The sequence below is a fragment of the Colwellia sp. TT2012 genome, from assembly GCF_001440345.1.
In the GTDB taxonomy this organism is placed as follows: Bacteria; Pseudomonadota; Gammaproteobacteria; order Enterobacterales; family Alteromonadaceae; genus Colwellia.
The window spans coordinates 461,371-519,041 of record NZ_LJYX01000006.1; the positions used below are offsets into that span (position 1 = coordinate 461,371).

At 39.2% G+C, this 57,671-nt stretch carries 55 protein-coding genes (2 of these 55 only partly in view); 25 read left to right on the top strand and 30 right to left on the bottom strand.

Going from position 1 to position 57,671, the window contains the following annotated elements:
• From ispD to nqrM, 16 genes are all read left to right on the top strand, one after another.
• Positions 1 to 687 carry the 3' portion of a 2-C-methyl-D-erythritol 4-phosphate cytidylyltransferase gene (ispD, locus tag ASU03_RS03750; RefSeq protein WP_057830529.1) on the top strand. The gene continues 27 nt to the left of window position 1, outside the view, so only the last 687 of its 714 coding nucleotides appear in the window; its start codon lies off the left edge, out of view; the stop codon is at positions 685 to 687.
• An 11-nt stretch (positions 688 to 698) separates the two neighbouring features.
• A complete protein-coding gene (gene ispF / locus ASU03_RS03755; RefSeq protein WP_057830530.1) occupies positions 699 to 1,181 on the top strand; it encodes a 2-C-methyl-D-erythritol 2,4-cyclodiphosphate synthase in 483 nt (160 codons plus the stop codon).
• A gap of 85 nt (positions 1,182 to 1,266) precedes the next feature.
• Positions 1,267 to 2,361 carry a tRNA pseudouridine(13) synthase TruD gene (gene truD / locus ASU03_RS03760; protein WP_057830531.1) on the top strand — a complete coding sequence of 365 codons (1,095 nt, stop codon included), beginning with the start codon at positions 1,267 to 1,269 and terminating at the stop codon, positions 2,359 to 2,361.
• Positions 2,362 to 2,387: 26 nt separating this feature from the next.
• Positions 2,388 to 3,143, top strand: a complete 756-nt coding sequence (gene surE, locus ASU03_RS03765; protein ID WP_057830988.1) for a 5'/3'-nucleotidase SurE — start codon at positions 2,388 to 2,390, stop codon at positions 3,141 to 3,143.
• 16 nt (positions 3,144 to 3,159) lie between these two features.
• Positions 3,160 to 3,813: a protein-L-isoaspartate(D-aspartate) O-methyltransferase gene (locus ASU03_RS03770; protein WP_057830532.1), complete on the top strand. Its 654-nt coding sequence runs from the start codon at positions 3,160 to 3,162 to the stop codon at positions 3,811 to 3,813.
• Positions 3,813 to 4,391, top strand: a complete 579-nt coding sequence (locus ASU03_RS03775; RefSeq protein WP_057830533.1) for a YqaA family protein — start codon at positions 3,813 to 3,815, stop codon at positions 4,389 to 4,391. Before ASU03_RS03770 ends, ASU03_RS03775 begins: the two co-directional genes overlap by 1 nt.
• 71 nt (positions 4,392 to 4,462) lie before the next feature.
• Positions 4,463 to 5,326, top strand: a complete 864-nt coding sequence (locus ASU03_RS03780) for a peptidoglycan DD-metalloendopeptidase family protein (protein ID WP_057830534.1) — start codon at positions 4,463 to 4,465, stop codon at positions 5,324 to 5,326.
• A 101-nt stretch (positions 5,327 to 5,427) separates the two neighbouring features.
• Positions 5,428 to 6,318 carry an RNA polymerase sigma factor RpoS gene (gene rpoS, locus ASU03_RS03785; protein WP_157465804.1) on the top strand — a complete coding sequence of 297 codons (891 nt, stop codon included), beginning with the start codon at positions 5,428 to 5,430 and terminating at the stop codon, positions 6,316 to 6,318.
• 652 nt (positions 6,319 to 6,970) lie between these two features.
• Positions 6,971 to 8,308, top strand: a complete 1,338-nt coding sequence (locus ASU03_RS03790; RefSeq protein ID WP_057830536.1) for a Na(+)-translocating NADH-quinone reductase subunit A — start codon at positions 6,971 to 6,973, stop codon at positions 8,306 to 8,308.
• A 2-nt stretch (positions 8,309 to 8,310) separates the two neighbouring features.
• Entirely contained in the window at positions 8,311 to 9,522 is a 1,212-nt protein-coding gene (locus tag ASU03_RS03795) for an NADH:ubiquinone reductase (Na(+)-transporting) subunit B (RefSeq protein ID WP_057830537.1), read from the top strand.
• On the top strand, positions 9,515 to 10,327 hold the full coding sequence (locus ASU03_RS03800; RefSeq protein WP_057830538.1) for a Na(+)-translocating NADH-quinone reductase subunit C: 813 nt from the start codon (positions 9,515 to 9,517) through the stop codon (positions 10,325 to 10,327). Before ASU03_RS03795 ends, ASU03_RS03800 begins: the two co-directional genes overlap by 8 nt.
• Positions 10,327 to 10,950 (top strand): NADH:ubiquinone reductase (Na(+)-transporting) subunit D, encoded by a 624-nt coding sequence (locus tag ASU03_RS03805; RefSeq protein WP_057830539.1) that lies wholly within the window; start codon positions 10,327 to 10,329, stop codon positions 10,948 to 10,950. The genes ASU03_RS03800 and ASU03_RS03805 overlap by 1 nt, the downstream gene beginning before the upstream one ends.
• 4 nt (positions 10,951 to 10,954) lie before the next feature.
• Positions 10,955 to 11,578, top strand: coding sequence for an NADH:ubiquinone reductase (Na(+)-transporting) subunit E (nqrE, locus tag ASU03_RS03810; protein WP_057830540.1), 624 nt, complete (start codon positions 10,955 to 10,957; stop codon positions 11,576 to 11,578).
• A gap of 69 nt (positions 11,579 to 11,647) precedes the next feature.
• A complete protein-coding gene (gene nqrF, locus ASU03_RS03815) occupies positions 11,648 to 12,871 on the top strand; it encodes an NADH:ubiquinone reductase (Na(+)-transporting) subunit F (RefSeq protein WP_057830541.1) in 1,224 nt (407 codons plus the stop codon).
• A gap of 227 nt (positions 12,872 to 13,098) precedes the next feature.
• The gene (locus ASU03_RS03820) at positions 13,099 to 14,130 is read left to right on the top strand and encodes an FAD:protein FMN transferase (protein ID WP_057830542.1); all 1,032 of its coding nucleotides are present in this window, start codon (positions 13,099 to 13,101) and stop codon (positions 14,128 to 14,130) included.
• A gap of 182 nt (positions 14,131 to 14,312) precedes the next feature.
• A complete protein-coding gene (gene nqrM, locus ASU03_RS03825; protein WP_057830543.1) occupies positions 14,313 to 14,543 on the top strand; it encodes a (Na+)-NQR maturation NqrM in 231 nt (76 codons plus the stop codon).
• A gap of 126 nt (positions 14,544 to 14,669) precedes the next feature.
• Here nqrM and dxs read toward each other — a convergent pair whose 3' ends face one another.
• Genes dxs through ASU03_RS03840 form a run of 3 tightly spaced genes read right to left on the bottom strand, consistent with a single transcriptional unit; the run spans position 14,670 to position 17,762 of the window.
• Entirely contained in the window at positions 14,670 to 16,556 is a 1,887-nt protein-coding gene (dxs, locus tag ASU03_RS03830) for a 1-deoxy-D-xylulose-5-phosphate synthase (protein WP_057830989.1), read from the bottom strand.
• 55 nt (positions 16,557 to 16,611) lie between these two features.
• Complete coding sequence (locus ASU03_RS03835) at positions 16,612 to 17,514, bottom strand: polyprenyl synthetase family protein (protein WP_057830544.1); 903 nt, start codon at positions 17,512 to 17,514, stop codon at positions 16,612 to 16,614.
• Entirely contained in the window at positions 17,514 to 17,762 is a 249-nt protein-coding gene (locus ASU03_RS03840; RefSeq protein ID WP_057179944.1) for an exodeoxyribonuclease VII small subunit, read from the bottom strand. Before ASU03_RS03840 ends, ASU03_RS03835 begins: the two co-directional genes overlap by 1 nt.
• Positions 17,763 to 18,035: 273 nt before the next feature.
• On the opposite strand from ASU03_RS03840, the gene pomA reads away from it, so the two are divergent.
• The 3 genes from pomA to thiI all read left to right on the top strand — a co-directional run bounded on the left by pomA (position 18,036) and on the right by thiI (position 21,425).
• Positions 18,036 to 18,800 (top strand): flagellar motor protein PomA, encoded by a 765-nt coding sequence (gene pomA / locus ASU03_RS03845; protein WP_057830545.1) that lies wholly within the window; start codon positions 18,036 to 18,038, stop codon positions 18,798 to 18,800.
• A gap of 132 nt (positions 18,801 to 18,932) precedes the next feature.
• Positions 18,933 to 19,877, top strand: coding sequence for a flagellar motor protein MotB (locus ASU03_RS03850; RefSeq protein ID WP_057830546.1), 945 nt, complete (start codon positions 18,933 to 18,935; stop codon positions 19,875 to 19,877).
• 93 nt (positions 19,878 to 19,970) lie between these two features.
• Complete coding sequence (gene thiI / locus ASU03_RS03855) at positions 19,971 to 21,425, top strand: tRNA uracil 4-sulfurtransferase ThiI (protein ID WP_057830547.1); 1,455 nt, start codon at positions 19,971 to 19,973, stop codon at positions 21,423 to 21,425.
• Between the two features lie 4 nt (positions 21,426 to 21,429).
• Here the strand turns inward: thiI and ASU03_RS03860 are convergent, their stop codons facing one another.
• On the bottom strand, positions 21,430 to 22,398 hold the full coding sequence (locus tag ASU03_RS03860; RefSeq protein WP_082627129.1) for a ketopantoate reductase family protein: 969 nt from the start codon (positions 22,396 to 22,398) through the stop codon (positions 21,430 to 21,432).
• 41 nt (positions 22,399 to 22,439) lie between these two features.
• Entirely contained in the window at positions 22,440 to 22,817 is a 378-nt protein-coding gene (locus tag ASU03_RS03865; RefSeq protein ID WP_057830548.1) for a VanZ family protein, read from the bottom strand.
• 192 nt (positions 22,818 to 23,009) lie between these two features.
• Here ASU03_RS03865 and ASU03_RS03870 point away from each other — a divergent pair, with 192 nt between their 5' ends.
• Entirely contained in the window at positions 23,010 to 23,492 is a 483-nt protein-coding gene (locus ASU03_RS03870) for a YajQ family cyclic di-GMP-binding protein (RefSeq protein WP_057830549.1), read from the top strand.
• A 164-nt stretch (positions 23,493 to 23,656) separates the two neighbouring features.
• Here the strand turns inward: ASU03_RS03870 and ASU03_RS03875 are convergent, their stop codons facing one another.
• From ASU03_RS03875 to ASU03_RS03895, 5 genes are all read right to left on the bottom strand, one after another.
• Positions 23,657 to 23,857, bottom strand: a complete 201-nt coding sequence (locus tag ASU03_RS03875; protein WP_057830550.1) for a hypothetical protein — start codon at positions 23,855 to 23,857, stop codon at positions 23,657 to 23,659.
• Between the two features lie 205 nt (positions 23,858 to 24,062).
• Entirely contained in the window at positions 24,063 to 24,683 is a 621-nt protein-coding gene (locus ASU03_RS03880) for a hypothetical protein (protein ID WP_057830551.1), read from the bottom strand.
• On the bottom strand, positions 24,664 to 24,969 hold the full coding sequence (locus ASU03_RS03885; RefSeq protein ID WP_057830552.1) for a heavy-metal-associated domain-containing protein: 306 nt from the start codon (positions 24,967 to 24,969) through the stop codon (positions 24,664 to 24,666). Before ASU03_RS03885 ends, ASU03_RS03880 begins: the two co-directional genes overlap by 20 nt.
• Before the next feature lie 13 nt (positions 24,970 to 24,982).
• Positions 24,983 to 25,378 carry a hypothetical protein gene (locus tag ASU03_RS03890; protein ID WP_057830553.1) on the bottom strand — a complete coding sequence of 132 codons (396 nt, stop codon included), beginning with the start codon at positions 25,376 to 25,378 and terminating at the stop codon, positions 24,983 to 24,985.
• A gap of 1 nt (position 25,379) precedes the next feature.
• Positions 25,380 to 25,601 (bottom strand): GDCCVxC domain-containing (seleno)protein, encoded by a 222-nt coding sequence (locus ASU03_RS03895; protein WP_057830554.1) that lies wholly within the window; start codon positions 25,599 to 25,601, stop codon positions 25,380 to 25,382.
• A 67-nt stretch (positions 25,602 to 25,668) separates the two neighbouring features.
• Between ASU03_RS03895 and ASU03_RS03900 the strand changes: the two genes are divergently transcribed.
• Positions 25,669 to 26,094, top strand: coding sequence for a MerR family transcriptional regulator (locus tag ASU03_RS03900; RefSeq protein ID WP_057830555.1), 426 nt, complete (start codon positions 25,669 to 25,671; stop codon positions 26,092 to 26,094).
• A gap of 196 nt (positions 26,095 to 26,290) precedes the next feature.
• Here the strand turns inward: ASU03_RS03900 and ASU03_RS03905 are convergent, their stop codons facing one another.
• From ASU03_RS03905 to ASU03_RS03980, 16 genes are all read right to left on the bottom strand, one after another.
• Positions 26,291 to 27,247: a tetratricopeptide repeat protein gene (locus ASU03_RS03905; protein WP_057830556.1), complete on the bottom strand. Its 957-nt coding sequence runs from the start codon at positions 27,245 to 27,247 to the stop codon at positions 26,291 to 26,293.
• Between the two features lie 2 nt (positions 27,248 to 27,249).
• Positions 27,250 to 28,227 carry a type II secretion system F family protein gene (locus tag ASU03_RS03910; protein WP_057830557.1) on the bottom strand — a complete coding sequence of 326 codons (978 nt, stop codon included), beginning with the start codon at positions 28,225 to 28,227 and terminating at the stop codon, positions 27,250 to 27,252.
• Positions 28,228 to 28,230: 3 nt separating this feature from the next.
• Entirely contained in the window at positions 28,231 to 29,199 is a 969-nt protein-coding gene (locus ASU03_RS03915) for a type II secretion system F family protein (RefSeq protein ID WP_057830558.1), read from the bottom strand.
• 11 nt (positions 29,200 to 29,210) lie between these two features.
• A complete protein-coding gene (locus ASU03_RS03920) occupies positions 29,211 to 30,536 on the bottom strand; it encodes a CpaF family protein (protein WP_057830559.1) in 1,326 nt (441 codons plus the stop codon).
• The gene (locus tag ASU03_RS03925; RefSeq protein ID WP_057830560.1) at positions 30,523 to 31,773 is read right to left on the bottom strand and encodes an AAA family ATPase; all 1,251 of its coding nucleotides are present in this window, start codon (positions 31,771 to 31,773) and stop codon (positions 30,523 to 30,525) included. The genes ASU03_RS03920 and ASU03_RS03925 overlap by 14 nt, the downstream gene beginning before the upstream one ends.
• A 33-nt stretch (positions 31,774 to 31,806) precedes the next feature.
• Positions 31,807 to 32,313 carry a TadE family protein gene (locus ASU03_RS03930; RefSeq protein WP_057830561.1) on the bottom strand — a complete coding sequence of 169 codons (507 nt, stop codon included), beginning with the start codon at positions 32,311 to 32,313 and terminating at the stop codon, positions 31,807 to 31,809.
• Positions 32,314 to 32,315: 2 nt separating this feature from the next.
• A complete protein-coding gene (locus tag ASU03_RS03935; protein WP_057830562.1) occupies positions 32,316 to 32,783 on the bottom strand; it encodes a TadE/TadG family type IV pilus assembly protein in 468 nt (155 codons plus the stop codon).
• Positions 32,784 to 32,793: 10 nt separating this feature from the next.
• Positions 32,794 to 34,098, bottom strand: a complete 1,305-nt coding sequence (locus tag ASU03_RS03940) for a TadE/TadG family type IV pilus assembly protein (protein WP_057830563.1) — start codon at positions 34,096 to 34,098, stop codon at positions 32,794 to 32,796.
• An 11-nt stretch (positions 34,099 to 34,109) separates the two neighbouring features.
• Positions 34,110 to 34,376, bottom strand: a complete 267-nt coding sequence (locus ASU03_RS03945; RefSeq protein ID WP_057830564.1) for a hypothetical protein — start codon at positions 34,374 to 34,376, stop codon at positions 34,110 to 34,112.
• Positions 34,377 to 34,406: 30 nt separating this feature from the next.
• Positions 34,407 to 35,873, bottom strand: a complete 1,467-nt coding sequence (locus ASU03_RS03950; protein WP_057830565.1) for a type II and III secretion system protein family protein — start codon at positions 35,871 to 35,873, stop codon at positions 34,407 to 34,409.
• A gap of 77 nt (positions 35,874 to 35,950) precedes the next feature.
• Positions 35,951 to 36,760: a Flp pilus assembly protein CpaB gene (gene cpaB, locus ASU03_RS03955; protein ID WP_057830566.1), complete on the bottom strand. Its 810-nt coding sequence runs from the start codon at positions 36,758 to 36,760 to the stop codon at positions 35,951 to 35,953.
• On the bottom strand, positions 36,760 to 38,427 hold the full coding sequence (locus ASU03_RS03960) for an AAA family ATPase (protein WP_197411188.1): 1,668 nt from the start codon (positions 38,425 to 38,427) through the stop codon (positions 36,760 to 36,762). Before ASU03_RS03960 ends, cpaB begins: the two co-directional genes overlap by 1 nt.
• A 76-nt stretch (positions 38,428 to 38,503) precedes the next feature.
• Positions 38,504 to 39,037, bottom strand: a complete 534-nt coding sequence (locus tag ASU03_RS03965; protein WP_057830567.1) for an A24 family peptidase — start codon at positions 39,035 to 39,037, stop codon at positions 38,504 to 38,506.
• Positions 39,034 to 39,261: a Flp family type IVb pilin gene (locus ASU03_RS03970; protein WP_057830568.1), complete on the bottom strand. Its 228-nt coding sequence runs from the start codon at positions 39,259 to 39,261 to the stop codon at positions 39,034 to 39,036. Before ASU03_RS03970 ends, ASU03_RS03965 begins: the two co-directional genes overlap by 4 nt.
• A 453-nt stretch (positions 39,262 to 39,714) precedes the next feature.
• Positions 39,715 to 41,262 carry a L,D-transpeptidase family protein gene (locus ASU03_RS03975; protein WP_057830569.1) on the bottom strand — a complete coding sequence of 516 codons (1,548 nt, stop codon included), beginning with the start codon at positions 41,260 to 41,262 and terminating at the stop codon, positions 39,715 to 39,717.
• 51 nt (positions 41,263 to 41,313) lie between these two features.
• Positions 41,314 to 42,177: a helix-turn-helix transcriptional regulator gene (locus tag ASU03_RS03980; RefSeq protein ID WP_057830570.1), complete on the bottom strand. Its 864-nt coding sequence runs from the start codon at positions 42,175 to 42,177 to the stop codon at positions 41,314 to 41,316.
• 361 nt (positions 42,178 to 42,538) lie between these two features.
• Between ASU03_RS03980 and ASU03_RS03985 the strand changes: the two genes are divergently transcribed.
• The 4 genes from ASU03_RS03985 (at position 42,539) to metH (ending at position 49,173) form a co-directional block, all read left to right on the top strand.
• The gene (locus ASU03_RS03985; protein WP_057830571.1) at positions 42,539 to 43,696 is read left to right on the top strand and encodes a GNAT family N-acetyltransferase; all 1,158 of its coding nucleotides are present in this window, start codon (positions 42,539 to 42,541) and stop codon (positions 43,694 to 43,696) included.
• 50 nt (positions 43,697 to 43,746) lie between these two features.
• Positions 43,747 to 44,361: a DUF938 domain-containing protein gene (locus ASU03_RS03990; RefSeq protein WP_057830572.1), complete on the top strand. Its 615-nt coding sequence runs from the start codon at positions 43,747 to 43,749 to the stop codon at positions 44,359 to 44,361.
• A 124-nt stretch (positions 44,362 to 44,485) separates the two neighbouring features.
• Positions 44,486 to 45,424, top strand: a complete 939-nt coding sequence (locus ASU03_RS03995) for a homoserine O-succinyltransferase (RefSeq protein WP_057830573.1) — start codon at positions 44,486 to 44,488, stop codon at positions 45,422 to 45,424.
• A 56-nt stretch (positions 45,425 to 45,480) separates the two neighbouring features.
• Positions 45,481 to 49,173 carry a methionine synthase gene (gene metH, locus ASU03_RS04000; protein ID WP_057830574.1) on the top strand — a complete coding sequence of 1,231 codons (3,693 nt, stop codon included), beginning with the start codon at positions 45,481 to 45,483 and terminating at the stop codon, positions 49,171 to 49,173.
• A 340-nt stretch (positions 49,174 to 49,513) separates the two neighbouring features.
• On the opposite strand, the gene hpf is transcribed toward metH, so the two are convergent.
• From hpf to radA, 4 genes are all read right to left on the bottom strand, one after another.
• Positions 49,514 to 49,849 (bottom strand): ribosome hibernation-promoting factor, HPF/YfiA family, encoded by a 336-nt coding sequence (gene hpf / locus ASU03_RS04005; RefSeq protein ID WP_057830575.1) that lies wholly within the window; start codon positions 49,847 to 49,849, stop codon positions 49,514 to 49,516.
• A 384-nt stretch (positions 49,850 to 50,233) separates the two neighbouring features.
• Complete coding sequence (locus ASU03_RS04010; RefSeq protein ID WP_197411189.1) at positions 50,234 to 53,968, bottom strand: two-component regulator propeller domain-containing protein; 3,735 nt, start codon at positions 53,966 to 53,968, stop codon at positions 50,234 to 50,236.
• A gap of 155 nt (positions 53,969 to 54,123) precedes the next feature.
• Positions 54,124 to 56,397, bottom strand: coding sequence for a S9 family peptidase (locus ASU03_RS04015; RefSeq protein ID WP_057830577.1), 2,274 nt, complete (start codon positions 56,395 to 56,397; stop codon positions 54,124 to 54,126).
• A 242-nt stretch (positions 56,398 to 56,639) separates the two neighbouring features.
• Positions 56,640 to 57,671, bottom strand: partial view of a DNA repair protein RadA gene (gene radA, locus ASU03_RS04020; RefSeq protein WP_057830578.1) — the 3' portion only. 357 nt of this gene lie beyond the right edge of the window; the window shows 1,032 of its 1,389 coding nt (coding positions 358-1,389); its start codon lies beyond the right edge, outside the window; its stop codon occupies positions 56,640 to 56,642.

Genomic DNA, 57,671 nt, shown 5'->3' on the forward strand with positions numbered 1-57,671 from the left:
ATTGTTCCTGCAGCTGGTGTAGGTAAACGAATGCAAGCCAATTGCCCCAAACAATATCTACGTATAAATAATAAAACAATTCTTAGCCATACTGTGATGCGGCTGTTAAGCCATCCGTTGATCACCCAGGTTATTATTGCTTTAAGTGAAAACGATGAATATTTTAGTGAATCCGATTTAGCTCAGCATACAGATATTATTCGGGTCAAAGGTGGCACTGAGCGGGTAGATTCAGTGCTCAGTGGTTTACAAGCGGTTGATACCCAAAAATATCCTTGGGTGTTGGTCCATGATGCTGCGCGTCCCTGTGTTAGTCATCAGGATATTGATAAGCTCATCAGTGAATGTCAAAAAAATGATTGTGGTGGGATTTTGGCGACACTGGTTCGAGATACCATGAAACGAGCTATTGCCACAGCAGGTGGCATGAACACGATTGAAAACACCGTCGACAGAGAGCAATTATGGCATGCTTTAACGCCACAACTTTATAAAACAGTAGAGTTAACGGATGCCATAGAGCAAGCAATGGCATCAGGTCTGTCTATTACCGATGAAGCTTCAGCAATGGAACATGCACATCATAATAGCCTAATCGTTGCTGGCAGTAGTGAAAATATAAAAATAACTCACCCTAATGATTTAGCACTAGCTGAATTTTATTTAAATAAGCAAAGCGCTAGATAAAGGAAGACACAATGCGAATAGGTCATGGTTTCGATGTACATAAATTTGGCGGTCAAGGGCCTCTAGTGCTCGGTGGGGTGAAAATTCCCTTTGAACAGGGCTTTATTGCTCACTCAGATGGCGATGTCGCTATTCATGCACTGTGTGATGCCATCTTAGGGGCATTATGCTTGGCTGATATTGGCAATCACTTTCCTGACACTGATGGCCAGTATAAAAATATTTCCAGCAGAATTCTCTTACGTCATGTGGTGGCGTTAATGACAGATAAGGGCTTTCAACTAGGTAATGCCGATATTACCATTGTTGCTCAAGCACCCAAAATGGCTCCTCATTTATTCGCTATGCGTACCTGTTTAAGTGAAGACCTACAAACAAGCATTGGACAAGTGAATGTTAAAGCGACCACGACAGAAAAATTGGGCTATACCGGACGAAAAGAAGGTATTTCAGTACATGCTGTGGTTTTATTGATGCCAATAGAGCAAGCATAGCCTCCTGTTGAGGACGAACAATATATTTAGTTGGCTTTATGCCTTTTCAGCGAACTCATTACCACATTAAAAGAAGATTGATAACATGTTGACAGAACACGCCTACTTGTACGGTAAACCAGAATCGAGTGGTTTATTGCGTAGCCAAATAACAGATTTTAAAGTTTTTGAACAATTACCTTTTTTACCCTGTGGTGAAGGGGAACATTTATTTGTTCATATTCGAAAAACAGGGGCTAATACCTTATTCGTCGCTCGAGAACTCGCTAAATATTTTCAAGTGAAAGAGCAACTAGTTTCCTATGCGGGCTTAAAAGATCGTTTTGCGGTTACCGAGCAGTGGTTTGGTGTGCATGTTCCGGGTAAAAAAGCCTATGATTTAGACGATTTACGTATTGAAGGCGTTGAGATCCTGTCCTACCAGCGACACAATAAGAAATTACGCACAGGTGCATTAACGGGCAACCGCTTTGAACTGATTTTACGTGAGGTGAGTGCTATCAAAGCCTTGACAACGCGATGGCAAAAAATTGTAGAACAGGGTGTGCCAAACTATTTTGGCGAACAACGTTTTGGTATTGGTGGCGGCAATATAGAACGTGCTTTAGCTTTGTTTTCAGGTCAAAAAGTAAAAGATAAAAAAAAGCGTGGTATGTATTTGTCAGCAGCCCGCTCTCATATATTTAATGCTGTGCTGAATGAGCGTATAGAGCAACAATGTTTTGATAAAGTGGCGGTTGGTGACGTATTAATGTTAGCCGGTACTCAATCCGTTTTTCATCTTGATGAGCTGGATAACACGATAAAGCAGCGCTTTGTTGATAAAGATATAGATATAACCGCACCTATGTGGGGAGCAGGTGATCTCATGACTAGCAATGAACCACTGGTTCTTGAACAAAAAATAGCCCAAGAACATGATGCGTTTTGTCAAGGACTACCACGTTTTGGTTTAAAACAAGAACGTCGACGTATTCGCTTAACTGTCAGTGAAACCGCTATTGAATTGTTGTCAGCAGAAAAAGGGGAAAACGCAGTGAAAATTAGTTTCTTTTTACCTGCTGGTTGTTATGCTACCACCATTTTACGTGAGTTATTGAACTACCAAGATATGACCGCGCGCATTGATAAAAGAGAAAATAGTGCTAAGCCAATAGCTGCAACGTCAGATAATAAGTAATGGATAACAAACCCTTGACGAGTAAAATGAAAATATTACTGAGTAATGATGATGGTGTGCATGCCTTAGGCATCAAAGTGCTTTATGACGAGCTGGCTAAGCACTTTATCGTCAACGTGGTTGCCCCGGATAGAAACTGTAGCGGTGCCAGTAATTCTTTAACATTACTGAACCCTTTACGAATCCAGCAGTTAGACAATGGTTTTACCTCGGTCAATGGCACACCAACAGATTCAGTGCACCTAGGTCTTAGTCAGCTTTATACTGATTGTGACTTGGTGGTTGCTGGCATCAATAAAGGCGCCAACTTAGGAGATGATACTCTGTATTCCGGCACTGTGGCGGCCGCTACTGAAGGGCGTCATATGGGCATGCCGGCTATTGCAGTCTCCTTAGCCGGTAAAAACGAGCAGTATTACCAAACGGCAGCGATTGTTACCGCGAAAATAATCCAACGTCTGCGTACCCATCCATTACCTGCAGACCAAATTTTAAATATCAATGTGCCAGATATACCTTTAGCTGAGCTTAAAGGTATCCAGGTAACTCGTTTGGGGCACCGACACAAAGCTGAAAGTATGCAAAAAATGCAAGACCCATGGCAGCGAGATATTTATTGGTATGGCTTGTTAGGCGAGGAATTAGACGGTGGCGAGGGAACAGATTTTCATGCGATAGCGAAGGGTTATGCTTCCGTTACACCACTAACCGTAGATATGACTGCTTATGCAAGTATTGAAAATATTAAAAGTTGGCTCACAGAGCTTAACTTATCAGCTTAAATCGAGATGTATTTTTATGATATCTAGTCGTATAGGCGGAAAATCAAGACGCAGTGGTGAATTACTGGCGCAAAAATTACAAAATGAAGGCATCAGTAACACTGCCGTTTTACAGGCTATTGCTCAATCACCGCGGCATATTTTTGTGCCTGAGATATTGGCACATAAAGCCTATGACAATACCGCCCTGCCTATTGGTCAAGGGCAAACTATTTCGCAACCTTATATCGTTGCTAAAATGTCTGAGTTATTACTGGCAGCAGGACGACCGAAATCTATATTAGAAATAGGTACTGGTTCGGGTTATCAAACCTCTATTTTAGCTCAGCTAACGGATAATGTTTTTTCAGTTGAGCGAATTAAAGCCTTACAGTGGCAAGCTAAGCGGTGTTTGCGGGCGATGGATTTACATAATGTCGCGATGAAGCATGGTGATGGCTGGCAAGGGTGGCAGAGTAAGGGGCCATTTGAGGCGATTATAGTGACGGCCGCTCCTGCGAGTGTACCACCAGCATTACTCAGTCAACTTGCTGATGGTGGACGCTTAATAATCCCTGTAGGTGAACAAAATCAAATTTTAAAAATAATCACCCGAGATGGTGATACTTTCAACGAACAGCAAGTAGAAGCCGTGCGCTTCGTACCTTTAGTACCCGGAGATTTATTGTAGTGAAAATATTTTCTAGTCTTTATCAGTGGACATTACGTTGGGCCGAACACAAGTTTGCACCACGAGTCCTAGCTGCACTTACCTTTGCAGAGTCCATTTTTTTCCCTATCCCACCGGATGTGTTACTTGCGCCTATGGTTTTAGCAAAGCCGCACAAGGCCTGGTATTATGCTGGTTTAACGACAATCGCGTCTATTTTTGGCGGCGCTGTTGGCTATTGGCTTGGCTATTTAATGTTTGAACCTTGGATCCAACCACTAGTAACAGAGTTTGGTTACCAAGACAGGTTTAATACGGCAATTCATTGGTTTAGTGAATGGGGTGTTTGGGTGGTATTTATTGCCGGTTTCTCGCCTATACCTTATAAGCTATTTACCGTCAGTGCTGGCTTTTTACATATGGCTTTTTTACCTTTTTTTATCGCTTCAGCAATAGGAAGAGGCTTACGTTTTTTCATGGTTGCCGGCCTGATTAAATGGGGCGGCAGTGCCATGGAGCAGAAAATACGTCAATGGGTTGATGTCCTAGGTTGGGGCTTTGTCGGTGCGATAGTTATTGGCTATTTTGCTTTACGCTAACGTGGGTTTTTATGCCAAAATATGTACATAAATAGTCAGGTGGTGTGGGTGATAAAGCAAAGGGAGTCTTTGTGAGTGTTTTGCGTACAGTAAAATACACATTTGCTTACTTTATATTTGCTATAACACTTTTTTCTTGTAGTAGCCGGAATACACCTGCGCCAGTATCAAGTATTCACAGTACTAGTACCTTAGGTGAGCGTAACAGAGATACGATAAAATCTACGCAATACACTGTAAAGAAAGGTGAAACGCTATACTCCATCGCTTGGCGAGCAGGCTCTGATGTTAGAAGAATAGCGCAGCTAAATAAGATCTCTTCACCCTATCGAATCTACCCAGGACAAAAATTATTTTTAGTGGCACAAACGTTTAAAAAAACAACGAAAGTAAGTAAGGGTAAGGTGTCGAATAAAAAATGGAATAAAAGCTCTACCCCTAAACAAAAACAGAGTCAAAAAAATACGCTTGCATCTACCAAAAAGCAGGCGTATGGTGAAAATGTAAACACTCGAAAATCATACCAAAACAGCACTTTACCAACGGTTGATTTTTCACAAAAAATCAGTCGCTGGCAATGGCCCGTTAAAGGCAAAGTTGTTAAGTTGTTTTCTAATAGTGCTCAAGGTAATAAAGGGATTGATATTACTGGCCGCCGTGGCACTAAAATTAAATCTTCGGCGCAAGGTAAAGTGGTATATGCAGGTAACGCTCTTCGGGGCTACGGTAAACTCATTATTATAAAACATAACGATGACTACCTGAGTGCTTATGCCCACAACGACCGTATTCTCGTTAAAGAGCAACAACGCATTGATATAGGGGATGTTATTGCCACCATGGGAGATACGGATGCCAACAAAGTCATGCTTCATTTTGAAATACGCTTTCGAGGAAAATCAGTCAATCCTTTAAAATATTTACCAAAAAAATAATAGCAATAAATAATAAACCTTTAAGATAAATACAACAAAAAATCGGAGTTATCGTGAATATTTAAATATTAAAACAAGCTTTGCCAATTTGGGAGAATAACATGGTCAAATTACAAGAAGAACAAAGTACTGTAGAATCAAAGGAAGACGTATCATCTAATTTAGATGCGACGCAGATTTATTTAAGCGAAATTGGTTTTTCACCATTATTAACCGCTGAAGAAGAAGTATATTTCTCACGTTTAGCCCTTAAAGGGGATGAGCCATCACGAAAACGTATGATAGAAAGTAACTTACGTTTAGTGGTTAAAATTGCCAGACGTTATAATAATCGGGGACTGCCCTTATTAGACTTAATTGAAGAAGGTAATTTGGGTTTAATTAGAGCGGTGGAAAAGTTTGACCCAGAACGAGGCTTTCGCTTCTCAACCTATGCCACATGGTGGATACGCCAAACCATTGAACGGGCAATAATGAATCAAACCCGGACCATTCGATTACCCATACATGTTGTTAAAGAACTTAATATTTATTTACGTGCCTCACGTGAATTAATTCAAAAACTAGATCATGAACCTACCGCCGAAGACATAGCCATTCACCTTGATAAACCAGTTGCTGATGTCAACAAAATGTTGCGGTTAAATGAGCGTATTGCCTCTGTCGATACACCTTTTGCGGGGGACTCTGATAAAGCACTACTTGATGTGATTGCGGATGAAAAAAGCGCCGGTCCAGAAGGTGACCTGCAGTCTGAAGATATGAGTAATAACATTATTCATTGGCTAAATGAGCTTAATACTAAGCAAAGAGAAGTGTTAGCAAGGCGTTTTGGTTTACTTGGCTATGAAGCGGCAACCTTAGAAGATGTAGGCTGTGAAATAGGCTTAACTCGTGAACGTGTTCGCCAAATTCAAGTAGAAGCATTAAAACGATTACGTGATATTTTATCGCAGCAAAATTTATCAATAGAAGCTATTTTTCAAGCCTAAGTGAAATCATAGTGGTAGTTAAGTCGCTAACATAACGATAAGGCTGGCAATAGCACCAAGACGTTTAAGGCAGCAATAATCATTGCTGCTTTTTTATTTAATCTAATTGATAAAGTGGATAGTGGCGAGATTATCTTAGTGAGTAAATTACTTTACCGCGAATTAAAATAAAATTAGTGGTTAATCTACGAGGCTCATATCAACGGATTATTAGCTGATATATAAAAATATCACTTGATTATCAAACCTTAATTCCATCAGTAAACGTAAGCATAATAGGTTAAATTCCGAGTAATACCTCCCCAATAACGCGAATATTTTGCTATCTAGGTATAGTTATCGGCCAAAACCAGGCAAAAAGTATATTAATAGGCTAAATTGTAATGAAAAATTTCGAATCTCCATAGAATAAAAAGGTCATTTTGTGCTAATATCGCGCCAGAAAATTTTAACTTAGAGCCAGTGGGTTTTTTTCTTTGGTGGTAACGCTAAAAATTAATTCTTCACTGAAATACACTGAAATTGGTGAATTAAATTTATCTAATTGATATTTATGCATTTACTCCATTTATATGGTTTAAGCGCGCCGATATTCATTAGATAAACTAACCAACTGATTTTTATACTCCCATCAAAAGTAGTGCAAGTGTTTATGATTACAATAAAAAAAGGCTTGGATGTTCCGGTAAAAGGCGCTCCCCAGCAGGTAATCCATGATGGTCCGTCCATCAAAACCGTTGCAACACTCGGTGAAGAGTTTGTGGGTATGCGTCCAACCATGTTTGTTAAAGTGGGTGATCGTGTTAAAAAAGGTCAAGTGATTTTTGAAGATAAAAAAAATCCTGGCGTTAAATTCACAGCTCAAGCTGCCGGTGTTGTTAAAGAAATTAACCGTGGTGAAAAACGTGTTTTACAATCAGTTGTTATCGATGTTGATGGCGACAATCAAGAAACGTTTACCAGTTACTCAGCCAATAAATTAGGTACTATCGCTCGTGCAGACGTAGTGAAAAACCTAGTCGATTCAGGTTTGTGGACTGCGTTACGAACTCGCCCATTCAGCAAAATTCCTGCCATTGATAGTGAGCCAGCTGCGATTTTTGTTAGCGCCATGGATACTAATCCATTAGCGGCAAATCCTGAAGTCATCATTAATGAACAAAGTGAGGCGTTTAAAAATGGTTTAACCATTTTATCTCGTTTAACGACAGGTAAAGTATTTGTTAGCAAAGCGCCTGGGGCAAATATCCCAGTAGATGACAATGCCACAGTGACTGAATTTGCTGGCAAGCACCCTGCAGGTCTTGTCGGTACACATATTCACTTCTTAAAATCAGCGAGTGCCGACAGATTTGTTTGGCATCTTGGTTATCAAGATGTTATCGCCTTTGCCAAATTATTCACTACCGGTGAACTTGACAATAATCGTGTTATTTCACTTGCTGGCCCAGCCGCCACTAACCCACGTCTAGTACGTACGGTGTTAGGTGCAAGTACTGCTGAATTATCAGCGGGTGAAGTCATTGACGGTGAACTACGTGTTGTTTCAGGTTCATTGCTAATGGGCTCTACCGCGACAGCTGTTCACGGTTACTTAGGTCGTTATAACGTACAAGTATCATTAATTCTTGAAGGTCGTGAAAAAGACTTTATCGGTTACATGTACCCAGGTGCAAATAAATTCTCGGTAACCCGCGCATATTTGTCGCACTTGTTCCCAAGTAAATTATTTAACATGACCACTACGACTAACGGTAGCCCACGCGCTATGGTGCCAATTGGTAACTTTGAGCGTGTTATGCCATTAGATATTTTAACTACCTTGTTTTTACGCGATATTTGCTCTGGTGATACCGACGGCGCGCAACAACTAGGTGCCTTAGAGCTAGACGAAGAAGATTTAGCACTGTGTACATTTGTTTGCCCTGGCAAAACAGATTACGGTGTTATTCTTCGTGATTGCCTAACCACAATCGAAAAGGAAGGTTAGTCATGGGCTTGAAAAAGTTTATTGAAGATATTGAACCGCATTTTGAAAAAGGCGGCAAACATGAGAAATGGTTTGCACTTTACGAAGCCGTTGCTACTGGTTTATTTACTCCTGGTTATGTGAACAAAGGTAAAACCCATGTTCGTGATAGCATCGATTTAAAACGTATCATGATCACAGTATGGCTTGCGGTTTTCCCTGCCATGTTCTTTGGTATGTATAACATTGGTTATCAAGCTGTTGACGCATTAGCGGCCGGTTATGCTTTACCACAATCTTGGCAAGTTGATTTATTTACCTTGCTTGGTGGTACGCTAACGGCAACCTCTGACTGGTGTAGCATGATGCTCTACGGCGCTTGTTTCTTCCTACCCATTTACGCAGTAACTTTTGCTGTAGGTGGTTTTTGGGAGTTATTATTTGCCGCCGTGCGTAAACATGAAGTCAATGAAGGTTTCTTCGTTTCTTCTATTTTATTCGCCCTTATCTTGCCTGCAAGTATTCCATTATGGCAAGTCGCCATTGGTATTACTTTTGGTATAGTTATCGCTAAAGAAATCTTTGGTGGTACAGGTAAAAACTTCTTAAACCCTGCATTAGCGGGTCGTGCGTTTTTATTCTTTGCTTATCCTGCTCAAATATCCGGTGATGCAGTTTGGGTTGCTGTTGACGGCTTCTCAGGCGCTACTATGTTAAGTGCATTTAATGCTGGTACGGCGGGCATGGTTGATTACACCATGAACGCAGATTGGTGGAATGCATTTTGGGGCTTTATTCCAGGCTCTGTTGGTGAAGTCTCTACTTTTGCTATTTTATTGGGTGGTGCTTACATCCTTTATAAAGGCATTGCCTCATGGCGCATCGTCTTAGGTGTCTTTGGCGGCATGGTGCTTACCTCGCTATTATTCAATATGATTGGTAGTGAAACTAATGCAATGTTTGCTATGCCTTGGCATTGGCACTTCGTTATTGGTGGTTTTGCCTTTGGTATGATGTTTATGGCAACAGACCCAGTGTCTGCTTCATTTACCAATACCGGTAAGTATTGGTTTGGCGCACTTGTTGGTGTGATGGTGGTATTGGTTCGTGTTGTTAACCCAGCTTTCCCTGAGGGCATGATGTTAGCGATATTATTTGCAAACTTGTTCGCACCATTGTTTGACTACTTTGTCGTACAAGGCAACATCAAACGGAGGCTTGCTCGCAATGTCTAAAACTAAAAAAACTGAAACGGTTGCTGGTACGCTGACCTTTGTTTTAATTATTTGTTTAGTGTGTGCTGCTCTGGTATCAGTGGCAGCAGTGGGCTTGAAACCATTACAAACGGCTAACAAATTACTTGATAAGCAAACTAAAATTCTTGAAGCATCCAATATATTAGCTATTGCTTTAAAACCAGAAAACATAAAAGTTGCTGGTAGCGAAGATAAAAGTATCGTAAGTACTTACGAAAAATATGTTGTTGCTAAAATGATTGACCTTGATTCAGGCGCATTTATTGACGGTGATGTTAATGCTTTTGATGAACGTAGCGCTGCGCGTGATGTGACTCAAAGTATCAAACCTAAAAATGATATCGCTGGTATTAACCGTCGTGCTAATAGTGCGGTTGTTTATTTAGTTAACAACGAACAAGGCCAATTAACCACTATTGTCTTACCTATCTTAGGTATGGGCTTATGGGATTTAATGTATGGCTTTGTTGGCTTAGAAGCTGATTTAAATACCGTTAGCAGTGTAATTTACTCTGATCTTAAGGAAACTCCTGGATTAGGCGCTGAAGTGCTGAACCCTAAGTGGAAAGCCTTATGGCCAGGTAAAAAAATGTTTAACGAGCAAGGTGATATTGCCATTAAAATCGTTAAAGGTGGCGCTAAAAAAGGTGACATTCACGGTGTTGATGCTTTATCTGGTGCGACATTAACCAGTAATGGCGTTGAGCATACTTTACATTTTTGGTTAGGTGATGAAGGCTATGGTCCTTTCATCAGCAAATTTAAAGACGGAGGGCTTGATTAATGTCTTCAGATACTAAAAAAGTCCTCTTTGGACCTGTTGTTGATAACAACCCTATTGCTTTACAAGTATTAGGGGTTTGTTCTGCGCTTGCTGTTACCAGTTCTATGGAAAATGCGCTAGTAATGTCATTGGCGGTAATGTTAGTGACGGCTTTCTCTAACTTGTTTATTTCGATTATTCGTAATCAAATACCCTCAAGTGTGCGTATTATTGTGCAAATGGCCATTATTGCCTCACTAGTCATTGTGGTTGACCAAGTACTTAAAGCTTTCTCGTATCAATTATCGAAAGAGTTATCGGTATTTATTGGTCTGATCATCACTAACTGTATTGTTATGGGTCGTGCCGAAGCTTTTGCAATGAAAGAAAAACCAGGTGTGAGTTTCTTAGACGGTATAGGTAATGGTTTAGGTTACGGCGCGGTATTAATGGTTGTTGCTTTTTTCCGTGAATTATTCGGTTTTGGTACTCTGTTCGGTGTTGAGATATTTCAGTTAACACAAAACGGTGGCTGGTATCAAGGTAACGGCTTATTGGTATTACCATTTAGTTCATTCTTCATTATTGGTTTAATCATCTGGGCAATTCGCCAGTGGAAACCTGAACAAGTAGAGAAGGATTAAATCTATGGAACATTATTTAAGTATTTTTATTAAAACCATCTTCATTGAGAATATGGCGCTAAGTTTCTTCTTAGGTATGTGTACCTTCTTAGCTGTGTCTAAGAAAGTAAGTACAGCTATTGGCTTAGGTGTTGCGGTTGTGGTGGTATTAGGTTTAGCAGTTCCTGCTAACCAAATTATTTACCAAGCCATTTTAGCACCTGGCGCACTTGATAGCATTATGGGTATTACTGATCCGAAAGAATCAATTGATCTTAGCTTCTTGTCTTTTATTACTTTTATCGGGGTAATTGCTGCCTTAGTACAAATATTGGAAATGATTTTAGATAAATATTTCCCAGCTTTGTATCAAGCACTTGGCATATTCCTACCTTTAATTACCGTTAACTGTGCCATTTTTGGTGCGGTATCCTTTATGGTGGCGAAAAACCTTACCTTGGGCGAAAGTGTTGTTTATGGTGTTGGCTCTGGTGTCGGTTGGATGTTAGCAATCGTATTGATGGCTGGTTTACGCGAAAAGATGAAATACTCTGACGTACCAGACGGTTTAAAAGGTTTAGGTATTACGTTTATCACTGCTGGATTGATGGCTTTTGGCTTTCTTTCTTTCGGTGGTATTTCCCTGTAACTCAAGGTTAATGTTGGTTTAACAGTGAAAATTGCTGTTAAACCCTTAATAAAATTAAAGGAAAAGTCGATGGAAATTATTCTCGGCATATCAATGTTTACCGCGATAGTTTTAGCTTTGGTGTTAGTGATTTTATTCGCTAAATCAAAGTTAGTAGCTACAGGTGACATTACAATTAGTATTAATGGCGATCCAAGCAAGTCAGTGACTGCGGCTGCAGGTGGCAAATTGTTAGGCGTATTAGCAGACCAAGGTATTTTTATTCCTTCAGCATGTGGCGGCGGTGGCACTTGTGGTCAGTGTCGTGTTGACGTGCATTCAGGTGGTGGTGATATTTTACCAACCGAAGAGGGGCATATTACTAAACGTCAAGCCAAAACTGGTTGTCGTTTAGCCTGTCAAGTTGCGGTTAAGCAAGACATGGTTATTGAAGTTGAAGATGAAATATTCGGTGTGCAAAAGTGGGAATGTGAAGTTATCTCTAATGATAACCAAGCAACCTTCATCAAAGAATTAATATTAAAAATTCCTGATGGCGAATCTGTACCGTTTAAAGCCGGTGGTTACATTCAAATTGAAGCCCCAGCCCATCATGTCAAATACAGTGATTTTGACATTGCTGAACAGTACCGTGGCGATTGGCAACACTTTGGCTTCTTCGATGTTGAATCAAAAGTTGATGAAGAAACCTTACGTGCTTACTCAATGGCAAGTTACCCAGAAGAGGAAGGCATTATTATGCTGAACGTGCGTATTGCTACGCCGCCTCCGGGTAAGTTACATTTACCAGCGGGTAAAATGTCTTCATACATCTTCAGCCTTAAGCCAGGTGATAAAGTCACTATTTCAGGTCCATTTGGTGAGTTCTTCGCTAAAGAAACTGATAATGAAATGGTCTTTATTGGCGGTGGTGCTGGTATGGCGCCGATGCGTTCTCATATCTTTGACCAACTTAAGCGCCTTAAGACTAAGCGTAAGATTAGTTTCTGGTATGGTGCTCGTTCTAAACGTGAGATGTTCTATGAAGATGATTATAACGGCCTAGCGGCTGAAAATGATAACTTTGTTTGGCATGTTGCCTTGTCTGATCCACAACCCGGTGATAACTGGGATGGCATGACTGGTTTTATTCATAACGTTCTTTTCGAAGAATACTTGAAAGATCACGAAGCGCCAGAAGATTGTGAATACTACATGTGTGGTCCTCCAATGATGAATGCTGCCGTTATCGGTATGCTTAAAGATCTTGGTGTAGAAGACGAGAATATAATGCTAGATGACTTCGGTGGCTAATATTCATATTTAGGCGGTTTTTTGCTCCGTTAGCTTCGTCGGAAGTGCTCATTGACTAACGTCAACTCCGCGCTTCCTTCTTGCTAACAAATCAAAACTCTCGCTTAAATAAAGAATATACTCCCTTAGTTACTATGAATAAAGACGACTTCGGTCGTCTTTATTATTTATATCACTATATTTTTCAGCTAAAAATATAGCGATATAAATAATAATTTGGAATCTTTATGAATAAACTCAAACTAGTGTTGTTAACGGTTTTAGCGATAACCTTATCAGCTTGCTTCCCGAGTAATCCTTCAAATAAAATAGAAGTGTTACTGCAAGGTCGTACTATGGGCACTACTTATAATATTAAAGTAGTGGCGACAGAAGAACAGTTACTAGCGCTGAAATTACAGCAAAAAATTGATGCTGCACTGCAACAAGTTAACCAAGAAATGTCGACTTATCTAAAGAACTCGGAAATATCTCTCTTTAACCAATCGAAATCAACTGACGCTGTCGAAGTGTCGGCAGGTTTTGCTCGGGTACTAAAAGAGTCAATTCGCCTCGGTAAGTTAAGTGGCGGTAAGCTAGATGTTACCGTTGGCCCCTTAGTCAATTTGTGGGGCTTTGGTCCAGAGCAGCGTCCTGACAAAATACCCAGTGATGAGCTATTAGCCGCGACCAAAAAACGGGTTGGTTTACAGTATTTAACGTTAGTGGGCAATCAACTTGCTAAGAAAATACCGGATTTATATATAGATTTATCTACCATAGCGAAAGGCTATGGCGTCGATGTTGTGGCTGAGTTAATTGAAAGTCATGGCTTTACCAACTACCTAGTGGAAATAGGTGGAGAAATGCGTCTAAGAGGCTTTAAACATACAGGTGAGTTGTGGGCTATTGCCATAGAAAAACCAATTCTCGATCCAAGTGGCAAAGAGCGTGCCGTTCAGCAAGTCATTATTCCTAAAGATAATGCCGTAGCAACGTCTGGTGATTACCGTAACTACTTTGAAGTCGATGGTCGACGTTATTCACATATTATTGACCCAGATACCGGTAAACCCATCAATCATAATTTAGTCTCGGTCACGGTAATTCATCCTTCCTCGATGACAGCTGATGGTTTATCAACCACCTTGATGGTGATGGGTATGGAAAAGGGCATGGATTTTGCCGTTGCAAACGATCTGGCGGCACTATTTATTGCTAAGACTGAAAATGGCTTTGATGAGCGATTTACGGTAAAATTCCATCAATATTTGAAATAATAATACCATTCTTCATAAAGAGGTCTGCAATCAGCGGACTTTGTTATGGCGGTGAGTATAATACTAGTGACACTTTCTTTTTAGGAATAGCGCGCACTGATATTATTTAAAGCAATGACTCTTGTCCAGAGCATTGGCAGTCTTTAGTTAAATTTGTTGAATTAAGTTGAGAGCATAGCATTATGATGATTTTCTTTATTACCTTTGGTTTTTTTCTTGTGATAGGTACTGCGATGGCAGTGGGTTATATTTTTCAGAATAAAACCTTGGCCGGTAGTTGTGGTGGTTTAGCCAGCGTTGGTATTGGCAAAGAGTGTAATTGTGATAATCCGTGTGAAAAACGTCAAGCGCGTGAGAAAAAAGCCGCTCTTGAACTAAACTTGCAAAACAGAATTGACGTAACAAACTTATAATTGTTAGCACGGTATACGATTGCTAAGCTGACTTTATATATTTTGGTTAACAAAAAAGGATAATGAATGGTTCATTATCCTTTTTTAATGCTCGCTAACCCTGCTCAGGTTAGTAATATGTTGCAACTAGCCAATAAACTTAAGTATTTTGTCAATAATACCTTGGCTATCTAAACCCAGTTCTTGATGTACTTCTTGTTGAGTACCGTGTTTGATGAAATGATCAGGCAAGCCTATATTCAGTAGGCTTACGTTTTGAGACAGAACTCGTTTAGCAAGTACGTATTCATTTACCGCTGAGCCAGCGCCACCAGCAATAGCATTATCTTCAACTGTCACTAGTACGTCATGTGATTGTGCTAATTGCTCAATGAGTGCAATATCAAGCGGTTTAACAAAACGCATATCAACTAAGTTTGCTCCTAGCGCTTCGGCAGCGATTTTAGCCTCTGCTAACATCGAGCCAAAGCTTAATAAGGCAATTTTCTCACCTTGCTGCTCTTGATCATCAATGATGATTCTACCTTTGCCTATTTCTATGGTTTCATCAATATTTGGCAAGGTTTCACCTGTGCCACAGCCGCGCGGGTAACGTACCACGCTTGGCGAGCCTAATCGGTAGCCAGTATTTAACATTAATTGGCATTCACGTTCATTAGCGGGTGCCATAATGACCATGTTAGGAATGCAACGCAAAAAGCTTAAGTCAAAAGAGCCTTGATGAGTAGCTCCATCAGCGCCGACAATGCCAGCTCTGTCAACTGCAAACATCACAGGTAGATTTTGAATGGCAATATCATGAATTAATTGATCATAACCACGTTGTAAAAAAGTTGAGTAAATGGCAACTACTGGCTTTTGTCCACCGATAGCAAGGCCTGCAGCATAGGTTATTGCATGTTGTTCGGCGATAGCAACATCAAAATATTGCTCAGGAAAACGTTTGCTAAACTCAACCATGCCAGAGCCTTCACCCATAGCTGGGGTAACAGCAACGAGTTTTTCATCAACCTCAGCCGTTTTACATAACCAGTCGCCAAAAATTTGTGAATAAGTCGGTAAGCTAGGTTTTGCTTTAGGTAAATGGGTATCCTTAGGGTTAAATTTAGGTACCGCATGATACTTGATTGGATCCTGTTCAGCGGCTTGATAACCTTTACCTTTTTTAGTGGCAATATGTAGTATTTGCGGACCTTTAAGGTTACGCATATTTCTAATGGTAGCCACCAAGCCATTAACATCATGGCCATCAATGGGACCAATATAATTAAAACCGAGTTCTTCGAAGAAGGTACTTGGCACAATCATGCCTTTTAAGTGCTCTTCAGCACGACTAGCTAATTCTTTAATGGGGGGAATATTACCGAGAATTTTTTTGCCACCCTCTCGTAAACCAGCATAAAAACTGCCAGAGAGCATTTTTGCCAAGTGATTATTTAGTGCACCAACATTTTGCGAAATAGACATTTCATTATCATTTAAGATAACCAACATATCTTTGTTAATGTCGCCAGCATGATTTAACGCTTCAAAAGCCATGCCCGCCGTCATAGCGCCATCACCGATAACGGCTACAGTTTTCCGGTTTAACCCTTCTTTCTCTGCTGCAACCGCTAAGCCTAAGGCTGCCGAAATTGAAGTACTAGAATGGCCGACACTTAAAACGTCATACTCACTTTCTTCACGCCATGGAAAAGGGTGTAAGCCATCTTTTTGTCTGATGGTATGTAATTGATCACGTCGCCCCGTTAGAATTTTATGAGGATAAGCCTGGTGGCCTACATCCCAAATTAAATGATCGAATGGCGTGTTATAAACATAATGTAAGGCAACAGTGAGCTCAATGGTGCCAAGGCCCGATGCAAAGTGGCCACTACTTTTACTCACTGAATTTAGTAAGAAACTACGCAATTCATTACTGACACTTTTTAATTGCTGTTGCGGTAAATTGCGCAGCTCTTTTGGTGTGTTAATTTGTGCAAGTAGTGGGTAGTCAGCAAGGTTTGTAGTCATAGTTTGTCTATTGGTAATCATAATTTTATTTTAAAGGGTTGCGCGGCTTAGATACTTAATGGCTGCGCTGCACAATAAAGGTAGCAAAATCTGCTAAAGATTGGGTATTGTAAGGTAATCTAGCCAAAGCTTGAAGCGCTTGTTGTAATAAGTTTTCAGCTTTGTCTTGTGCACCTTGTAAACCAAGCAGTGCTGGGTAGGTACTTTTGTTGGCAGCAAGATCCGAGCCTACTGGTTTGCCAAGCTGCTCTTCAGTCGAGGTTAAGTCGATAATATCGTCTTGGACTTGGTAAGCCAAGCCAATAAGCTGGGCGTATTCACTTAATATTTTTTTGTGTTCACTGGTCACTTGCTCACTACACTCGGCTGGCATCAATACGGCAGCTTGCAATAATGCCCCCGTTTTTAAGGAATGCAAGGTTTCTAATTCACTTAGTGGAATAGCTTTATCTGTTGCGGCTAGATCAAGCGCTTGTCCGCCACACATGCCTTGGTAACCTGAAGCGCGAACTAATTGCTGTATAAGTTTTACTTGCAGCGGAAATTTTGATGTACTTTTATTTATTGAAAAACTGTGATTGGCCAATATATCAAAAGCTAAGGTTTGTAAGGCGTCACCTGCTAAAATTGCGCTGGCCTCATCAAAGGCTTTATGACAGGTTGGTTTGCCGCGCCTTAAATCATCATTGTCCATCGCAGGTAAGTCATCATGCAAAAGTGAATAAGCATGAATACACTCTAATGCACCCGATATAGCATCAATGTCATGCAGGTTGGCATGTAACGCTTCGCCGGTGATATAAGCTAAGTAGGGCCGCATACGTTTCCCGCCACTGAGCAATCCATAACGCATGGCTGCAAGTAACTTTGGATCATTGATTGTTAGGCTATCAAGCTTGGCGGCTAGATAATCATTGATACGTTGTTGGAAATGCTCATATGAAGTCAGTGTGGTCATTAACTTTCGCTCACACTGCTATCAAAATCCGTTAATTGGGCGGTGCCGTTTTTTTCGAGTAAAATTTGTACTTTTTGCTCGGCAGCTTGTAATTTTACCTGACTTAATTGGCTAAGATTTAAGCCACGCTCAAAAAGTGCCATTGATTCTTCTAAGCCCAAGTCACCTTGCTCTAAATTCTGTACTATGGTGTCAAGTTCATTTAAGGATTCTTCAAAAGAGAGATTTTCTAGTTTCTTTTTAGCCATGATTATTGCTCTAAGCTGCTAGCGGTTAATTAATTGCGGCAAACTTACCTTAGCTTGCTACTCGGGTCAATTGAACAACTGCAATTATTGTTGATAAAACATTTATCATTAGTGTTAAGTTATTGACACTAAGGGCGATAATAACCTTACTATGTGTTTTTTATTATTCGTGATTTATTCGGTAAGACATTAGCGAATAGTTTTTACATCATGTACTATTCTTTTATTGAAGTTTTGTTTTTGAATAAAGTGTTGGTTGTTTAGGGGAACTCTGTGGATTTAGCTACGTTAATTGGTATTTTAGGTGCTGTTGGTTTATTGGTCATGGCTATGGTATTAGCGGGTGACATCATGATGTTTATTGATACTCAGTCGTGCATTATTGTTTTTGGTGGTTCTCTTTTTGTGGTGATGTCTAATTATAATATGGGACAGTTTTTCGGTATCGGAAAAATCATTCTCAAAGCTTTTATTTTTAAACTAGAGAAACCAGAAGAGTTAATTGAAAAAGCGGTTGATATGGCCGATGCTGCACGTAAAGGCGGGTTTTTAGCGTTAGAAGAAGCGGAAATTACCAATGCTTTTATGCAAAAAGGTGTCGATATGTTGGTCGATGGTCATGATGCCGATGTAGTACGAGCTACTTTACAAAAAGATATTGATTTAACTACAGAGCGTCATGAAACTGGCGGCAATATGATGATGGCGCTCGCCGATGTTGCTCCTGCGATGGGCATGATAGGCACCTTAATTGGTTTGGTCGCTATGTTATCAAATATGGATGACCCTAAATCTATCGGCCCAGCGATGGCGGTGGCTTTATTGACCACACTTTATGGTGCCTTTCTCGCCAATGTTATTGCCATTCCTATAGCTTCTAAATTAAAACTGCGTATGGCAGAAGAAAAAATGAATCAAGAGCTAGTACTTGATGCTGTTTTAGGTATTCAAGATGGCCAAAATCCCCGTGTTATCGAAGGTTTATTAAAAAACTATTTAGCTGAAGGTAAACGAAAAGTCGATACCACTGAAGAATAGCAGGAACATTTATGTTAGAAATTCTTATGTTAACAATATCAATGTTAGGTATGGTCATGCTTGGGTTGCTTATGTTAAGAGGGTTTATGTTAAGAGGGTTTATGTTAAGAGGGTTTATGTTAGGAGGGACTTATGGCTAAGCAAAAATGTAAGTGCCCACCTCCTGGATTACCCGCATGGATGGGCACCTTTGCCGACCTTATGTCACTGTTAATGTGTTTTTTTATTTTGTTATTATCTTTCTCTGAGATGGATGTGCTGAAATTTAAGCAAATTGCTGGCTCGATGAAATTTGCCTTTGGTGTGCAAAATAAAATTGAAGTAAAAGACATTCCTAAAGGTACCAGTATTATTGCGCAAGAGTTTCGTCCAGGAAAACCTGAGCCAACACCTATTGAAGTTATTCAGCAACAAACCATGGAAATGACCCAGCAAATGCTTGAGTTTCAAGCCGGAGATGAAACCTCGGCTGGCGGGCGACAAGAGCAACGAGGCACTGAACGTGGTGGTCAAGCACAAAATACCGAAGATGCTCTTTCTGCGCAAGCCATGCTACAAGCACAAGAAGAACTAGCGCGTGCGGCACAAGAGCAAGTGAATGACTTAGTGAAGAAGATAGCTGAGCAGCTTGAGCAGCAAATTCAAGATGGTGCCATCGAATTAGAGTCACTAGGTCAGCAAGTGATTATTCGTATTCGTGAAAATGGCTCTTTTCCTTCTGGATCTGCTTTTTTACAACCTAAATTTAGACCCATTATTGAAGAAATAGGTGCGTTACTTAATACTATACCAGGAGAAATCATGATCTCGGGTAATACCGATGATCGTGGCGTCGATTCTGAGTTATTTAGCTCAAACTGGGATCTGTCGAGTCAACGTGCGGTAGCCATAGCACATGTATTGATTAAAGTGCCAGGCTTTGATCCTACTCGGCTTGTGGTTGCTGGCCATGCCGATACTCGACCTCTAGTACCCAATACCAATGCCCTTAATCGTCGACGTAACCGTCGGGTTGAAATTTCGATCAATCAAGGTAAAGCCAAAGAAACTGAGCGAATTAGTATCATAAAAGAATAGCAAACAGACTTTTAGTGTTAAAACCTTAAAAAAGACTAATAAATAGTGTACAATCCGCGCCATTATTTTTTTGTCTTTTTTAGGTTATAACCGATGAAATTTATCGTAAAGCTTCAAGCTGAGATCACCATTAAATCTCGCCCCGTCCGTAAACGTTTTACTAAAATATTAGAATCGAACGTTAAGAATGTTTTACGTCGTATTGACGAGCAAGTCACTACACGTATGAACTGGGATAATATTGAAGTTAATACCAAAGACAATTCACCTGAAAACCGTGAACGTTTAGTTGAAGCCCTTAAGTGCATTCCTGGCATACCTATTTTTCTAGAAGTTCAACAAACTGAGTTTGTTGATGTTCATGACATTTATGAGAAAACGTTGGCGGTTCATGCCAAAACCATTGAAAACAAAACCTTTTGTGTACGTGTTAAACGGACCGGTAATCACGACTTTAACTCCTTAAAAGTAGAGCAATATGTTGGTGGTGGTTTAAACCAACACGTTGCCAGCGCTAAGGTTAAATTAAAAAACCCTGATGTAACCGTACGTCTTGAAATTAAAAATAAAGACTTATTTATTGTTACTGAACGTCATAAAGGTTTAGGCGGTTTTCCGATTGCTACCCAAGAAGATGTGTTGTCACTCATGTCTGGTGGTTTTGATTCAGGTGTTGCCAGTTATCAAATGATTAAAAAGGGTGCACGTACTCACTATTGTTTCTTTAACCTTGGTGGCTCAGCGCACGAAGTGGGAGTTAAGCAAGTAAGTTATTATTTATGGAATAAATTTGGCTCCTCGCATAAAGTTAAATTCTTTGCGGTAGATTTTGAGCCAGTTATTGCTGAAATATTAGAGAAGGTTGACAATAGCCACATGGGTGTGGTGTTAAAACGTATGATGATGCGTGCGGCTACTAAAATTGCCGAACGAGGTAAAATTCAAGCGCTAGTTACTGGGGAAAGTTTAGGTCAGGTTTCCAGCCAAACCTTAACCAACTTAAACGTAATCAACCGAGTAACAGATACGTTAATTTTACGTCCGCTAGGGGCTTACGATAAGCAAGATATTATTGATATTGCCCGTAAAATAGGCACAGAAGATTTTGCTAAGACTATTCCTGAATACTGTGGTGTTATCTCTAAAAAACCGACGGTAAAAGCGGTACTAGCTAAAGTTATAGAAGAAGAGGGTCACTTTGATTTCGATATTTTAGACAAGGTCGTTAGCGAGACACGTGTTTTTGATATTCGTGATATTGGTAAAGAAACCGAAGAAGAAATTCATGCGGTAGATCTTGTTGATGACATCCCTGATAATGCCATCGTTGTTGATATCCGTAGCCCAGCAGAAGAAGAAGATAAACCATTGGTACTAGGTGATATCGAAGTTAAGCATATCCCTTTCTATAAGCTTTCTACGCAGTTTGGCGACTTAGATATGTCGAAAGATTACCTACTTTATTGTGATCACGGGGTGATGAGCAAACTACAAGCGTTGTATTTACTTGATAATGGTTTTAAAAACGTAAAAGTGTATCGCCCTTAATGATTCACTCCTTACGGTCATAATGGACATGTTTAAGGTCTAGCACCTGTTGCCACAGTCGAGTATTTTCCGGAGTGGCAACATTATTCTTCTTACCTATACGATGAATATAACCGTTAATAAAATTAATCTCTGTTGCTCTGCCGCCCAAAACATCACTACGCATTGACGAGCAGTTTCTCGCCGTTGCTTGCGCTACTTTAGCAATCATTTTTTGTAAGTCGCTAAAGGCTAACTCTATACCTTCTGTTTGGCTGACTGCGGTAATTTCAGTTAATAATAAATTTATTTGTCTAGTAAACTTCTGGTTATTTATCTCGCCATTATCAATATTGTTAATGGCCGTGATTGGGTTAATGACACAATTTATTGCCAATTTTAACCATTGTTTTTTCACTATATCTTGATGGAAATTTACCTGGGCTAAGGCGTTGTTTAGCCGGTTGGTCAATTGCGTTTGTTGGTTTGAGCTTAACTCACCTGCAAGTAGCCCAATATCACTTTGGCCAAGTCCTGTATGGATTATGGCTAAGGGCATACTTCGTAAGCAGCCATGGGTGGTTAACATGGTTAGTATAACTTGCTGACTTGGTAGCAAGTTAACCACCTCGTCAAAGGGTCCCATGCCATTATGAGCAAGAATTACTAAGCAATGAGGATTAATGTCTTGTGCCATTTTCTGTATCGCATCGGCAATATGAAATGACTTTAGGCATAGGATGATAATATCGGCGGAATTTATATCAGCACTTTGACTATAAGTGAGTGGGTAAATTTCAGCGTGCAGTTGCTGATAGGGGGTAAATTGATATTTCGCTGACTTAAGTTCACTGGCACTAAGTTGCTCTTGGTTAGAAGCCAGTAGGCTAACATTGGTATTGGTATTGGTATTGGTATGAGCTAAATGATGATACCAAAGTAAACCCATGGCTCCTTGTCCTACGACAACAATATTTGCTAGCTTATTTGTCATAAGTTAATTATTTACCTTTTTCTTTTATTAGTCGTGGCTAGTTAGCGTTTGTTAGTTACCGTTTTTCGAAAAAAAATCAGGTAAAGCCATTTGGCTAAAACGAACAAACTAATGCCAATAACGTCAGCAATAAAGTCGCCAAACTCACCACTTCTATAACCGAGAAAAGATTGACCAATTTCAGTTAACGCACCATAAAACATAAGTAAAGGCACACAAAGGCGCAGAGACAATTTTATAACCGAGTGGCTAACCCAAGTTAAAATAAAAAAACTGATCAGGTGGCCCATGGTATCAATTGCGGGAAACTGGAATATGCGCATTCTTAAGGTGTCAGGTAAATATTCATGAGCGAAAAGCAGTAATATTGTGACGATAATCACAGAGACAAAAAAATAAGTATGTTGGCGAGCTTTCACAACGAGCCTGTTAATAATTAAGGAAGTGTCTCGATACTAGCATGGTTTGGCTAGTATTTCTTATTGGCTTTGCCTGCCCGTTATCGTATACATATTTGTTAAGTGCTTTAGTTTAGCGCTTTAGTTGCGTGCTTTGGCAGCAAAGGTATAATGGTGACATTGTGCAAACTTACCCCATATAGAGAATATATTATGCCTTCAATGGATATTGTATCAGAAACTGATTTAGAAGAAGTTCGTAATGCTGTCGACAATGCTAATCGTGAAATTAGTACACGTTTTGACTTTCGTGGTGTTGAGGCAAGTTTTGAGTGGAAAAAACCCAATGTAACCTTGAAGGCCGAAGGTGATTTTCAATTAAAGCAAATGTGCGACATGTTGCGCAGCCAATTAACTAAACGCAATGTTGATGCTAAAGCCATGAGCATTGGTGATGCCAGTGCCACAGGTAAAAACTGGAGTCTGCAAGTCACCTTTAAAGAAGGTATTGAACAAGATATGGCTAAAAAAGTAGTCAAACTTATTAAAGGTGAAAAGCTAAAAGTTCAAGCGGCTATCCAAGGTGAACAAGTGCGGGTAACCGGTAAAAAACGTGATGATTTACAAGCGGTAATGCGTTTACTAAAAGCCGCTGAGTTAGAGCAATCTTTTCAGTATACTAACTTTAAAGACTAGTTTTGCTTTCATGTTAGAAAGGTAAACAGCGAGTAAATTAGTGTTTTTGCCAAAAAACCATAACTATTGTTATGGTTTTTTATGTTTGTTTAACCGTGTTAAATTAATTGCAACTAATGGTATAAGTCGACTTATAATGACATGGGTAATAAACCTTAGCCTATTCAAAAATGAAATCTGCTACTAAATAGGACAGTTAAGTCATTATTGTTAGTTAAATTTTTAACAATGCCGCCTTCAATAACCCATGTTGGCTGCAGCCATTGCAGGCCAAGGGTAACTTGGTGCGTTATTTCATCTGCTTCTTGCCATCGACCATTGAGCTCAGACACGACATATAATTCTGACCCTATACCCGTTACCATTCAAGATGCATGTTCCAGAGTGCTTGAGAAATTTTAATTCAAGGCGCTGTGATGAAATAATGGTTGTTCCATTATAAGTTACAGCAACGATGAAGTGATGTTGCTCAAACGCTTCTTCGATGGGTTTAAAATGTCTTTATACTGCGTTAAATAATCAAACCATAGAATGACTATGCTTAAATTATTCTTCTTGCCTAAAGCCATTTTAATTCCCACTGAGATCCTGCACTTTGAATGGTAATGGGTATATACCCCAATCAGGGTAAATTGACGGTAATAAACGATATTGCCAAGAAATATCATATCGACCACTATCTGCACGGCTATTAATACCCGTTTGATAAAGTGCATCAATATCGAATTCATGTCTGCCTTGAAAAAATGTATAAACAAAGCCAGCTTGTACTGCAAATTCGCGAACATTGTCACTAGCATCATTAGCACTAGGAACATTACTCATAGGAACAATAGCACCTGCTAACAAGGCTAATCTTGCTGTGCCAGAGAAAAAGTCATCTTGCATTACCGTGTGACGATATAATGCAGATAACTCGCCAAAATGATTTTCATCGTTAGCTGTTATTTTGTAAGGGATGGTAAATAGCAAAGCTTGATCATTACTTAAGCCGTAGGCCGTACTAGTATGAAAGTTACCGCTGGTGCTACCGGTAATATGCTCATATAAAAACCTTACCACATAGCCATGTTTATCAAGGGGCAAAGCAACAAATGATCTTAAGCCCATACTATAGGCATTGGGCACATTAAGTAACGAAAGTAGGGTAATACTCGCTATGGCAGAAAGGCTAGTTGTTAGCTTCTTCATGTGATATCACCGTGACTTTTATTGGTGTAAATCCAGCATCGAGTATAGCTTGCTTAATCATTGCTATTGAGGGAGATTTTGCCTCAGTTTCTAAGCGAATTTTCTTCATTTTCATACTGACCTGTACTTTTGATACCCCTGCCATTTTATTGAAGGTGCGATTTAAACTATCAACACATAACGCGCAGGTCATGCCGTGAATTTCTACTTCTATTGTTTTAGCCTTGACTGCAAAGGTAAAAGATAATGTCAGTGCTAAAGCGGTTAGTAATAATAATATTTTCATTGGTTAGTTCTCCTTATAGGTCGAGCAAGTTTCGCATGGGTAGTAACAGGTAACTGGTGAAAAAGCCAATAAACCAGATCATTGCACTTAGCCAAAATATTTTTTTATTAAATTGTTTTGATTTTTTACAAAGGGCGGCTAAGTCAGCCTCAGCAGGACAATGTTGATTAGGCCGCCAAATAACGCCAGCTAAAATCAGCAAAATAAATGCCGCTAGGGTTAGGGTCCAGATCTTATGTTCAGCTAAAAAAACTAGCCCAGGAAGGTTGTAGTTTAAACTCGCCACTAACGCACCAAAACCTAAGGTGACGAGCAATATAGGTAAGGCACAACAAAGCAATGTGCCACTGGCAATAAAAAGTGTCAGCCACTTTAAATAAGGTTTTTCTAAAATATTAAGGTTTGCCATGTTAACTCTCGCCACTTGAACAGGTACCTGAGGCTTGGATCGGTGGGCATGGCACTGAACCATAAGAACAAAAGACACAACAATCGCCTTGAAGAGGTTTCAATAATACCTGACAAGCAGTACATTCATAGAACCATTGGCAAGCATTTATCGGCATTTCCAGTAATTTTTTATGGCCACATTCAGGGCAGATTAGTTCTGAGTCGGTGGTAATTTTAGTCATAAACGCTTCCTAGTTTGTTTATGTTAGTATAGAACCTATAGTTACTATAGGTTCAAGGGCTTTTGACATGAATTATGAAAAATATTCTATTGGCCAGCTGGCAAAAAAAACCGCGTGTAAGGTGGAAACGGTGCATTACTATGAAAAAATAGGTTTAATGCCAGAGCCACCGAGAACCGATGGAGGGCACAGGGTCTATGCCTTACCTCATGTTAAACGCTTGAATTTTATCAGGCGTAGTCGTGCTCTAGGCTTTAGAATTGAGCAAATTAAAGAGCTACTTAAATTTATAGATGAGCCAAACCACTATTGTGGCGAAGTTAAAGCAATGGCAATGCAACAAGCTAGCGTTGTACAAGAGAAAATAGATGATTTACAGCGTCTACAATCAGCATTAAATGAAATGATTATTCAATGTTCCTCTGGGAATAAACAGGTTGATGACTGTCCTATTATTGATGCACTCTACACTGAGAAAGTTGTTGGGCAATAAAGATATTAAAGGCAAAAAAACAGTAATATTGATGTTTACTATTATTGTTTATACCCTCGTTCTAAGGGCTTACCCACATAATATTTATTCACTGCCTTAAGCCTAGCATTATTTCAGCGCTTGCCTCGGCAATACTTAATGCTACTAGTGAACTATTTTCATTATTTATTTAAATCAATTAAGCCCAAGTATTAGGCTATATTTTTATTTCATGTAAATAAAGCTGCACATTTTCTAAGTTAATATGACTTTTTTTGTAATAGGTAAGAGAAAGATCAATGGCGTGTTGTAAAAAATATTTTGCCTCTTGATAACGACCATCTAATAATAAAAAATAGCCGATATCATTATACGCCTCAGCGGTAGTCATCACTTGTTTAAAAAGTTGTATTGATTTGTTGTATTGACCCGTTCGTACATAAATCAACCCTAAATTAAGCTTCGCCCGTTCAAAAGCAGGATTGGCATTAAGGGCTTCTTTATAGTGTTTTTCGGCCAAAACATAATGATGAGTTAGGTAATATGAATAGCCTAAGTTAGTGTGAATAAGGGATAAATCATCGCTGATGGTTAATAGTAGCTTAAATATTTCCCTAGCATATTCATGCTGGCTATCAAGATCATTTAACACCGCATAAACATTGTAAGCTGATAATGGTGAGTCTTGATCGAGTTCGAGCAAACCCTTTTCAATATTGCCTTTTTGTAATCGATTTTGATCTAAATTAACAGTGCGCTCGAGCAGTGTTCTGGCTTTATTAATATTTCTTTGTTCTAGATAATAAATACCTACTGCAGCCAAGGCTGGGATATGGTCAGGATTGAGGGTTAATGCTTGCTTAAAAGCCCTGATGGCTAATTCTGGACTATTCAAGCTATTTTGAATTTTGCCAATTTGGCAAAACACATCAACATCGTTTTTATCCAATTCAAGCGCTTGAATATAATAAAAAATAGCTTTTTCTGGATTGTTATTCAGCTCTTCACGTTTTGCCTGTGCTATATTTTGTTGTTTAGATAGCACAACATTGGCAGAGTCTTTTTTTGCATTTGTCTGTTCAAGACTATTAGTGCTAGTACAACCGACACTAGCGAAAGAAAAGCTTAACAGCAAAAAAATTATAATTAGGTATTTATCACTTAAATATTTCATCACTAAAACGCCTTATCCCAAACATTCATTACTTTCAATACTGCGGGGCCAATGGCAACAATAAAGAAAGAGGGCCAAATACAAAACATCATCGGAAAAATCATTTTTACGCCAAGTTTAGCCGCATTTTCTTCTGCTGCCTGTAAGCGTTTATCCCGATACTCATCGGCATAAACCCGAATAGTTTCAGCGACACCAGTACCAAGCCTCAGGCTTTGTACAATAACTGAATTTAATCCTCTTATATCTTCTAAGCCAGTTCGGTCACTAAATTCCTGTAATGCTTGCTGCATTGATAAACCGACACGAACTTTACTGCAAACCAAGCCAAGTTCATGGGCTAATTCAGGGTGAACAAAGTCCAGTTCATTTTTAACGCGTTGAAATGCTTCTAACAAACCTAAACCTGCCTCACAACAGACTATTAATAAATCCAGTGCATCGGGAAAAAATTTACGCAACTCTTTCATACGGCGATCAGCTAATTTATGAAGTATCAACGAAGGTAATATATAGGTAAAGCCGATAATAGCAGCAAAAATATAGAGGGTCATTAGAGGGGAGAAACTGCCGGAGAACTTAACCACAACAATTGTAATTAGTACGCCAGACAGCAATGACATCAATTTAAGGGCATTAAAAAGTTTTAACGCATTGGTTGAATGATAACCGGCATGAATAAGCAATTTTCGGGTGGCTTTATCGCCAGAAAAGCTAGTATTGATTAATGGCAGATGTTTAAGTTTATCTAGGTTATGTTCAAGGGTTAATGAATAATCCTCTTGAGTATGAGTTGCTGATAAAGGTTGGTTTTTTAGTTTATCTATTTGCGCCTTAACGGGTGAATAGATACCTGAAAAAAAATAGTAACATGCTATGAATAAAGTGACACCGGCGGAGGCGGCAACAGCATAAATAACCCATTCAACTATCACTTTATTATCGGTAAAACTCAGTAATAAACCTTGTAAATATTCCATAGCCTATACCTCTATTTGAATCAGTTTTTTAATCCAGAAAATGCCTAGTAACATACCGGCACCGCCCCATTTAAGTAGGTTTAACCCTTCTGGAGTTGAAATCAATATAGCAACATAACTAGGGGACGATAAATATAAAACAGCAAACAGTACAAAAGGCATTAATACCAACACCCAACCCGAAAGTCGCCCTTCGGCAGATAAGGTTCTAATCTTCCTTTTGAAGGTGAATCGTTGTCTGATCACTTTCGATAATTTATCAATATTTTCAGCAAGATTACCACCGGTAGATTTTTGAATAGCAACAGCGCTAGAAAAAGCCATTGCTGAAGTGCTTGGTACTCGTTTAACAAAATTGAGTAATGCTGTTTTGGTATCATTACCAAAATTAATACGATTAAACATTATCTTAAATTCATCGGCTAAAGGACCTTCCATTTCCTCAAAAACAAGCTTAATGGCATCACTAAAAGCATAACCAGCTTGCAAACCTCTTTTAAGCACATCCATAGCTTCAGGGAATTGCTCTTCAATTTTCTCCATACGAAGTGTCATGTCGCGATTTAGTTTTAGGTGAAAAGCTAACAAAATCAGCAGTGAACATAAGGAGCTAAATAACCAATCCTTACTGAAAAAGCCAAGTAAAAAAAAGACAGAAATACTGCTAGCTAAGGCAAGTGCTAAATATTGATGGCCTAACAATTTTGACCCGGATATTTCCAGTTTATAGGTTAAATCTGCAATCCAAGGTATAGATTCTAGCCCGCGAGTAAAGGGCTGTAATTGTGCCACGCGGCTATTGAGCAATAGATTTTTTTCAATGCTTTTGTCTGTTAATGCCAGCGAAAGTAAATGTTTTCTTAACTTTTTTGTATCAGCCCTTTGTGGGCTGTATACCGAAACAAATAAACTTTGCGCCAATAAAACCACGGCGGCAAAAACTAAAAGTAAAAATATAAGTTGCGGACTCATGCTGCCTCCTATTAGAATTCCATAGCTGATTTATCAATACCGTAAATACTATAAGGTATGTCGATGCCCTTAAGTGTTAACTGGTTATGAAATACGGGTATCACTCCTGTGGCTTGATAACTGCCTATTATATTTCCTTGCTCATCTTTATCTTCGCGTTTAAAAGTGAAAATTTCCGACATGGTAATCACATCGCCTTCCATGCCGGTAACTTCTTGAATACTGGTAATGCGCCGACAACCATCTTCTTGACGTTGCAATTGCACCACCACATCAATAGCAGAAGAAATTTGCGCTCTAATATTGTGGATAGGCATGTCAAAACCGCCCATACAAATCATATTCTCTAAGCGACCTAAGGCATCCCGAGGCGTGTTAGCATGTAAGGTAGTCATTGAGCCTTCATGGCCAGTATTCATCGCCGCAAGCATATCTATCGCCTCAGCACCCCTCACTTCACCAATAATAATACGATCAGGACGCATCCTTAAACAGTTTTTAACTAGATCACGTTGTGATATTTCGCCTTTACCTTCAATATTGGCGGGACGAGTTTCTAAACGTACGGTATGAGGCTGTTGTAACTGCAATTCGGCTGAATCTTCTATGGTGATAATGCGTTCATCTTCAGGAATATAGCCTGATAAAATATTAAGTAGTGTGGTTTTACCACTACCAGTACCGCCTGAAATCAATATATTAAGCTTACCCTTAACTACCGCTTTGATTAACTGCCCCATTTCGTAGTTCATAGTGCCATAGTCAATGAGTTGTTCTGCGGAGAGTTTATCGACGGTAAAGCGGCGAATAGATAAAACCGGACCATCAAGGGCTAAGGGGGGAATAATGGCGTTAACTCTACTACCATCTTTAAGGCGGGCATCTACCATAGGAGATGATTCATCAACTCGGCGACCAACACTCGAAACAATACGATCAATAATACTCAAAAGATGTTTATCATCATAAAACTGCACCGCAACTTTTTCTAATTTCCCCTTACGCTCTACATAAATACTGTCATAGCGATTCACTAAAATATCGGCAATGCTGGGATCTTCCAACAGGGTTTCTAGGGGACCGAGTCCTAAAATTTCATCAATAATCAGCTTTATCAATATTTGACGAATGTTTAAGCTTAATGGTCGGGTGACTTCATTTAACAAACTACAACATAAATCGGTGATCTGTGCTTTGGCTAGTTCGTTCTCCATGGTTTCCAATACGGATAAATCCAACAAGGTTAATATCTTGCCAAATATTTCCTGTTTGGTCTGCATATCCTCAGGCGTTAAAATGCTAAAAGGATCGTCTGTTTTGTTATCATATGGCATCATGACCTCCGAATATTTTACTGAAGAAACTAGGTTCTTCTGTTGGAATTTCAATAGGGAAAGCTTGTTTTATAATGGTACAAATTTCTTTATGAATGATTTTGTCTTCGGTCAATTTTGCTAAGGGCAAACCTAAATCAGTACAAGAACTGGCCAATTTATAATTATTACTGACATAAAAAACACACTCGATAGCCAAAGCTTTTTTAATATCATTAAGGGTAATATTGGTGATTTTTTTTGAATAGCGGTTAACAATAATCTTGATAGTACTCTTGCTGATGCCCATATTATTAGTCAGTTGTTGAATAAGAGCCTTGGCTTCCCTCAGGCTGACAATATTTTGTTGGACAACGATGAAAAATTGGCTGGAGAGTAATACTAACGGTAAAGTGAGCGTATCTAAACCACGAGATAAATCAACTAACACCAAATCATGATTAAGTTTTATTTTCCATATGAGCTGCTCTAGGTGCTCAAAGTTTTTATTTTGCTCATTATCAAGCTGAGCATAGGCTTTACTGGCTAACAAGCTTAAATTTTTTCGTTTGGCCATCATGGACTTTATCGCCATGTTATCCAGTTTATTAATTTCATTTAGCGCATCGGTTAAAAAGTAATTTGTTTCGAGTTTTAGGGCATCGGCGAGAGAGCCGTAGTGCATGTCAGCATCAATGAGTACTATTTCATCTTGGCAAAGATCAGCGCTTATTTCACCTAAGCAGCTAGTAATAAAACTGGCGCCAGAGCCTGATTTACCGTTAATTATACTAATAATAGGGGCAACTTTTTTTTCTTTTAATATTTCATTGGCGCATACCGTTAAGGTATTAAATAACTCCTGTTCAATATCTTTAAATGGAATAATATCTTGTACATGATGATGCATCGCCGTGCGAACAATGTCAGCGTCAATGCCATCACCTAAAAGTAAGGTCGGCATATGCTTTTTTGCCAATTTTTCAATAGACAGTTTGCAAGGTTCTTTACCACTGCTGACCGCTAAAATTACCAATTCAAACTGACTAAAGTGTTCCGGTACTTTGTCATTAAACTCAAAATTTAAATTACTTATTAAATTAAATTGCTTCGAAAGGGTAAGTTGCATATTAACTTCGCTACAAATAACGAGCACACTTAAGTGAACGGGTAGGCTTTGCTTCTTTTTGAAAAAGTTATCAGTCACAGTTAACCTTCCATCAGGTAAATCAACAACATTATTGATATTTTTACTATTCATAATACGTCCTTAAATAACAATGCCTTAAACAAACTATGGTGATGTAGCGGTACTTGGCAAGCAATAGGTATACTTTGTTCGTGTTGCACCTAAGCTTTCTCTTGGTAATGTGGTGGCAAAACTAGGTGAGTTAAGCGTTAAAAATAGCCCCGGAATAATTAACTGATGCTGATAATTAGTTATTTCGGCTCGCACTAAAGCGATGTCATTAATATCGGCCACAGGGGCGCCATCAATTTGTAAATAACTTATTTGTAAATTTGTTATACCTAGGTTTGGCGCCATCGGTATTTTGTCAAACAGCGCAGCTTCGAGCATAGGGTCAAAAGCCGATATTGAACTATGGTCGAAATGACAAACCGTTGCTAATCTGGCGCCGCGCCTTGAGGCTTCGGTGAGTATATTCCAGACAAAAAATAACCGGCCAACTTCAAATACCGCAAATAACAGGAGAAAAAACACCGCACCGACAATGGAAAATTCTATGGTATATATACCTTTTTGTCGGTTTTTTTTAAGTTCTCTACCGCCTCTAAACATAGTTATAACGCCCTCATGGTATAGGTCGATATCAGTGGAAAACTTAAATCAATATCATTACCTAAACCAAAGGTGGTGAAAGTGTCAGAAAACAGTGGTTGCCAATCATACGTTACGGTTATAGTGATAAAATCGCCGCTAATACTGAAGCTGATGTCATCTTCATTAAGGTTAGGCAGTAAGCTAGTAGCACTAACACTTTGGCCATATCGAATTAAACTCTTAACCTCAGTGGCAACAGAATCGGTAATGTTTATTACATCGATACTGCCTGGCTTAGCATTGGCAGCTAAATAACGACTGGCATCTCTTACCGTGTTATTAAGTGCATTATATTGAAACATCAAACGGCCAAACTCAGCACTAGCACAGATTAACAGTAATAAAAATGGCAGCACCAGCGTAAATTCAATCGCGGCTAAGCCTTTTTGTTTACTGATACTCGTTATGTTAGTACTGATAATAGTCATATTATTCCTCCTAAGAATCAGTGCTGCCTGGTACATGGTATAACACCATCTTATATGGCCCAGGGGTATCTACTGGCTCTAAGGTGGCATCACCACCGCCAGAGCAATCATAGAGAAACTCTCCGATGACATAAGACTCCTGTCCTTTGTGCTCAACTTCTTGGGTGAGAAAAAAGCAAGCAACCCCTAAAAAGTCTAGATTATTAGCCCCATTTATTTTACCGTCACATTTACTAATAACGACATTCATAATTCTTCGCTCAGCAGAAGCTAGTGACTGTCGACTAAAATCAGGCTCTTGCGGATTAATCGTTAAACCTGCTGGTGGGGCTTGGCAACTTAAGGCAATATTTTTATTATCATTGATGTACCAAGTTGCTCGGTATGCTTTTGTTAATGCGCTTGCTTCGAGTGAACCATCGTCTTCAATTTCAATTTTTAAACCCTGACATATATTTTCATCCCTGGGGTGATCGGTAGCGTTTACTGGTCCGTTCCACTTTCCCATGCGTGTATTCAGTCCTTGTGCCACTGGACCAACATTATTACCGGGTTCTGTTGGCACTGACGCATTATCGGTACCTGTTGCAAAGCATGTTTTGGTTATATTATCCTCGCCAGCCATGGCTGTTCGAATATCGGCGGCACCAGAATTACTTGCCAAACGAATTAATTGAAAATTTCCGGTACCAATGGTTGAGTCCGTATTTGAACCAATTTTCATCACATACAAGGTGTTTTTTTCCAAGCCAAAATTTTCTTCACCCTCTATACCACAAACTGACATTGGCACTAAATTAGTAAAGCAATTTTCTACTGCGGTGCTAGGGCCAGCCAAAGCAGTAGCCGAAACTCGTTTGTTAAAGCTAAAAACATTGGCGAGAAAGTTATCTAAGGGTATTTGCTTTAGTGATACCTTGACAAATTGAGCTTCGATACTGGTATTCGTGACAACGATAAATGGGTCAGGTGTTACAGAATACTCTATGGTCAACAAGGCGCTAGTGTCGCCATCAAAATCGATAGCACGGGATAACTCTTGTTGATCCGTATGGGCAAGATTTATTTGTAATAAATTAATTGCGGCAACCGAAGCTTGTAGCCTAGTTGCGCCGTTATCGAGTTCTTTAGCTGCATGCAGTGCGGCGGCATCAACTAGATTTTGTAATCGGCCTTTATTCAATAATAGATGACCGCCATCTAATGCCAAGGATGCCAGTGTTATCAGTGCTAATAAGCTGATAACAAAAAGTACCAGCACATTACCCTTTTGATAATCTTGGTATATTGTTGGTCTGTTTTTTTGATATAACATAAGTATTTAACCTACTTACTGTTCTGCGTCATTTGACGAGATTCTTTCATGCTGTAAACACTGCGTTGATATTTTTTAATGACATTCGTGCCGTAGTTACCATTTAAGGTGACAATAATGCCATCATTTAGCTCTGCTGCGTTGGGGTTGAGTATTTGCACTTGTTTGATTTGTTTGCTCGACATTGCTAGTTGATAACTAGGTTGATCTGCGCAGCCCAATATCAGTAGGCTTGATAAGGCTAACAATACACTTTTGAGTAAGTTACTTTTTTTCATTACTAACTCCTTAACTAATTTTAATGGTTATTAATCGGTTTTAGTTGCTTTAAGTTGATGGCCATAACGCTGATTAGTACCGCCATCATTGGTTAAAATAATATTGTTAAGTTTTGCTCTTTGATTCGGTGATGTCGTTGCTTCGGAAGTGTTTTGCCGGGTCATCTTGCCTAATAGATAAAACTCCATATCGGAGACTGGCACAAAACCATCGGTAGGTAAGGAAATGTCTTTCTTATTAAAGGGTCTGACTAATCGTGGGGTTACCATAATCACTAATTCAGTTTGACCACTAATATATTCATGGCTACGAAACAATTGTCCTAAGATGGGTAAATCACCCAAACCAGGAAATTTAGTAACGCTGTCACGTAAGGTATCACTTAACAAACCACCGATAGCTATGGTTTGGCCATCAGCGAGCTCTACTGTAGTTTCCACCGTTCTTTTGATAATAGAGGGTACCACTAAGGATGATGATGAACCTGTAGGGGTGACACCAACGCCATGAGAAGTACTTAATTCACTGACTAATATTTTGAGGTTTAAATTGATTTTTCCTGAGTCTAATATCGTCGGTACAAAGCTTACGCCGACACCGAAGTCTTTAAATTGCACCGTGGTGCCTTCCTCACTGGGTACCGGTACTGGAAATTCCCCGCCAGCTAAAAACTCAGCTTTCTGGCCACTTAAGGCGGTAATGTTTGGCTCGGCCAGTATTTTGGCTAAACCATTTTGTTTGGCAACATCTAGGGCAAAGCTAAACTGCATATCGCCATTAATTAAAGAGCCAAAAAAACCACTGCTAATGTTACTTGCCACTCCGGCACCAATACCACTAACAATACCCGCTGTGCCATCTGAGCCATTAAAGGTTAATGACATGTTTGCACTAAACTTACGAGCAATTTCAATACTTACTTCTGCGACAGTTACTTCAAGCATTACCTGATGGCCGCCACCAATAGAAATCATATTGAGCACTTTACTGCTAACTTTACCTACCGATGCTGCTTCGGCATAACCACTAGCAAGCTCAACTGCGGTATTCATTTTTGCCAATGAGGAAGATTGACCACTAAGGACTAATTGTCCTTGCGATGTTTCCACACCAATATTTTCACCAGGCAGATAACGATATAAGCGTTGACGTAAACTATTTAAATCATGAGTAACTTCAAGGTTAATAATATCAACCAAGTTATCTTCTTCATCCCAGACCATGATATTAGTGGTACCTAGTGTTTTACCAACAATGTAAAGCTCTTTAGCACGTAATATTAAAATATCAGCAATTTTGTCATTACCTATTGAAACTCGGCTGACTGCTTGATTCATGGTTAAGTTTCTAGACTTGAAGATGGGTACCTTGAATTCATCGTTTATTAGTTTAGTGGGTCCACCCGCTAATACCGCAGAACTAATGAACAATTGCACTATTATCAATAAAATAAAGCAGTTGATTATGGTGACTATTTTAACGGTTACACCTTTCATGACTGTTTCCTTATTAGCCCTAGAGCCTCAATATCTATTCGATTTAATACCTAAACGACTACACCTTGCAATAACGATTAAATATCTACCTGCACGGTTTGCAGTCTAACCCCTCTGATTAACTCAACTCTCTGCCGTTGGCGAATCTTAGCCGCTGTCTTAGGGGCCGGATCAGCAAGCACATCAACTTTTGGCTCTATAGCCTCAGGTATTGCTGCTTGTTCACTGGCAATGAGTACCGCGTTATCATCTATTGGATTACGCAAGGCAAGCTGCAAGTAGCCATTTCTGCGCGCGCTCATTAGTATTTCTGCTTGTGTTAAATCAACTTCAACGGTGATTGAACGAACGAGTTGTGGTTTGTTTTCATCACTGGCGGCTCTTTGATCAACCGCCAAAATATTGATATTGGAAAGAATCACCTCGGTAGTGGGCTGACCGTCTTGTTGGTAGGTATTAAGAATATCTACTCGGTTGCCCGGTAATAAAAAGCCGGCGACACCCACAACATCATTAACGCGAATAGTAATTGCGCGCATATTTTCACTAATCAAGCTGGCTAAATAACTGCCATCACCTTGCTTAGCCAAACGTTCTGCTCTAACAATATCGCCAATGTAAAATTGGTTTTTAGCGACCTTACCGATAACGTCCTCTAAGTTATTTGCCGCTTTATCTGGCGCCATTGACTTGGGAAAAACCACTAAATTGACATGGTTAGCCTTTAAAATAGTGCCTGTGGCAATGTTTATTGTCGCGATAACCACATTGACTTGTGCTTCGGTTAATTCTTGCTGGTTTTCATTTAGCCAATTTTTGGCAATAAATACCGCGCCAACACCAAAAACGATGGACATGGTGATAAAAAGCATAGTATTTTTATTCATTATTCACTCCTTAACTCATTTGACTTATTAGGATTTTTGGCATTATTTGGGCTAGCGTTATCTGAACTAGAATTATCATAGCTGTGGACAAAATAATGTTGCCAGGCAAAACAGAGTAGCGCTTGCGTAACCACTGGCGCTAATTGATTAAATTTTATTTGGTCGCAGACTATGCTCAATAAGTCTCGTGGCAAGCAGGGTAAAAAATCTTTTTGATCGACATAGTGACGTTGTTCAACTAAATAAGTGAAAATGTCATGGTGACAATCAAGCTGATAGTCAGCACAGGTTTTAAACCAAAGTTGTTGGTATAACTCAATGGATAAGGCTTCGAATTTAATTTTGTAACCTAAACGACGTAAAAAAGCGTCATCAACCAAGTCTTGCGGCGCTAAATTGGTGGAAAAAAGTAAAATAAGCTCGAAAGGTATTTCAAAATGTAAACCGTTGGGTAAAGACAAAAAGTCGCGGCGTTCTTCTAAAGGGATTATCCAGCGGTTAAATAGTTCTACCGGGCTAATTTTTTGCCGTCCTAAATCATCTAATAATAAAATACCGTTATTGGCTTTTAATTGCAGTGGCGCTTTATAAGTTCGATTAGTAGCGTCAAAATTAACTTCCAACATCTCAGCAGTCAATTCTCCGCCAGTGACTAATAATGGTCGTTGGCATAAATGCCAGCGGGGATCATAACCATGGGCTAAGGCGACTAATTTGGCATCATTATTATTATGCAGTTGCTCATTGCTGCTCAAACTATGCAACTGGGGATCATAAACCTGAATAATAATGTTATTAATTTCTATGGCGGCTGGTATTAATATCTCATCGCCAAACAGTAAATTTAAATGTCGACAAAGGTAACTTTTGCCAACCCCAGGGGCACCATAAATTAATATAGGTTTACTGGAATTAAGCGCTGGCCCTATGGTGTTAATAAGTTCTTCAGAAAACATCAGCTTACTAAAACGCTGCTGCAGTAATTCTTTAACCACAACCGTATTACGGCTGGTTTGTTGCAGGCAAATATCACAGTATTGCGATAGTGGCACTGGCGTAATACCTAAGTAACCCGCTTGCTTAAAAGCCTTTTCGGCCTCGGTATTACCTAAGCCGCTCAGGGCATAACGCATTTGACCACTTTTGCTCGATTGACGGTTTTCTAACCAGTTCAGTGTTTTTGCATGATCTAACAAATTTTGAATAATGCCGCCACTTAAAGCCATTTTGTCTGCTAACTGACGCACACTGACCACATGATCAACTAACATATGTTTGATTAACAGTTGTAATAATAACTGCTCGGAAAGGCCAGTTTCTGCAATGGTTTTAGGTCGTTTTGCCATAGCCGCTATCGCAAGCATTGGCGCTAAGGCCTGTTCATCTTGAGCAATAGTTAGTGATGGCGAATTGTCACTAAGTGTCGGTGAACTGCTTTGTTGACTCTGTTCTTGGCTACTTTCCTTATTCTTTTCTGGGTTGTTTTTTTTGCTGTTTTTCCGACTACTTTTAAGTAATAAGGAAAGACCATGTTTAGGAGGAATTGCGTATTTTTCCTGCGCCATAGAGTCACTATCTGAGCTAGCTAAACTGTCAGAGACACTATCAGCGGCACTATTAGCTAAGTTGCCCGCTTGATTAGTCCGATCAAAAGGTGATGAGTCCATGGTAATTCCTATAACGTTGTTTAGTTATTACTTGTCTGTGCCTATTAAGTATTTGTACTGCTAAGTGTTAGTACTATTAAATGTTAATGCTACTCAGTAGAGTCGCTATTTTCGGTGCTATTTCAGCGCCTATCTCAGGACTCAGGTAACACGCTAACAACCAACCTAATGCTAATGCTGGTGCATAAGGGACGAATACCGATGTCTGGTTTTCGCTCTGCTTGATAAAAGCTTGGCTTGCCATCTTAAGCAGACCTGACCAGCCAAGCTTATGCAGTGCGAGAACTAAGCTAGTAAAGGTGCCAAAAATAATGCCGTAGACTAGCGACCAAAATAATAAGGTCGGCCCAGACAAGGCGCCTACGGCTATCATTAACTTGACATCACCCGCACCTAAAAAGCGAAAATAAAATGCTGGTAATAACAAAGCTAATGCTAAACCTGCCCCCAATAATGCTTGTCCTAGGCCATACCACTGGCTGATATAAGCTTGCAAGGCAAGGGCAGCTAGTAGCCCAGCCAAACAAAGCTTATTGGGTATACGTTGATAGCGCAGATCGAAATACAAAGCGCTAAGCAATAATAACAAGGTGATAGCAAGCATAATCATACACAGGAGCCAACTCCATTGGTCTCAGTATATGTCCCCCCTGAGGCTGCACAGCTTAGCTTGGTAATTTGCCCTGTAGCATTCTCGCCTAAAGTAAGGAATGCGGCAACCATACCGCCAACCACTAAACCACCGGCAATGGCATATTCCACCGCGGTGAGACCACTTTCATCTTCAATAAAATCTTTCAGAAAACTTTGCATAGATTGAGTTGATTTATTCATTAGATGCTCCAAAACCATTAATGTTTATGCTTGATTGCAAAGCAAGAGCTAACAAATGCACTTGGTCTATCCTAACTGCTGCTAGGACTAAGGTACTTATAAGGTACTTAAAGAAGGTAAGTACCGACTAGTTAACCACAAAGGCAATTGTAAGCAGTCCTTTGCTGATGACTCACCGTTTTTTTCAATTAACCAATGAGCGTATTAATAAAGTTAGTCGGTTTTATTTGATGTCGCTAACATCAGATTGCTATCTATTGCACCCAGTTGCGAGTTGGTAAGGAAGCGCGAACAAGTTCCCGCCTACGGGGAATTATAAAATGCTGGCGGTGGCAGCGCAGCTTCTCCTGCTGCTTCTGCGTTGCAGATAAGGAAGCGCATGGATAATGCGTAGGCGGGATTTTAATCGCGCATGGGTAAGGAAGCGCGAACAAGTTCCCGCCTACGGGTAAATTATAATATGCTGGCGGTGATAGTGACGTTAACAGGTGTATCTTGTTGGTAAATATCTTCCAGCCACTGTATTTGGCCAGACGGACTTAACCAAACCGTTTGATAGGTGAGATAAACCGCAATGCTATTTGCCAGTTTAATGTGTTGGCTTTTATTCGTAGTAAGAGCCTTTCTTACTTGTCGTTGTTTACTTCTAGGCTCGTTTTTCATGAATTTTTCAGCAAGTAAATTGGCGTATTGTAAACGTACACAACCATGACTTAATGCCCGATATTTTTTCGAAAAAAGATGTTTTGCTGGCGTATCATGTAAATATACAGAATGAAAGTTTTTTATATTAAAACGGTATTTTCCCAAAGCATTATTCTTGCCAGCGGCCTGTATTAATTTGTATTCACCCAAAGCTGCCTTTATTGAGCGGGAATCATTAAAAATAGGTCGAAGCACTTGCTTAGCACCATAGCCTTTTGCCAATTTAAAGTTTTGCCGTCTTAGTGAACCTGGGTTGCGGGAGTTCTCGACTAATAACTCTTTATGAACAATATTATAGGTTGGTGTCCATTGTGGATTGATGGTAACACTGCTCACTTTAGTGACCATTATCGGGGTAGGGTGCTGATTATCACCAACAATCACTTTCATCGATAATGTTTCTTGCTGGTTTTCAATAAAGTATAAACGATAGGCGGGAATATTAACCAGTATATAACGTTTTGGTGGTTTACTGGGTAATGATAACCAACGCCATAAATTGATTTGCATGATTTCGAGGCGTTTCTCTGGCTTGGTATTAAGTGCTTTAATGGTTTTCGCCGTTAACTTGCCATTGGCGGTTAAACCATGTCGCGCTTGAAATTTTTTAAGGGCGCTAATGACTTCCGGATCAAAAATATGCCGCCGATAGTGGGAGTACTGTGCTTTGCTAAGATCGGCTAAAGCAACTAAAATACTGCGCAGCTTAATAACCTCTTTATGTCCTTGACCTAACCTTAAGGATAATTTTTCATCAATTACTGGCCAAGGCGTTTCTGTTAATTTACGGTAATGAACAATTGCCGAGCGTAGACGTAGCACTTGATCAAATTGTGGTAATAACTGCTCAACATAACGGGCAAGCTGATGATTTTTTACTGCTTTAAGGATGTCTTCACTGGGTTTCTCTTGCGGCTTAAACTGATAACCATTAAATAAAGTGGCAATAGAAAATAATTGCTGAGTGAGCTGTAGGTCAATTTTGTTTTTCTGCTCACTCGTTAAGTTGTTAAGATCATTAAACGTAACAAGGTTAATGCCCAAGTCATTCAGTAAGCTGAGTAATGAAATCCCGGATAAGTTGAGTTTATCATTTTCAATCCATAAATAATTTTTACTATGATGAGATATCAGCTGCTGATAGTTGATCTGCTTATCTTGAGTCAATAGCCCTATTGGTAAAAAAAATCCAGAGGTGTTAGCGGGGGGGGGGGCAGTAAAAGTAAAAGCTGGTACTGTGTTTACTATGGTAGTATTTAACATTAAAAAATATAAAAAAAACCTTGTTAAATTCATGTTATTCCCTTGGTTTTTTCGTTAAATACTGGTCTTTACTTAAGTTGCTCGCTATCCATTAAGACCCATAAGGCGGCGATTTTTTGCTTGTTGTATTTTTGCTATTGGTAATAATTCCATTCTTAATTTTTGATATCGCTGATATAAGCAGCTTAGCTCCATGCCTAGTTCCTTTTTGATATATGCGGTTGGTGTTAGACCAAGATGCTCTTTAAAGTTTCGGCAAAAGTGTGATGGATTTGAGAAACCAACAGCAAAAGAAACATTGGTGACAGAAGCATTTTCTTGACGTAAGAGGTATTCACTCTCTTCCAAGCGTCGACATAAAATATATTGGCAATAACCAACACCACATAAATCTTTAAACATATGACTAATACGACTAGGGCTTAAATATAAACTATTCGATGCTTGTTTTAGTGACGGGGCATCGAAAAAATGTTGTTCGATTAATTCAAACAGTCCCTCTAAAGGATGACTTATTAGCTCTTCTATGGCGGGCATAAAATCACTTGTTATTGACTCTTGTTCAAAACAATCAATATCAGTGGTTTCGTTAAGTTCAACTAACAGGTTAGTCAAAGCATTGTTATTCATCGGCAGATGGAACACATCTTTAACACCGAGTTTAAGCGCATGATGCAGCATAGGTATTGAGATGCAAGCGGACAAAATATAAAGTGATTTTTTTGAAAAGTCACGACTGATAGCTTCTAAATTATAACAGTGAAGTTCAGAATGGCAGTCCATTACATAAGCAAGGGCACCTAAAGATCCATTGAGCTTTTTTATATGCTCAATAGAAGGTATTATTTTGAAGGCAAGTTTATCATCTAGTCTATGACAAACCTGGTTGAGGCTGTTTTTGTTATGCCCGATAACACCAAAGTATTCTTTCGCTTTGAGAATAGCCATACTCATCCTTAAATATCCGAGTGATTGATAACCTAATACAGACAAATAACTAGTTGAACAATAGTTTAAAAATATGCATTTATCACACCTTTTTGTAATATATGAACCAATACAATTAGTTATAATTTCAATAAGAAATTCTCTAAGCAAAAGTGTTAAAAATTACGACACTTTTTAATCGATATTGTAATTGTGATTCGCAAATTGCAGATGAAATTAAGAAAAATGCTATTGCTATTTTAGTCTAGTTAATACATTTAGCGGGTGATTTTTCTGTAAGATTATAGTTTCTCAGTATAGGAACTTCTCGTTAAAACTGTTATCTTCACACGGAAATAGCCCCTAAAAATGACCTTTTCCTGTGCAGATAACTTTTTTTGAACGTTTTGAGCAAATACCAGTAAGTGATTGGCGCCGGCTAAATACTTCCTCGTGCCCGTTGGTCAGTTATGAGTTTTTTAAGGCGTTAGAAGCTAGTCAGTCGGTATCTGGTGCGCGCGGTTGGCAACCACATCATATGGTTATTGAAAATGATGGTACCATTGACGGCATTATGCCTTTGTACCTTAAGCAGCACTCTTGGGGCGAATATGTTTTTGACTGGGATTGGGCCAAAGCATATGAGGATAACAATCTTGCTTATTATCCTAAACTCGTCGGCACTATTCCTTTTACTCCAGTTACTAGCAACAAACTCTGGTCAAATAAGCTAAATTTAGCTGAGCTTTTTTCATCATTAATTAGCCATTGTCAACAGCACGAAATAAACAGTTGGCACATATTGTATTGCCCTGAAATAGACAGTACGTCAAGGCCAACAGCAAAAGGTAAAAGTGGCACAACTGATAAGTTACCTGAAGATGTTTATCTGCGTCATACGGTACAGTTTCACTGGTTTAACCGAGGTTATGCAAGTTTTGATGACTTTCTTGCCACATTCACTTCACGTAAACGCAAAAATACCCGTAAAGAAAGAGCATCGATAAAGCAGCAGGGCATTAACATTAGGCAAGTTCGAGGGCCAGATATTACGGCGAGCGATATCGATTTTTTCTATTTAACCTATCAACTTACTTATTTGAAACAAGGCCATCAGCCTCACCTTAACTTTGATTTTTTTAAGCAAATATTCACTCACTTAGCGGCTAATGTTTTGCTTATTATTGCCAGGCATAATGATGAAGATGTGGCTTGTGCTTTGTTTTTTTATGATGACAGCCATCTTTATGGTCGATATTGGGGCTGTAAAACAGCCTTTAACAACTTACATTTTGAGCTGTGTTATTACCAGGGTATAGCCTTTTGCATCGAACATAATTTACAATGTTTTAACCCTGGCACCCAAGGTGAACATAAAATCCAACGAGGTTTTGAACCGGTATTAACCCATTCATATCACTGGGTTAAACATGGCGCTTTTAAAGAGGCAATTAAAGATTTTTGCCAACATGAACGCGCACATATGCAACGTTATCACCAGCAATGTCAGCAAGCTCTACCATTTAAAGTAGTGGTATAAATAGCTAATAATCTTTGCTTTCAAATAAATACGTCACCTAGGAAATTATAATGGACATCGCATTTTCTCAAGCTTGTGAAAATAACAAACAGCCTATCTTTACGGTATTACAAGGTGCCTTTGCCAAGACTAAACGAGTACTAGAAATAGGCTCAGGTACCGGGCAACATGGTGTATTCTTTGCGGAACATTTACCGCAGCTTTGTTGGCAGCCAAGTGATTTGCTGGTGAATCATGCTTCGATAAACTACCGCAGACAGAGCAGTGGTTTAACTAATCTATTAGCGCCAATTGTTTTAGACTTAGAGCAACCGTGGCAAGCGGTCTTGACCAAGTCATCACTGCAAGGGATCATTGATGGTGTGTTTACTGCTAATACCTTACATATTGTTAGCTGCTCATTGGTGAGTAAGTTTTTCACTGGGGTAAAACAGAATTTAGTTAAAGGTGGCGTTTTATGCATATATGGTCCCTTTAATTACCAAAGGAAATTTACCAGTCAAAGTAATGCCAATTTTGACCTATGGCTAAAGGGTAGAGATGAAGAGAGTGGCATACGTGATATTGAATGGATTGAAAATTTGGCTCATGAGGCCGGCCTTTTTTTATTATCCGATAACCCTATGCCAGCGAATAATCGTTTACTGGTATTTATTATGAATTAGCGCAATAAAAGCCAACCAATAAAAACATCTAGACGTCTATACGTTTAGATGTTGACATATCTAGCAATCTAAGTAATATGATAATCATCGATTTATTATGTTCTTTTTTTTGTTAGGTAGTGTCATGCCCATTAAAATCCCTGGTCAATTACCCGCTTTATCTGTGTTAGATAAGGAAAACATCTTTGTGATGTCAGAGCACCGTGCGGCCAATCAAGAAATTCGCCCGATGCAAGTGGCTATCTTGAATTTAATGCCTAATAAAATTGAAACTGAAGTACAAATTTTGCGGATGTTATCCAATACGCCACTGCAAATTAATATCGAATTTGTTCGTATTCATAAAAATGTCTCCAAAAACACTCCGAAAGAGCATTTAGAAAATTTCTATTGTTTATTTGATGATATCAAGCACAAACAATACGATGGCCTTATTATCACCGGGGCGCCGTTAGCTTTACTTGATTATGCTGATGTTAGCTTTTGGGATAAAATTTGTGAGGTGTTTGACTGGGCCGAGAAAAATGTCACTTCCACCATGTTTTCTTGCTGGGCTGCACATGCGGCCTTGTATCACCATTATGGTTTAAACCGTCATTTACGTCAGCAAAAACTATCTGGGGTTTATCAACATTATCCTCTTGATAGTAAAGAAGAGCTGACTCGAGGTTTTGATGAGAGTTTTAATGTGCCACATTCACGCTATGGCTATATTAATCAAGCCGATTATCAAGGTATTGATGAGCTCAATATTTTGGCGCAATCAGCTGATGCTGGGGTTTATTTAGTCGCCAGTAAAAATAAGCGACAAGTGTACCTCACCGGTCACCCTGAATATGATACGGCTACCTTGCATGAAGAGTATCTGAGAGACTGCAAAAAAGAGGCGAGCACGCCATTGCCGATTAATTATTATCAAGATGATAATGTTAATAATAAACCGACTGGCTCATGGCGTAGTCATGGCAGTTTACTCTTTACTAACTGGTTGAATTATTATGTTTATCAAATAACGCCATACCAATTAGATGCCAATAATATCAATTCAGTGCTAAATAAATAGTAGGTTCAGCACTGATAATACCCTCATTCTTTAAATAGTTATTCCCGGATTTAACAATGAAAAAACACCCATCTTTTGCTTTATTTGAACAGCAACTGGCTAAAAATATTCTTATTCTCGATGGTGCTATGGGTACCATGATCCAAGCGTACAAGTTTGAAGAGCAGGATTTTCGTGGCGAACGTTTTGCTGATTGGCATACTGACGTTAAAGGCAATAACGATATGTTAGTGCTTACTCAGCCTGAAGTCATTACAGCGATTCATCGTGACTACCTTGAAGCGGGCGCCGATATTCTAGAAACCAATACCTTTAATGCTACCACGATTGCCATGGCTGATTACGACATGGAAGAGTATAGCAGCGAAATCAACCGTGTTGCTGCGCAACTTGCCCGTGCCGCTGCCGATGAATACACTAAAAAAACACCTGATCGCCCGCGTTTTGTTGCCGGTGTTTTAGGGCCAACCAATCGTACTTGTTCTATTTCTCCTGATGTCAATGACCCTGCCTTTCGTAATGTTACTTTTGATGAATTAAAAGAGGCTTATATTGAGTCAACCTTAGCGTTAATTGACGGTGGTTGTGACCTCATTTTAATCGAAACTATTTTCGATACCTTAAATGCTAAAGCGGCCATTTTTGCCGTCGAAGAAACTTTTGAACGACTTGAACTGCGTTTACCCGTGATGATCTCAGGTACCATTACTGATGCCTCAGGACGGACCTTATCAGGGCAAACAACCGAAGCCTTCTACAATTCACTGCGTCATGCCAAGCCGGTTTCATTTGGTCTTAACTGTGCGTTAGGCCCGGTTGAACTGCGCCAATATGTTGAAGAGTTGAGCCGAATTTGTGATGTTGCTGTTTCTGCTCATCCCAATGCCGGTTTACCTAATGCCTTTGGTGAATATGACTTTACCGTTAAGGATATGAATACTCACGTTGAAGAATGGGCCAGTTCAGGGTTTTTAAATATCATCGGTGGTTGTTGTGGTACTACGCCTGAGCACATTAAAGGCATGGCTGACACCGTTGCTAACATTAGCCCACGTAAAGTAGCACCCCGTGAAATCGCTTGTCGTTTGTCTGGTTTAGAAGTATTAACCATTAAAGGTGATAGCTTATTTGTTAACGTTGGTGAGCGTACCAACGTAACGGGTTCGGCTATGTTTAAACGCTTAATTAAAGAAGACAAGTACGAACAAGCTATTGCTGTCGCCTTACAGCAGGTTGAAAACGGCGCACAAATTATTGATATCAACATGGATGAAGGCATGTTGGAATCAAAAGAGGCCATGGTACGCTTTTTAAACTTGATTGCTGGCGAGCCAGATATTGCCAAAGTGCCCATTATGATCGACTCCTCTAAATGGGATATTATTGAAGCAGGCTTAAAGTGTATTCAAGGTAAAGGTATAGTTAACTCGATTAGCTTGAAAGAAGGCGAAGACAACTTTCGCAAACAAGCTGAATTAGTACGCCGTTATGGCGCGGCTATGATAGTAATGGCGTTTGATGAAGATGGCCAAGCGGATACCCGACAACGTAAATATGAAATTTGTCATCGTGCTTATCATATATTGGTGGATGAAATTGGCTTTCCGCCAGAAGATATTATCTTCGACCCCAATATTTTTGCTGTGGCTACCGGTATTGAAGAGCACAATAACTACGCGGTAGATTTTATTGAGGCGGTTGCTGATATTAAGAAAAACCTACCTTATGCGTTGATATCAGGTGGTGTTTCTAACGTATCATTTTCGTTTCGAGGCAATAACCCAGTACGTGAAGCTATTCACGCGGTATTTTTATATTATGCTATTAAAAATGGCATGGACATGGGAATTGTTAATGCTGGTCAGTTGGCCATTTATTCAGCGTTGCCGAAAAAATTAAAAATAGCCGTAGAAGACGTTATTAAAAATAGTGATGATGACGCGACCGAACGTTTACTTGATATTGCCCAAGAATACCATGGTCAAGCAGGTGGTAAGGCCTCCAAAGCGGATTTAACCTGGCGAGAGCTACCGATTAATGAGCGTTTGTCTTATTCATTAGTGAAAGGTATTAATGAGTTTATTGTTGCCGATACCGAAGAAGCGCGCCTTGTTGCTGTTCGTCCCTTAGACGTAATCGAAGGGCCATTAATGGATGGCATGAATACCGTTGGCGACTTATTTAGCGCGGGGGAAATGTTTTTACCGCAAGTGGTGAAATCAGCGCGAGTGATGAAACAAGCGGTTGCTCATTTAAATCCGTTTATTGAAGCGGCAAAAACTGAAATTAGTACCAACGGAAAAATCTTATTAGCAACGGTGAAAGGCGATGTTCATGATATTGGTAAAAACATTGTTGGTGTGGTGTTGCAGTGTAATAACTATGAAATTATTGACCTTGGCGTGATGGTTTCCTGTGAAGATATTTTACGGGTAGCGAAAGAAAAAAAGGTAGATATTATCGGTCTTTCCGGCTTGATCACCCCGTCCCTTGATGAAATGGTCCATGTGGCCAAAGAAATGAAACGCCAGGGCTTTGACTTGCCATTATTGATTGGTGGTGCCACAACGTCGAAAGCCCATACTGCGGTAAAAATTGAGCCCCAGTATGATGAAGCCGTGGTTTATGTCTCCAATGCCTCGCGCGCGGTTTCTGTGGTCAGTAAATTATTATCCAAGGAACACAAAGCCAAGTTTTTTGCTGACACTAGAGCAGAGTATGAACGGGTCCGTATTCGTCATTACAAAAAAGGCCCACGTTCAAGTTTAATTAGCCTTGAAGCGGCTCGTGCTAATGCCACACCGATCAGCTTTGATGATTACACCCCGAAAAAACCTAACAAGCTTGGTGTTACCGTACTGGACGATATTGATTTAAATGAAGTGAGAAAATACATTGATTGGACACCATTTTTCCTGACCTGGCAATTATCAGGGAAATACCCATTGATCTTAAAGCATGAAGTTGTTGGCGTGGAAGCAACCAACCTCTTTAAAGATGCTAATGATATGTTAGATGATGTTATTAATAACAAAAAAATCAAAGCGAAAGCGGTATTTGGTTTATTCCCGGCCAACCGTGATGGCGACGATATTAGCGTTTATACCGATGAATCACGTAAAGAGCTGCGCATGAACTTACACCAGTTGCGTCAGCAAAGTAAAAAACCTGCTGGGCAGTTTAACCGTTGTTTATCTGACTACCTAGCCCCGAAAGATTCGGGTATTGATGATTATATTGGCGCCTTTGCCGTGTCATCAGGTTTTGGCGTTGATGAGCTAGTTAAAATTTTTGATGCCGATCACGATGCTTATAATTCAATACTTATCAAAGCGGTGGCTGATAGATTAGCCGAAGCCACGGCTGAATATTTACATGAAAAAGTACGTAAAGAATATTGGGGTTATGCGCCAGATGAAGCGCTCGATAATGACTGCTTAATTCGCGAACGTTATCAAGGTATTCGCCCTGCGCCAGGTTACCCTGCTTGTCCAGAGCATACTGAAAAAGGTTTATTGTGGCTGCTGCTGAATGTCGACGAAAATATTGGTATGGATCTGACCTCTAGTTACGCCATGTGGCCAGGTGCCGCGGTCAGTGGTTGGTATTTCTCTCATCCTGAGTCTAAGTACTTTGCTGTGGCAAAACTGGCTAAAGATCAGGTACTAGATTACGCAATCCGTAAAGGCATGACCATAGAGCAAGCGGAACGTTGGTTGTCGGCTAATTTAGACTACGAGCCAGAATAATTAAATTGTTCACTAAGGTGACGTCGGATTAAGTTATCGTAAAGAAAAAGGCTGCACCAGGTTTATATTTATAAACAAGGATACAGCCTTTTTTGATAAGTTTTGCTCGTTATCAGTTAATACCAATTTCATTAAATTATTGCCCACTTGTGCTGGTTAAAATACTCCAAGGCGGCGTTGCTCTCAATCCCAATAGCCCGCTATTGGTCAATCGAGCGCCTTGCCCTGATTTATTTTCCCTACACACAACAAGATCACAAACTTAATGAAAATGGTATAAGTCATAACAAGTAATTTATTTTCATTACCTTAACTTGCTTTTGCTATGGTTAGCCCCGGCTTAGCTAAGCTGTGATAAGTCTGTTTGTTGAACAACAAACTTATTGTTAAATTTGGCTGATAACACACCTTTGCGACGAGCAAGGGCAACTTGTAGTTTCTTAGCAACTTTGGCAATGGCGACATATAATTGCTTGTCAGAAGCATTTACTGTTACTTTTTCACCTTCATACAAGGTGGTGACTTCAAGTTTTTGTATATGTGGCTCTACGGTAATGGTCGAGTTGAGTGTCATAATTGACGGATAATGCTTAGAGATTTTCGAAAATTTATTTTCGATTGATTGTTTGATACCTTCAGTAATTTCGACATGGTGTCCAGAAATTTTAATCTTCATAATATTACCTCTTTTGTTATCGTAATCATTGTCTTCAATTTCATAATCCTCCTGTTGATAAATATAATCAAGTAGTTTTTTGTGGTAATTAGAAACAAAGTGTAATCAACTTCAGGTTGGGATAAACATAGTTAATCGACAAGCTACTTGCCGTCTATGGACAATGGATCGCACGTAAACGTATATAGCCAAGCCACTTCAAGATGCGAGTTTCAGGATGTGAAGTGGTCAAGTAAAATTGGCCACGGATTTGTAGCTGAGCCAGTACCTTTGCTAACGAACACAAAGAAATAGATTAACAAAAAGAGGGTAAACAGTGGCAACCATCTTGAAAAATACCGCTACTCATAACTGCTAGTATTTTTAGTAGCCAATAAAGAATAGTTATTTTTTAGGTAGCACTATAATAATTTTTAGCCCCCCCAGAATAGAACTAGATAGCTTTATTGTGCCTAATAAATTATGTGTGACTTGGTTGTAAACTATGGGCATACCTAAACCAATGCAGTCTGAACCACGTTTAGTGGTCGAGAAGGGATCAAATATATTGCCAACTAACTTATCAGATAATCCTTCGCCATTATCCTGATAGATAAATTGCACCTCATCAGAATTATCAGTAATAGTTATTTTGATTTTTATTTTCTTATCCATTGAGTTATCAAAGGCATGTAAGCAAGAATTTTCGATAAGTTGACTAAACACTTCATCAATAATATGTGGATAGCTCATTATCTTTATGTGTTCTAGGCAATGGACTGTTACCTTAGCTGATTTAGCCGCTAACTTTATTGAGTTAGCTTTAATTATAAATTTAAATAGTTGCTGTAGATTAATTGATTTACTCACTTCATTTTGTGAAGAGTAGGATAAAGCTTTAAAATTTTTCACTAAACGTATTGATTTGTTGATATTGTTATTGATTAATTTTATGCAGCTATCTATATGTTCTATATATACATTTAGTTTATTTGATGTAAGTGTGTTTTTCCTCATATTATCTGTTAATGTTATTTGATTATGCTCCAATAGGGATACTGCCGTTAACATGACACCTAAGGGGGTGTTCAACTCATGAGCAACACCTGTAACTAAACCAACTAAGGAAGCCATTTTTTCAGATTCAAGTAATTGCTGTTGAGTGGTGGTTAACTCTTCTAAGGCATCACTCAATTCAATAGTACGATTTTTTACCCGCAATTCTAAATCTTCATTTAAGCTATTTAGTTGATTTTGAGCTTCTATTAATTCATTTACATCTTCAATGGTGCCAACCATTCTCTTAGCTGTACCTTGAGTAGTTCTTGATACTGCTTTTGCTCGGCTACGGTACCAACGCCAGTTTCTCTCTGGATCATGTCGTCTATAAGTTATATCTAGATGAGCAGACTCGTTATTTATATGAAAGTTAAAGGCGGCAAGTACCTTGTTTATATCATCAGGATGAGTGGTTTTTTTTAAGTGCTCAAGCGTGAATTTATCTTTACCGTTTATATTGTCAGTAATACTGTTTATTCTAAAAATATAGTTTTCAGCAATGTGCCAATCCCATAGCTCTCTATTACTACCCCACAGTGACAACGTTAGTCTTTCTTCATTGTCTTTGATATATAAATAGCGTTGATAGCGTTGATAAAAGAATAGACTGATTAACGTCATGATAATAAATATATACCCACTATAAGCCCACCAAGAAAGCCAGGGTGGCGGTTTTACATTTATTGCCAATCTAGTAATATTTTTGCTCCATGAGGTGTTTGTATTTCTGGCTCGTAATAATAGGGTGTAATCTCCCGCTGGGATATTTGTATAGGTGATTGAGCGTGATTTATCTCTAACTTTAATCCATTTTTCATCCAAGTTTTCTAGCATATATTCATAGTGGGTATCACTATCTTGATAAAAATCTAGTGTTGAGAACTCAAAGGAGACTAGGCTTTCTTTATGGGTTAAGGTTAATTTTTCCAAGAGATAGATCGCCTTCTCTAAATGGAAAGTTTCTGTTTTGCTTTGAATGTTTTTATCAGCGGTACTTATGCTAACGATATGATTGAACACTCGCATTTTTGTTAATGTTACCGACAGGTTGTTTTTTTGTTTGATGACCTTTTGTGGGTTAAAAATATTGAAACCGTTGATACCGCCAAAGTATAATTCTCCTGTTGATGCTTTTAAAAAAGCTCCGGCATTAAACTCATAACTTTGTAAACCATCCCCTAAAGTAAAGTTGGTAAAAGTGTTGGTTTTTGTATCTAATCTAGAAATACCTCTATTTGAACTTAGCCATATAGCGCCATCATTGCCTTCTAGGACAGCATAAGTCGCTTCATTTGCTAAACCCTGTTTTTTGCCATAACGAGTTATTTCTTGATGGTAAAAATCAAGTTTATTGATACCACCAAAGGTAGCTATCCAGATATTGTTATCACTATCTTCAGATACTGACATTACATAGTTGCTGCTAATGCTATTAGCATTATTACTATCGTGTTGGTAGCGAGTGAATTGCTGTGTTTTTTTATTATAAGAATTTAGTCCTCCACCATAGGTACTAATCCATAAAAGATCTCTCGAATCTTCAAATATGGACAATACATAATTAAAACTTAAGCTGTATTTATCGTTGGGGTCATAAGTAAAGTGGCTAAACTTTCTTGTGTTTGTATCTAGTTTATCTAAGCCGCTCTTGGTGCCAATCCATAAGTTTTGCTCTTTATCTTTATAAAGTGCGAGTATTTTATTATCAATTAAACTATTGTCATTGTCAGGCTGGTTAACAAAGTGCTCGACCTGGTTTGTGTTGGTATCTATTAGGTTTAACCCTGCATCATAAGTACCTACCCACAAAACTCCAGGGTTACTCTCTGCTATGGCCCAAACACGGTTACTAGAAAGTGAGTTCTTGTTTTTATTATGAATAAATCGCTTAACCCTTTGAGTTTTCTTATTGAAGTGATTTAGTCCTCCACCATCAACACCAAGCCAAATTTCACCTTGACTATCTTCGAATATTGACCAAATTTCATCGTGTTGTAATAATGTCGGATTAGTATTATCTTTATATATATGAGTGAAAATAGGCCTAGACAGGTTGAATTTATTTATGCCATGAGCAAATAACCCCAACCATAAAATATTATTTTTGGCAATATATAACTCATAGACAATATTGCCAGAAATCGATTCATTGAGCATGGGGTTATGTTGATGATGAGATTGTTTATCTCTATCCTTAGCCAATATGTGCAGCCCTGAAGAGGTAGCTAGCCATAAGCGTTGTTGTGTATCTTCTTTAATGTCATTAATAGCAATATGGCTTGAGGTGTCTTGATTAGCACTTTTAAGTATTACGCGCTGAAAATTATTGTGTGTTGGTTGGTACTTATTCAGACCATTTAATGTTGCTACCCATATTGTTTGACTTTGATCTTGATATATTGAGGTAACTTGGTTATCTGACAGGCTATAGGTTTGTTGATTATTATGTTTGAAGTATTCTATGGACTGAGTATTGATGGCGTATTTGATTAAACCATTCGTTTCAGTGCCAAGCCAAAGGTTATTTTTTTTGTCTAGTAATAGACTAGAAATAATGTTTTTTGATAGTAGCTCTTGATGCTCTTTCTTAAAAATAAAGTCTGAGAAATCTTGGCTATGTAAGTTGAATATTTGTATGCCAGCATCATGAGTTGCTAACCATAATTCATTTTGGTTAGGTTGAATTATTTGTTGAATGCTATGGTAGCTACTATTTTCTCCACGCTTTAAATATTGAAAGTGGTCAAATGTTTCAGTGTCATAATTAAAACGATTTAAACCACCACCCCGGGTTGCAATCCATAAACTACCTTGTTGGTCAATAAATAGGTGGTAAATATAGTCGTTACTTAGTGAGCTAGGGTCTTCAGTATCGGCATAAAAAGTTTCAAATTCAAAGCCATCAAATCGGTTTAATCCATCTTGGGTACCAAACCACATGAAGCCATATTTATCTTGAATGATGGCATTTACCGTGTTTTGTGATAAACCATCTTCAATATCATATCCGGTAAATCTGATACTGGCATTTGTTTGCCAGCTGCAAGCAAGTAATAGCATAAGAGAAAACCTATATACCATACCCATAGTTGCCTTGCTGGACTAAATTTATTAAATATTTGATAAGTATAGTCAGTAAATAACAATTAATTAGAGTTAATTAATTGCTTAGAAAGGGGGGGGGGGGAGAAAGGCAGCTACCGATAAAATGATAGCTGCTAAATTTTATTTTTTGATTATTTAAAGTGTCTATTGAAGAAGTCCATAATGGTTTTATTTAAATGCACTTTCACTTTTTTACCACGCATACTATGTTTGCTGCCTGGGTAGGTCATTAATTCAAATAACTTACCTTCATCTTGCAAGGCTTTAATTAACTTAGTGGTATTGGTAAACAAGACATTATCATCAGCCATACCATGATAAATCATCAGGGGCCCACTTAAACCAGATACGTAGGGGAAGACACTACTTTGTCGATAACCTGCCGCATTCACTTTCGGGTGATTTAAATAACGCTCAGTATAATGAGTATCATAAAGCATCCAGTCGGTAACTGGCGCGCCACTAACACCTGCTTTGAAATAGTCCCCCGCTTTGAACATAGTCATCAAGGCCATATAACCACCGTATGAGTGACCGAACACGCCAATACGTGCTTTATCGACATAAGGTAGGGTATGTAGATATTTAACGCCCGTTATTTGATCTGTTACTTCAACTTGGCCAAGGGTCTCATAGATTGGAAATTCAAAAGCAGTACCTCGGTAGTTAGAACCACGATTATCTAGCTGATAAACAATATAACCTTGTTGCAGCATAAACTGAGTCATATCCGCGCCTTGCCATGAGTTAGTCACACGTTGGGCTATGGGACCACCATAAACTCTAACAATAACAGGATATTTTTTGCCCGGTTGCATATTTTTTGGTTTATAAATTTTGTAAAACAAGTCCGCTTGGCCGTCATCCGATTTTAGCGAGCCAAACTCAGGCATAACTAAGTCATCATAATAAGGAGCAACCGGGTGTTCAGCTGTTACTTCGTTTTGGGCTAACCAGGTAAGGTGTTCACCCGTGGCTGAATGTAAACTTACTTGCTTAGGGGTTTTAGTGTTAGAGAAACTATCAATATAACTTTCACCGGTAGCGCTAAAGTTAATGTTATGAAAGCCATTACGCTTGGTAATACGCTGTACATGTTCAGGCGACTTACCTGTCATTGGCACCTTGTATAAATGGCGTTCAAGTGGTGTATCGGCACGGCCGGTAAAGTACAGCCAACCCTTTTTTTCATCAACACGGATCAGTGAATCAACTACCCACTCGCCTTTAGTCAACTGTGAGATAAGTTCACCGTTAAGTTTATAATGGTATAGGTGTTTGTAACCATCACGCTCTGATGCCCAAATAAAGGTTTTATTATCTTTTAAGAAGGTCAAATCTTTATGTAAGTTAAGCCAGTGAGTCGATGTTTCCGTTAACAAGGTTTTTTGGCGGCGTTTTTTTAAGTCGTAGGTTTTTAATATTAAGGTTTTTTGGTCTCGGCTTTGTAACTGGTAAGATAATTTTTTACTGTCGTTAAGCCACTTTACTCGTGGGAGATAAATGTCTTGGTTGTCACCAAGAGCAATAAAACGAATTTTTTTACCTTTGATATCGGTAACCGCTAATTGAATATGGACATTATTGGTACCTGTTGCCGGGTAACGTTGTTCAATTAATTCAATTTTCTCCGCGTATATTTCATTGCGAATAACCGTTTGTACTGGCGTTTCATCAACACGCAAAAAAGCGATGTACTTTTCATCGGGTGACCACCAATAGCCAGTCATTCGTGACATTTCTTCTTGAGCCACAAACTCGCTCATACCATTTTTAATGGTGCCGCCACCATCTAGGGTTAATTGACGTTCTTCACCTGAGGCAATATTTAATACATAGATATTTTGCTCTCGAATATAAGAAACAAAGTTGCCTTTAGGTGAAAATTTTATATCGGTTTCAAAAGTGGCAGTTTCGGTTAAACGTTTAGCGGTTTTACTGGCTAAATGGTAGTAATAAACATCACCATTAAGAGGAAATAATAACGCACTGCCGTCTTGAGAAAAGTGATATTCCATAATGCCAACACCATAAATTCGTTGGCGTTCACGGCGAGCTTTTTCTTCATCAGATAAATTCTCAGGGCCACTAAAAAGTGATTGAGAATCAACCAGCAATTTGTTTTCTTTACTGGCTAGGTTGTATTCCCATAAGTCGTATCTGTGCAAGTCTTCAGTTTTACCTTGCAAATAGGTAACACGGGTACCATCGGGGGAGAACTTTAATGACTTGGGTGTTTGACCATTGAGGGACGGCGAACTATAAATGCGCTCAATGGTTAACTGCTGAGCACTCGGTGCTTTGGTGGTCTCGTCACTTGCGTTGTCATCATTTGCATGGGCACTTAGCGGTAAGGCTAATGAGCAAGCAAGGGCAACAAGTGCCTTTTTAAGGGTAAATTTCATAGCAAAGTTATCTTATTAAGTTATCTTATTAGCTGACTAAATTAGGCTATCTAATTTAGTCAGCTAAAGGGTAATTGTGAGCTTTGTGTTTAATAGTAAACGGATTCATTAGTCCGATTGCTGTAAGACTTCCTTGCCAACACTTCTTTCAGTACATGTTTGCTCGCACTTTAACAAACGTGGCTTTGTTAAACTAGCGCAGCGATAAAAAAGACCAATATTAAGACTAGCTTTGTTAGCGGTTATGTTATTAATTTAATGAGCTCATGAATGGTTTTTACCGGGCGGATATTGGCACCTAAGCCTTCCATCGACTTATGATAATTGCGAAAAGGAATGACTATTTCGGTGAAACCATGCTGCGCAGCTTCTTTAACGCGAGGAACACCACTGTCTATCGGCCTAACATCACCGTTTAAACTTAATTCGCCCATAATGCAGGTATTTCTAGGGATAATAAAATCGTTAAGGCTACTTAATAGCGCACTGACCAAGGCGAGATCAATACAGGTTTCAGACTCGTCTATTCTTAAGCCGCCAACAATATTGAAAAAGGTATCGTGAAAAATTTTCGTCTTGGTATGTTTACGTAAAATACCCGTTAACATTTTGATTCGATTCATGTTCAAGCCTACACAAACCCGTTGCGGAAACTCTGCCTCGGTTTCAGTGGTTAAACATTGAATTTCTAACAGCAGGTTTCGGTTACCTTTGCGAATACAAGTAATGGTCGAACCAGGCGATTCAGTACTCGAACCGGATAAAAATATTTCACTGGGATTATCCACACTGAGCATACCGCGCTCACACATTCTGAAAATCCCGACTGTGTCGATATCGCCAAAGCGGTTTTTATTCGCTCTTAGGGTACGTATTTGTCCGTCATTGGTGTCGATATGCAACAGTGCATCAACTATATGTACTAAGGTTTGTGGACCAGCAATCTCATTGTTTTTATTAACATGGGCGATAATAAACATGGTGACGTTATTTTGCTTACAGTACTGGGTTAGTGCTTGCGCGCTGCTTTTTACTTGTGAGGGTGAGCCAGGGCTGCCATTAGCATTTTCAGTCACAACGGCTTGAATAGAGTCAATAACGGCAAACTTAATGTTGTGGTTATCTAACTCTTCAATGATTGACTCAACACTGGTTTCAGCCAATAGATACAAGTTATCTTCGTTGTAATCTAGTTTTAATCTGTCGACACGGTTCTTAAACTGAGAGAGCGACTCTTCCGCCGTACAATAGAGCGAGGCGGACGTTTTTGACAT

Excerpts from the sequence above, each read along its gene's own strand:
- ispF (WP_057830530.1), top strand. The coding sequence starts at position 699 with ATGCGAATAGGTCATGGTTTCGATGTACATAAATTTGGCGGTCAAGGG.
- truD (WP_057830531.1), top strand. The coding sequence starts at position 1,267 with ATGTTGACAGAACACGCCTACTTGTACGGTAAACCAGAATCGAGTGGT.
- surE (WP_057830988.1), top strand. The coding sequence starts at position 2,388 with ATGAAAATATTACTGAGTAATGATGATGGTGTGCATGCCTTAGGCATC.
- ASU03_RS03770 (WP_057830532.1), top strand. The coding sequence starts at position 3,160 with ATGATATCTAGTCGTATAGGCGGAAAATCAAGACGCAGTGGTGAATTA.
- rpoS (WP_157465804.1), top strand. The coding sequence starts at position 5,428 with ATGGTCAAATTACAAGAAGAACAAAGTACTGTAGAATCAAAGGAAGAC.
- ASU03_RS03790 (WP_057830536.1), top strand. The coding sequence starts at position 6,971 with ATGATTACAATAAAAAAAGGCTTGGATGTTCCGGTAAAAGGCGCTCCC.
- ASU03_RS03795 (WP_057830537.1), top strand. The coding sequence starts at position 8,311 with ATGGGCTTGAAAAAGTTTATTGAAGATATTGAACCGCATTTTGAAAAA.
- ASU03_RS03800 (WP_057830538.1), top strand. The coding sequence starts at position 9,515 with ATGTCTAAAACTAAAAAAACTGAAACGGTTGCTGGTACGCTGACCTTT.
- ASU03_RS03805 (WP_057830539.1), top strand. The coding sequence starts at position 10,327 with ATGTCTTCAGATACTAAAAAAGTCCTCTTTGGACCTGTTGTTGATAAC.
- nqrE (WP_057830540.1), top strand. The coding sequence starts at position 10,955 with ATGGAACATTATTTAAGTATTTTTATTAAAACCATCTTCATTGAGAAT.
- nqrF (WP_057830541.1), top strand. The coding sequence starts at position 11,648 with ATGGAAATTATTCTCGGCATATCAATGTTTACCGCGATAGTTTTAGCT.
- ASU03_RS03820 (WP_057830542.1), top strand. The coding sequence starts at position 13,099 with ATGAATAAACTCAAACTAGTGTTGTTAACGGTTTTAGCGATAACCTTA.
- nqrM (WP_057830543.1), top strand. The coding sequence starts at position 14,313 with ATGATGATTTTCTTTATTACCTTTGGTTTTTTTCTTGTGATAGGTACT.
- dxs (WP_057830989.1), bottom strand. The coding sequence starts at position 16,556 with ATGACTACAAACCTTGCTGACTACCCACTACTTGCACAAATTAACACA.
- ASU03_RS03835 (WP_057830544.1), bottom strand. The coding sequence starts at position 17,514 with ATGACCACACTGACTTCATATGAGCATTTCCAACAACGTATCAATGAT.
- ASU03_RS03840 (WP_057179944.1), bottom strand. The coding sequence starts at position 17,762 with ATGGCTAAAAAGAAACTAGAAAATCTCTCTTTTGAAGAATCCTTAAAT.
- ASU03_RS03850 (WP_057830546.1), top strand. The coding sequence starts at position 18,933 with ATGGCTAAGCAAAAATGTAAGTGCCCACCTCCTGGATTACCCGCATGG.
- thiI (WP_057830547.1), top strand. The coding sequence starts at position 19,971 with ATGAAATTTATCGTAAAGCTTCAAGCTGAGATCACCATTAAATCTCGC.
- ASU03_RS03860 (WP_082627129.1), bottom strand. The coding sequence starts at position 22,398 with ATGACAAATAAGCTAGCAAATATTGTTGTCGTAGGACAAGGAGCCATG.
- ASU03_RS03870 (WP_057830549.1), top strand. The coding sequence starts at position 23,010 with ATGCCTTCAATGGATATTGTATCAGAAACTGATTTAGAAGAAGTTCGT.
- ASU03_RS03875 (WP_057830550.1), bottom strand. The coding sequence starts at position 23,857 with ATGGTAACGGGTATAGGGTCAGAATTATATGTCGTGTCTGAGCTCAAT.
- ASU03_RS03880 (WP_057830551.1), bottom strand. The coding sequence starts at position 24,683 with ATGAAGAAGCTAACAACTAGCCTTTCTGCCATAGCGAGTATTACCCTA.
- ASU03_RS03885 (WP_057830552.1), bottom strand. The coding sequence starts at position 24,969 with ATGAAAATATTATTATTACTAACCGCTTTAGCACTGACATTATCTTTT.
- ASU03_RS03890 (WP_057830553.1), bottom strand. The coding sequence starts at position 25,378 with ATGGCAAACCTTAATATTTTAGAAAAACCTTATTTAAAGTGGCTGACA.
- ASU03_RS03895 (WP_057830554.1), bottom strand. The coding sequence starts at position 25,601 with ATGACTAAAATTACCACCGACTCAGAACTAATCTGCCCTGAATGTGGC.
- ASU03_RS03900 (WP_057830555.1), top strand. The coding sequence starts at position 25,669 with ATGAATTATGAAAAATATTCTATTGGCCAGCTGGCAAAAAAAACCGCG.
- ASU03_RS03905 (WP_057830556.1), bottom strand. The coding sequence starts at position 27,247 with ATGAAATATTTAAGTGATAAATACCTAATTATAATTTTTTTGCTGTTA.
- ASU03_RS03910 (WP_057830557.1), bottom strand. The coding sequence starts at position 28,227 with ATGGAATATTTACAAGGTTTATTACTGAGTTTTACCGATAATAAAGTG.
- ASU03_RS03915 (WP_057830558.1), bottom strand. The coding sequence starts at position 29,199 with ATGAGTCCGCAACTTATATTTTTACTTTTAGTTTTTGCCGCCGTGGTT.
- ASU03_RS03920 (WP_057830559.1), bottom strand. The coding sequence starts at position 30,536 with ATGATGCCATATGATAACAAAACAGACGATCCTTTTAGCATTTTAACG.
- ASU03_RS03925 (WP_057830560.1), bottom strand. The coding sequence starts at position 31,773 with ATGAATAGTAAAAATATCAATAATGTTGTTGATTTACCTGATGGAAGG.
- ASU03_RS03930 (WP_057830561.1), bottom strand. The coding sequence starts at position 32,313 with ATGTTTAGAGGCGGTAGAGAACTTAAAAAAAACCGACAAAAAGGTATA.
- ASU03_RS03935 (WP_057830562.1), bottom strand. The coding sequence starts at position 32,783 with ATGACTATTATCAGTACTAACATAACGAGTATCAGTAAACAAAAAGGC.
- ASU03_RS03940 (WP_057830563.1), bottom strand. The coding sequence starts at position 34,098 with ATGTTATATCAAAAAAACAGACCAACAATATACCAAGATTATCAAAAG.
- ASU03_RS03945 (WP_057830564.1), bottom strand. The coding sequence starts at position 34,376 with ATGAAAAAAAGTAACTTACTCAAAAGTGTATTGTTAGCCTTATCAAGC.
- ASU03_RS03950 (WP_057830565.1), bottom strand. The coding sequence starts at position 35,873 with ATGAAAGGTGTAACCGTTAAAATAGTCACCATAATCAACTGCTTTATT.
- cpaB (WP_057830566.1), bottom strand. The coding sequence starts at position 36,760 with ATGAATAAAAATACTATGCTTTTTATCACCATGTCCATCGTTTTTGGT.
- ASU03_RS03960 (WP_197411188.1), bottom strand. The coding sequence starts at position 38,427 with ATGGACTCATCACCTTTTGATCGGACTAATCAAGCGGGCAACTTAGCT.
- ASU03_RS03965 (WP_057830567.1), bottom strand. The coding sequence starts at position 39,037 with ATGATTATGCTTGCTATCACCTTGTTATTATTGCTTAGCGCTTTGTAT.
- ASU03_RS03970 (WP_057830568.1), bottom strand. The coding sequence starts at position 39,261 with ATGAATAAATCAACTCAATCTATGCAAAGTTTTCTGAAAGATTTTATT.
- ASU03_RS03975 (WP_057830569.1), bottom strand. The coding sequence starts at position 41,262 with ATGAATTTAACAAGGTTTTTTTTATATTTTTTAATGTTAAATACTACC.
- ASU03_RS03980 (WP_057830570.1), bottom strand. The coding sequence starts at position 42,177 with ATGGCTATTCTCAAAGCGAAAGAATACTTTGGTGTTATCGGGCATAAC.
- ASU03_RS03990 (WP_057830572.1), top strand. The coding sequence starts at position 43,747 with ATGGACATCGCATTTTCTCAAGCTTGTGAAAATAACAAACAGCCTATC.
- ASU03_RS03995 (WP_057830573.1), top strand. The coding sequence starts at position 44,486 with ATGCCCATTAAAATCCCTGGTCAATTACCCGCTTTATCTGTGTTAGAT.
- metH (WP_057830574.1), top strand. The coding sequence starts at position 45,481 with ATGAAAAAACACCCATCTTTTGCTTTATTTGAACAGCAACTGGCTAAA.
- hpf (WP_057830575.1), bottom strand. The coding sequence starts at position 49,849 with ATGAAGATTAAAATTTCTGGACACCATGTCGAAATTACTGAAGGTATC.
- ASU03_RS04010 (WP_197411189.1), bottom strand. The coding sequence starts at position 53,968 with ATGGTATATAGGTTTTCTCTTATGCTATTACTTGCTTGCAGCTGGCAA.
- ASU03_RS04015 (WP_057830577.1), bottom strand. The coding sequence starts at position 56,397 with ATGAAATTTACCCTTAAAAAGGCACTTGTTGCCCTTGCTTGCTCATTA.